The 55193-nt window shown below is 59.1% G+C and carries 58 protein-coding genes and 4 tRNA genes (2 of these 62 cut by a window edge); 41 read left to right on the forward strand and 21 right to left on the reverse strand.

All coding sequences use genetic code 11. The annotated features are described in order from the left end of the window. The 3 genes from T9A_RS07830 to T9A_RS07840 form a co-directional block, all read right to left on the reverse strand. On the reverse strand, positions 1-126 hold the start of the coding sequence (locus T9A_RS07830; protein ID WP_084573432.1) for a GAF domain-containing protein. It extends 714 nt beyond the left edge of the window; the window shows 126 of its 840 coding nt (coding positions 1-126); it begins with the start codon at positions 124-126; the stop codon falls past the left edge of the window. A gap of 94 nt (positions 127-220) precedes the next feature. Further along, entirely contained in the window at positions 221-919 is a 699-nt protein-coding gene (locus T9A_RS07835; protein WP_035246693.1) for a response regulator transcription factor, read from the reverse strand. Positions 920-1012: 93 nt separating this feature from the next. Next, complete coding sequence (locus T9A_RS07840; protein WP_035246698.1) at positions 1013-2005, reverse strand: GlxA family transcriptional regulator; 993 nt, start codon at positions 2003-2005, stop codon at positions 1013-1015. Positions 2006-2131: 126 nt separating this feature from the next. Here T9A_RS07840 and T9A_RS07845 point away from each other — a divergent pair, with 126 nt between their 5' ends. Beyond that, positions 2132-3919 carry an acyl-CoA dehydrogenase gene (locus tag T9A_RS07845; protein ID WP_035246702.1) on the forward strand — a complete coding sequence of 596 codons (1788 nt, stop codon included), beginning with the start codon at positions 2132-2134 and terminating at the stop codon, positions 3917-3919. 343 nt (positions 3920-4262) lie between these two features. On the opposite strand, the gene fabB is transcribed toward T9A_RS07845, so the two are convergent. Together fabB and fabA are read right to left on the reverse strand one after the other, a co-directional pair. After that, entirely contained in the window at positions 4263-5477 is a 1215-nt protein-coding gene (gene fabB / locus T9A_RS07850) for a beta-ketoacyl-ACP synthase I (RefSeq protein WP_035246705.1), read from the reverse strand. A 9-nt stretch (positions 5478-5486) separates the two neighbouring features. After that, positions 5487-6014, reverse strand: a complete 528-nt coding sequence (gene fabA, locus T9A_RS07855) for a 3-hydroxyacyl-[acyl-carrier-protein] dehydratase FabA (protein ID WP_035246707.1) — start codon at positions 6012-6014, stop codon at positions 5487-5489. 389 nt (positions 6015-6403) lie between these two features. On the opposite strand from fabA, the gene T9A_RS07860 reads away from it, so the two are divergent. The 16 genes from T9A_RS07860 (at position 6404) to T9A_RS07930 (ending at position 21519) form a co-directional block, all read left to right on the forward strand. Next, entirely contained in the window at positions 6404-8374 is a 1971-nt protein-coding gene (locus T9A_RS07860) for a heme lyase CcmF/NrfE family subunit (protein WP_035246709.1), read from the forward strand. Then, positions 8364-8906, forward strand: a complete 543-nt coding sequence (locus tag T9A_RS07865; protein WP_035246712.1) for a DsbE family thiol:disulfide interchange protein — start codon at positions 8364-8366, stop codon at positions 8904-8906. Before T9A_RS07860 ends, T9A_RS07865 begins: the two co-directional genes overlap by 11 nt. Then, on the forward strand, positions 8903-9349 hold the full coding sequence (locus tag T9A_RS07870) for a cytochrome c-type biogenesis protein (protein ID WP_035246714.1): 447 nt from the start codon (positions 8903-8905) through the stop codon (positions 9347-9349). The genes T9A_RS07865 and T9A_RS07870 overlap by 4 nt, the downstream gene beginning before the upstream one ends. Continuing rightward, positions 9349-10374 (forward strand): tetratricopeptide repeat protein, encoded by a 1026-nt coding sequence (locus tag T9A_RS07875; protein ID WP_035246715.1) that lies wholly within the window; start codon positions 9349-9351, stop codon positions 10372-10374. Before T9A_RS07870 ends, T9A_RS07875 begins: the two co-directional genes overlap by 1 nt. Positions 10375-10666: 292 nt before the next feature. Further along, positions 10667-11323: an adenylate kinase gene (gene adk, locus T9A_RS07880; RefSeq protein ID WP_035246717.1), complete on the forward strand. Its 657-nt coding sequence runs from the start codon at positions 10667-10669 to the stop codon at positions 11321-11323. A 1156-nt stretch (positions 11324-12479) separates the two neighbouring features. Further along, complete coding sequence (locus T9A_RS07885) at positions 12480-13244, forward strand: hypothetical protein (protein ID WP_035246720.1); 765 nt, start codon at positions 12480-12482, stop codon at positions 13242-13244. Between the two features lie 450 nt (positions 13245-13694). After that, positions 13695-13928, forward strand: coding sequence for a bacterioferritin-associated ferredoxin (locus T9A_RS16840; RefSeq protein WP_084573433.1), 234 nt, complete (start codon positions 13695-13697; stop codon positions 13926-13928). A 125-nt stretch (positions 13929-14053) separates the two neighbouring features. After that, complete coding sequence (bfr, locus tag T9A_RS07890; RefSeq protein WP_035246724.1) at positions 14054-14533, forward strand: bacterioferritin; 480 nt, start codon at positions 14054-14056, stop codon at positions 14531-14533. A 90-nt stretch (positions 14534-14623) separates the two neighbouring features. Next, positions 14624-14700: transfer RNA gene (locus T9A_RS07895), tRNA-Arg, on the forward strand. A 318-nt stretch (positions 14701-15018) separates the two neighbouring features. Continuing rightward, entirely contained in the window at positions 15019-15261 is a 243-nt protein-coding gene (locus T9A_RS07900; protein ID WP_052042634.1) for an OadG family protein, read from the forward strand. 13 nt (positions 15262-15274) lie between these two features. Further along, positions 15275-17071, forward strand: a complete 1797-nt coding sequence (gene oadA / locus T9A_RS07905; protein ID WP_035246730.1) for a sodium-extruding oxaloacetate decarboxylase subunit alpha — start codon at positions 15275-15277, stop codon at positions 17069-17071. Further along, a complete protein-coding gene (locus T9A_RS07910; RefSeq protein WP_035246732.1) occupies positions 17064-18362 on the forward strand; it encodes a sodium ion-translocating decarboxylase subunit beta in 1299 nt (432 codons plus the stop codon). The genes oadA and T9A_RS07910 overlap by 8 nt, the downstream gene beginning before the upstream one ends. Before the next feature lie 351 nt (positions 18363-18713). Next, positions 18714-19712, forward strand: a complete 999-nt coding sequence (locus T9A_RS07915; RefSeq protein ID WP_035246734.1) for a DUF5924 family protein — start codon at positions 18714-18716, stop codon at positions 19710-19712. 471 nt (positions 19713-20183) lie between these two features. After that, positions 20184-20657, forward strand: a complete 474-nt coding sequence (locus T9A_RS07920) for a hypothetical protein (protein WP_035246736.1) — start codon at positions 20184-20186, stop codon at positions 20655-20657. Positions 20658-20659: 2 nt separating this feature from the next. Beyond that, on the forward strand, positions 20660-21196 hold the full coding sequence (locus tag T9A_RS07925; protein ID WP_198030635.1) for a DUF6998 domain-containing protein: 537 nt from the start codon (positions 20660-20662) through the stop codon (positions 21194-21196). 62 nt (positions 21197-21258) lie between these two features. Then, positions 21259-21519: a hypothetical protein gene (locus tag T9A_RS07930; protein WP_035246739.1), complete on the forward strand. Its 261-nt coding sequence runs from the start codon at positions 21259-21261 to the stop codon at positions 21517-21519. 72 nt (positions 21520-21591) lie between these two features. Here the strand turns inward: T9A_RS07930 and T9A_RS07935 are convergent, their stop codons facing one another. Beyond that, positions 21592-22746, reverse strand: a complete 1155-nt coding sequence (locus T9A_RS07935; RefSeq protein ID WP_035246742.1) for a YbfB/YjiJ family MFS transporter — start codon at positions 22744-22746, stop codon at positions 21592-21594. 617 nt (positions 22747-23363) lie between these two features. Here T9A_RS07935 and T9A_RS07940 point away from each other — a divergent pair. From T9A_RS07940 to T9A_RS07965, 7 genes are all read left to right on the forward strand, one after another. After that, complete coding sequence (locus T9A_RS07940; RefSeq protein WP_408605295.1) at positions 23364-24692, forward strand: CmpA/NrtA family ABC transporter substrate-binding protein; 1329 nt, start codon at positions 23364-23366, stop codon at positions 24690-24692. Between the two features lie 28 nt (positions 24693-24720). Next, a complete protein-coding gene (locus T9A_RS07945) occupies positions 24721-25722 on the forward strand; it encodes an ABC transporter permease (protein ID WP_035246747.1) in 1002 nt (333 codons plus the stop codon). 20 nt (positions 25723-25742) lie between these two features. Beyond that, complete coding sequence (locus tag T9A_RS07950) at positions 25743-26582, forward strand: ABC transporter ATP-binding protein (RefSeq protein WP_035246749.1); 840 nt, start codon at positions 25743-25745, stop codon at positions 26580-26582. A gap of 127 nt (positions 26583-26709) precedes the next feature. Next, positions 26710-27888, forward strand: a complete 1179-nt coding sequence (locus tag T9A_RS07955) for an alginate export family protein (protein ID WP_035246900.1) — start codon at positions 26710-26712, stop codon at positions 27886-27888. A 172-nt stretch (positions 27889-28060) separates the two neighbouring features. Further along, the gene (locus T9A_RS07960) at positions 28061-28648 is read left to right on the forward strand and encodes an ANTAR domain-containing response regulator (RefSeq protein WP_035246751.1); all 588 of its coding nucleotides are present in this window, start codon (positions 28061-28063) and stop codon (positions 28646-28648) included. 37 nt (positions 28649-28685) lie between these two features. Beyond that, the gene (locus T9A_RS17060) at positions 28686-28835 is read left to right on the forward strand and encodes a hypothetical protein (RefSeq protein ID WP_156964863.1); all 150 of its coding nucleotides are present in this window, start codon (positions 28686-28688) and stop codon (positions 28833-28835) included. Next, positions 28832-30004, forward strand: a complete 1173-nt coding sequence (locus T9A_RS07965; RefSeq protein ID WP_035246754.1) for a CmpA/NrtA family ABC transporter substrate-binding protein — start codon at positions 28832-28834, stop codon at positions 30002-30004. Before T9A_RS17060 ends, T9A_RS07965 begins: the two co-directional genes overlap by 4 nt. A 123-nt stretch (positions 30005-30127) precedes the next feature. Here T9A_RS07965 and metE read toward each other — a convergent pair whose 3' ends face one another. Further along, positions 30128-32419 (reverse strand): 5-methyltetrahydropteroyltriglutamate--homocysteine S-methyltransferase, encoded by a 2292-nt coding sequence (gene metE / locus T9A_RS07970; protein WP_035246757.1) that lies wholly within the window; start codon positions 32417-32419, stop codon positions 30128-30130. 134 nt (positions 32420-32553) lie between these two features. Here metE and T9A_RS07975 point away from each other — a divergent pair, with 134 nt between their 5' ends. Beyond that, positions 32554-33477 carry a LysR family transcriptional regulator gene (locus tag T9A_RS07975; RefSeq protein ID WP_035246760.1) on the forward strand — a complete coding sequence of 308 codons (924 nt, stop codon included), beginning with the start codon at positions 32554-32556 and terminating at the stop codon, positions 33475-33477. Positions 33478-33705: 228 nt separating this feature from the next. Here the strand turns inward: T9A_RS07975 and T9A_RS07980 are convergent, their stop codons facing one another. From T9A_RS07980 to T9A_RS08010, 8 genes are all read right to left on the reverse strand, one after another. Continuing rightward, positions 33706-34107: a DUF6713 family protein gene (locus T9A_RS07980; protein ID WP_035246763.1), complete on the reverse strand. Its 402-nt coding sequence runs from the start codon at positions 34105-34107 to the stop codon at positions 33706-33708. A gap of 71 nt (positions 34108-34178) precedes the next feature. After that, a complete protein-coding gene (locus T9A_RS07985) occupies positions 34179-34643 on the reverse strand; it encodes a YehS family protein (protein WP_035246765.1) in 465 nt (154 codons plus the stop codon). Positions 34644-34738: 95 nt separating this feature from the next. Further along, complete coding sequence (locus T9A_RS07990; protein WP_035246767.1) at positions 34739-35056, reverse strand: DMT family transporter; 318 nt, start codon at positions 35054-35056, stop codon at positions 34739-34741. A gap of 253 nt (positions 35057-35309) precedes the next feature. Further along, complete coding sequence (locus T9A_RS07995) at positions 35310-36017, reverse strand: CHAD domain-containing protein (protein WP_035246769.1); 708 nt, start codon at positions 36015-36017, stop codon at positions 35310-35312. Positions 36018-36092: 75 nt separating this feature from the next. Further along, entirely contained in the window at positions 36093-36263 is a 171-nt protein-coding gene (locus tag T9A_RS17065; RefSeq protein ID WP_156964864.1) for an SPOR domain-containing protein, read from the reverse strand. Then, positions 36256-36729 (reverse strand): CYTH domain-containing protein, encoded by a 474-nt coding sequence (locus tag T9A_RS08000; RefSeq protein WP_035246771.1) that lies wholly within the window; start codon positions 36727-36729, stop codon positions 36256-36258. Before T9A_RS08000 ends, T9A_RS17065 begins: the two co-directional genes overlap by 8 nt. Next, positions 36713-37126: a DUF4279 domain-containing protein gene (locus T9A_RS08005; RefSeq protein WP_035246772.1), complete on the reverse strand. Its 414-nt coding sequence runs from the start codon at positions 37124-37126 to the stop codon at positions 36713-36715. Before T9A_RS08005 ends, T9A_RS08000 begins: the two co-directional genes overlap by 17 nt. Before the next feature lie 3 nt (positions 37127-37129). Then, positions 37130-37681 carry a lipocalin family protein gene (locus T9A_RS08010; RefSeq protein ID WP_035246775.1) on the reverse strand — a complete coding sequence of 184 codons (552 nt, stop codon included), beginning with the start codon at positions 37679-37681 and terminating at the stop codon, positions 37130-37132. Positions 37682-37949: 268 nt separating this feature from the next. On the opposite strand from T9A_RS08010, the gene ccmA reads away from it, so the two are divergent. From ccmA to T9A_RS08050, 8 genes are all read left to right on the forward strand, one after another. Further along, positions 37950-38600: a cytochrome c biogenesis heme-transporting ATPase CcmA gene (gene ccmA / locus T9A_RS08015; protein ID WP_052042636.1), complete on the forward strand. Its 651-nt coding sequence runs from the start codon at positions 37950-37952 to the stop codon at positions 38598-38600. Further along, positions 38597-39265: a heme exporter protein CcmB gene (ccmB, locus tag T9A_RS08020; protein WP_035246779.1), complete on the forward strand. Its 669-nt coding sequence runs from the start codon at positions 38597-38599 to the stop codon at positions 39263-39265. The genes ccmA and ccmB overlap by 4 nt, the downstream gene beginning before the upstream one ends. After that, positions 39266-40024 carry a heme ABC transporter permease CcmC gene (ccmC, locus tag T9A_RS08025; protein WP_035246781.1) on the forward strand — a complete coding sequence of 253 codons (759 nt, stop codon included), beginning with the start codon at positions 39266-39268 and terminating at the stop codon, positions 40022-40024. It abuts the gene before it with no gap. Further along, a complete protein-coding gene (gene ccmD, locus T9A_RS08030; RefSeq protein ID WP_035246784.1) occupies positions 40024-40212 on the forward strand; it encodes a heme exporter protein CcmD in 189 nt (62 codons plus the stop codon). The genes ccmC and ccmD overlap by 1 nt, the downstream gene beginning before the upstream one ends. Continuing rightward, positions 40209-40667 carry a cytochrome c maturation protein CcmE gene (ccmE, locus tag T9A_RS08035; RefSeq protein WP_035246787.1) on the forward strand — a complete coding sequence of 153 codons (459 nt, stop codon included), beginning with the start codon at positions 40209-40211 and terminating at the stop codon, positions 40665-40667. Before ccmD ends, ccmE begins: the two co-directional genes overlap by 4 nt. Before the next feature lie 232 nt (positions 40668-40899). After that, positions 40900-42387: a RimK family ATP-grasp domain-containing protein gene (locus tag T9A_RS08040; RefSeq protein ID WP_035246790.1), complete on the forward strand. Its 1488-nt coding sequence runs from the start codon at positions 40900-40902 to the stop codon at positions 42385-42387. Positions 42388-42624: 237 nt separating this feature from the next. Further along, complete coding sequence (locus T9A_RS08045; RefSeq protein WP_035246793.1) at positions 42625-43941, forward strand: DUF2157 domain-containing protein; 1317 nt, start codon at positions 42625-42627, stop codon at positions 43939-43941. Next, complete coding sequence (locus T9A_RS08050; protein WP_035246795.1) at positions 43938-44441, forward strand: GDYXXLXY domain-containing protein; 504 nt, start codon at positions 43938-43940, stop codon at positions 44439-44441. Before T9A_RS08045 ends, T9A_RS08050 begins: the two co-directional genes overlap by 4 nt. A 152-nt stretch (positions 44442-44593) precedes the next feature. On the opposite strand, the gene T9A_RS08055 is transcribed toward T9A_RS08050, so the two are convergent. Continuing rightward, complete coding sequence (locus T9A_RS08055) at positions 44594-45247, reverse strand: glutathione S-transferase family protein (RefSeq protein ID WP_035246797.1); 654 nt, start codon at positions 45245-45247, stop codon at positions 44594-44596. Between the two features lie 177 nt (positions 45248-45424). Between T9A_RS08055 and T9A_RS08060 the strand changes: the two genes are divergently transcribed. The 7 genes from T9A_RS08060 (at position 45425) to T9A_RS08090 (ending at position 49536) form a co-directional block, all read left to right on the forward strand. Next, positions 45425-45500: transfer RNA gene (locus T9A_RS08060), tRNA-Glu, on the forward strand. 34 nt (positions 45501-45534) lie between these two features. After that, positions 45535-45610, forward strand: a tRNA-Gly gene (locus T9A_RS08065). A 204-nt stretch (positions 45611-45814) separates the two neighbouring features. Further along, positions 45815-46486 (forward strand): histidine phosphatase family protein, encoded by a 672-nt coding sequence (locus tag T9A_RS08070; protein ID WP_035246798.1) that lies wholly within the window; start codon positions 45815-45817, stop codon positions 46484-46486. Between the two features lie 44 nt (positions 46487-46530). Then, a complete protein-coding gene (locus T9A_RS08075) occupies positions 46531-47463 on the forward strand; it encodes an ABC transporter ATP-binding protein (protein ID WP_035246801.1) in 933 nt (310 codons plus the stop codon). Continuing rightward, complete coding sequence (locus T9A_RS08080) at positions 47460-48233, forward strand: ABC transporter permease (RefSeq protein WP_035246803.1); 774 nt, start codon at positions 47460-47462, stop codon at positions 48231-48233. Before T9A_RS08075 ends, T9A_RS08080 begins: the two co-directional genes overlap by 4 nt. A gap of 55 nt (positions 48234-48288) precedes the next feature. Next, on the forward strand, positions 48289-49128 hold the full coding sequence (gene queF, locus T9A_RS08085; protein ID WP_035246806.1) for an NADPH-dependent 7-cyano-7-deazaguanine reductase QueF: 840 nt from the start codon (positions 48289-48291) through the stop codon (positions 49126-49128). A 39-nt stretch (positions 49129-49167) separates the two neighbouring features. Further along, positions 49168-49536, forward strand: a complete 369-nt coding sequence (locus tag T9A_RS08090; RefSeq protein ID WP_035246808.1) for a DUF4870 domain-containing protein — start codon at positions 49168-49170, stop codon at positions 49534-49536. Between the two features lie 156 nt (positions 49537-49692). On the opposite strand, the gene T9A_RS08095 is transcribed toward T9A_RS08090, so the two are convergent. From T9A_RS08095 to T9A_RS08110, 4 genes are all read right to left on the reverse strand, one after another. Next, entirely contained in the window at positions 49693-51174 is a 1482-nt protein-coding gene (locus tag T9A_RS08095; protein WP_035246810.1) for an AbgT family transporter, read from the reverse strand. 244 nt (positions 51175-51418) lie between these two features. Beyond that, positions 51419-51506: transfer RNA gene (locus tag T9A_RS08100), tRNA-Ser, on the reverse strand. 128 nt (positions 51507-51634) lie between these two features. After that, a complete protein-coding gene (locus T9A_RS08105; RefSeq protein ID WP_035246812.1) occupies positions 51635-52078 on the reverse strand; it encodes a YiiD C-terminal domain-containing protein in 444 nt (147 codons plus the stop codon). Next, complete coding sequence (locus T9A_RS08110; protein WP_035246814.1) at positions 52075-52632, reverse strand: nitroreductase family protein; 558 nt, start codon at positions 52630-52632, stop codon at positions 52075-52077. The genes T9A_RS08105 and T9A_RS08110 overlap by 4 nt, the downstream gene beginning before the upstream one ends. A 298-nt stretch (positions 52633-52930) precedes the next feature. Here T9A_RS08110 and T9A_RS08115 point away from each other — a divergent pair, with 298 nt between their 5' ends. Further along, positions 52931-54475, forward strand: coding sequence for an adenylate/guanylate cyclase domain-containing protein (locus T9A_RS08115; RefSeq protein ID WP_052042638.1), 1545 nt, complete (start codon positions 52931-52933; stop codon positions 54473-54475). A 461-nt stretch (positions 54476-54936) separates the two neighbouring features. Here the strand turns inward: T9A_RS08115 and T9A_RS08120 are convergent, their stop codons facing one another. Continuing rightward, positions 54937-55193, reverse strand: partial view of an ATP-binding protein gene (locus tag T9A_RS08120; protein ID WP_035246817.1) — the final stretch only. 2452 nt of this gene lie beyond the right edge of the window; only the last 257 of its 2709 coding nucleotides appear in the window; its start codon lies beyond the right edge, outside the window — the gene reads right to left on this strand; it ends in the stop codon at positions 54937-54939.

The raw sequence follows: 55193 nt of genomic DNA on the forward strand, positions 1-55193 counted from the left end.
TTCACCGCTCAGGCGGGTAATCATCCACGTAGCCATTCCGAAGCGGTTTTGCAGCTCCGTCAGATGTGCATCAAGCAGCGATTGACAGGTGGTATAGCTTGGCAGAGGAATCACATCGGCAGGCATAGGGGGGTAGGCATATTGTTATTTTTGCGTATTGTCAGGCCCCTGAGACATAAAGTGCAAGCCCTGCCTGCGCAGGGCGTTCGTCAGAGACCCACTATCCAGCGGTAGGGCGGTCCTCCTGAATGCTGAAGCCCACACCAGGCAGGGTATTGAGCAACGCGTTCTCGAAGGGTTTGTCCACCGCCTTGCGCAGATTGTACAGGTGACTGCGCAGGGCATCAGAGTCCGGCACCAGGTCACCCCACAGCTCATGTTCAAGCTGTTCGCGGCTGACCACCTTGGGGGATTCTCGCATCAGGATGCGTAGAATACGGAAGGCAGTGGGAGAAAGCTTCAGTAGCTGACCGTCGCGGCGAACTTCCTGACGGGCGGGGTCCAGCTGCAGATCTGCCACCTGCAAGGTATTGGCGGTCACTTCTTTGCGTTGACGGCGAATCAGGGCGGAGACCCGGGCTGCCAATTCCGGCAGGGCAAAGGGCTTGACGATGTAGTCGTCACCGCCCCGGTCAAAACCTTCCAGTTTGTCTTCCAGCTGGTCGCGGGCGGTCATGAAGATTACCGGCAGGTCCAGAGCCAACTCTTTGCGCAGGTACTGGCAGAAGCTGTAGCCGTCTTCGCCGGGCAGCATTACATCCAGCAGCATCAGATCGTAATGATGCTCCTGGACCAGTTCCCGGGCCAGGCTGGTGTTGCCGGCATAATCCACCGTGGCGCCTTCCTGTTCCAGAAATTCCACCACGGTTTGGGCCAGTTGGCGATGGTCTTCCACGAGTATGATGGACAGGTTTTCCACGGGGTCTCTCCTTTTTTTGATTATGGATATCATCAGGCCCGAGTCGTCAACAGCCCGTCAAGGTTCTTCACGTTGGTCGCCGCAGTGGCCCTTTCAGTCAGAGAGGGTTCCGGTACGGGAAAAACGCTGTCGGTAGTGGCTGGGCGACAGTCCGGTATGGCGCTTGAAGAGGCGGGAAAAACTGCTTACGTCCTGGTAACCCACCTGTTCTGACAGCCTTGCCAGGTTGTTGGTGCCGCGCTCCAGCATCTTGCGCGCCGCTTCAATGCGTACCCGCTGCAGGTATTGCAACGGTGGCTCGCCCAGGGTGGTGGTAAAGCGTCGCTGCAATTGGCGTGGGCTCAGGTGAACCATTTCTGCCAGCTGACCAAGACTGGTGCTCTCCTTGTAGTGCTCATGAATCCACGCCTGGATGGTCTGTACCTGGTCGTCCTGGTGATAGCTGTGGGCGGGCAGGCCGGCATAGATACTTTGCAGGTCGTTGCGCACATCAATGACAAAGGCCCGTGCCAGCTCCCGGGCCAGGTCGGCGCCGCAGTAACGCTCTACCAGCAGGATGGTCAGGTCCCTCCAGGCGGTGCCGCCACCGGCGCAGAAGATATTGCCATCGCGGGTAATCAGCTCGCGCTCGTTGAGTTTTACCTGCGGATAGTGATGGCGAAACTGCTGGCTGAAGCCCCAGTGGGTGGTGGCGGTCTTGCCGTCCAGTAGGCCGGCTTCGGCCAGCAGGAAAGCCCCGGTGCAGTTGCTGGCCAGGTCCGCTCCCCCTTGATGCAGAAAGCGCAGCCAGGGCAGGACGTCCTGCTCCTGGGCCAGCACGGTTTCCAGCTTGCCGCCGATGGTTGGCACGATCACCAGGTCGGCCTGATCCAGTTGCTCCAGGGAGCAGTCCACCGCCATGCGAATGCCGTTGGTACAGCGCACCGGGTTACCGCCCCGTGAGACAACGCGTACCTCGAACTGCCGATCCAGCGGCTGGTCGTGGATGCGGTTCCAGGTCACCCCGGTCAGGTTGAACAAATCCACCACCCCGGTAAGGGCAGAAGCAAAAACGCCATCGAAGGCTAATACGGCTACTAGGTACATCGTGTCGTATTCCACCATGAATAAGTCATAGGCGACAATGCCAGACCGGGAGGGGGGATGGCAAGCTGTTCAACCTGAATCCATGGGCAGTCAGCAATTCAGGTTCAAACCAACCGGAGCCAAACCGTGAGTGATGTGATTCTCGATCGTCGTGATCTCAGTTTTCAGCTGTTCGAAGTACTGGACACCGACACCCTGTTCCAGCGTCCGCGTTTTGCGGAGCACAGCCGGGAAACCATCGAGGCGGCACTGGATACGGCAGAGAAACTGGCCCGGGAAAAGTTCGCCAATCACAACAGCCTGGCGGACAAGGACGAGCCGACCTTTGTGGACGGCAAAGTGGTCATGCGCCCGGAAGTGAAAACCGCTTTCGATGCCTATATCAATGCCGGGTTTCTCTCTTCACGGGCCAGTTTTGAAGAGGGAGGCATGCAGTTGCCGGAAATCGCGGCCGCAGCTTGCAAGGGGATGTTCACTTGTGTGAATCCCAGCTCTACCGGCTATGCTTTTCTGACGGCTGCAGCGGCCAATGTGATTCGCAATTTTGCCAGCGACACCCTGAGATCACAGTTTCTGGAACCGATGATGGCGGGGCGCTTTACCGGCACCATGGCATTGACCGAGCCCCATGCCGGTTCTTCCCTGGCCGACATCCGCACCCGTGCGGTGCCTCAGGAAGACGGTAGCTATCGCCTCAAGGGCAACAAGATCTACATTTCCGGCGGCGATAACGAGCTGGCGGATAATATCGTCCACCTGGTGCTGGCCAAGATTCCCGGTGGCCCGGAAGGGGTGAAGGGGATTTCCCTGTTTGTGGTACCCAAATACCGTTTGGATGCCCAGGGAAACCCGGGGGAGCGCAACGATGTGGTACTTGCCGGCCTGATCCACAAGCTTGGTTACCGGGGCACCACCAGTACTGCGCTGACCTTTGGCGATAATGATGATTGCCATGGCTACCTGGTGGGCGAAGCTCATCAGGGCCTGCGCTATATGTTCCAGATGATGAATGAAGCGCGGGTGGGCGTGGGCTTTGGTGCGGCGGTGCTGGGTTACCGGGGGTATCGCTATGCACTGGATTACGCCCGCGATCGCCTGCAGGGCCGGCATCCGGATGATGCGGATTTCAGCAAACCGCAGGTTCCCATCATTGAACACGCGGATGTAAAACGTCTGTTGCTGACCCAGAAGGCCTACGCGGAAGCGGCCATCGCCATGAGCCTGTATGGCTATCGTCTGGTGGATGACATCGAGACCGGTGATGAGGCGGCAGCGAAGGATGCCCACCTGCTGCTGGATCTGCTCACGCCTGTACTGAAAAGCTGGCCTTCAGAATTTGGTGTCAAAGCCAACGACATGGCCATTCAGGTGTTTGGTGGCGCCGGTTACACCCGCGAATATCCGGTGGAACAGGTATGGCGTGACAACCGCCTTAATCCCATTCACGAAGGCACCACCGGTGTGCAGGGCATGGACCTGCTGGGCCGCAAGGTGTGGATGGCCAACGGCAAGGGGCTGCAACTGCTGGCCCAGCGTATCCTCGCCGATGTCGATAACACCTCGGATGACCGATGCCAGCCTTTTGCCCAGGCGCTGAAAGCCATGTTGCCAAGCGTTGAAGCGGCCACAGCAGCCGCAGGCAAGTTGATGGCAGAGCAGGGGCCGCGCATTGCGCTGTCCAACGCCAATGCCTACCTGCAACTGATGGGGCATACCGTGGCAGCCTGGATGTGGTTGCGGCAGGCCAATGCGGCAGCGGCACTGGATGCCCCCGAAGACAAGGATTTTGCTCAGGGTAAATTGCAGGCGGCGCAGTATTTTTTCCACTGGGAATTGCCCCGGGTGGAACTGGACGCGCAACGATTGATCGATGCCGACGACACCTTTATCACCATGGACAACTGCTGGTTCTGATTGCAGAACATTGTGTGCCTATCGTCATCAGGCTCGGGACCTGCCAAGGCAGGAATAGCTATGACGGTATTTTTAAGCCTCCTCTCCGGAGGCTTTTTTTTGGGTTGCAAACACCGGCCGATTTCCAAAATGTAGGGTGCACTGAGCCTAAGCGAACTGCACCATCAAACGCCCGATTGGTGCAGTTCGCTTAGGCTCAGTGCACCCTACGAATAAAGGAAGGTTTTCGTGGACTCGAAGCGATGCAGGGCGGCCTTGCAAAAACAAATACCCCAAACAAAAAAAGCCCGGCAATGCCGAGCTCTTTTTCGCTGTTAACTATTCACTGTTAACTGCTTTTTCCTCACCCTTCCCACTTGCGCAGTACCAGGCTGGCATTGGTGCCACCAAAGCCAAAGCTGTTGCTCAGCACGGTGGCCGGGCCGCTATCCTTCCCCTGCACCAGAATCGGCAGTCCTTCCGACTTTTCATCCAGGGTTTCGATATTGGCGCTCAGGGCGGTGAAGTCATGCTGCATCATCAGCAGGCTGTAGATGGCTTCGTGAACCCCGGCGGCGCCCAGGCTGTGACCGGAAAGGCTCTTGGTGGAGCCGATGTCCGGGCAATTGTCGCCAAACACTTCTCGAATGGCTTTCAGCTCAGCCACATCCCCCACCGGGGTGCTGGTGCCGTGGGCATTAATGTAATCGACCTTGCCGTCCATGGTGGCCAGTGCCTGGCGCATGCAGCGCGCAGCGCCCTCGCCGTTGGGCGCGACCATGTCATGGCCGTCACTGGTGGCGCCATAGCCGATCACTTCTGCGTAGATTTTTGCGCCACGCGCTTTGGCATGTTCCAGCTCTTCGACAACGACCATGCCGCCACCGCCCGCGATCACAAAGCCATCGCGGTTGGCATCGTAAGCCCGGGAGGCCGTTTGCGGCGTGTCGTTGTACTTGCTGGACAGGGCGCCCATGCCGTCGAACAGACAGCTCAGGGTCCAGTGTTCTTCTTCACCACCGCCGGCAAACACCACGTCCTGTTTGCCCAGTTGAATCTGTTCCACCGCGTTACCAATACAGTGGGCGCTGGTGGCGCAGGCGGAAGCAATGGAGTAGTTGATACCCTTGATCTTGAAAGGCGTGGCCAGGCAAGCGGAGACGGTGGAGGCCATTACCCGGGGCACCATGTAGGGGCCAACGCGTTTAACGCCACGGTTGCGGGCGATATCTGCGGCTTCCACCTGATTAAAGGAGGAGTGGCCACCGGAGCCGGCGACCAGACCGGTTCGCTCGTTACTGACTTGGTCTTCTTCCAGGCCCGCATCGGTGATCGCCTGTTGCATGGCGATGTAGGCATAGGCGGCCGCATCACCCATGAAACGACGGGGCTTGCGGTCGATGAAGTCTTCCAGTGCGATTTCCGGGGTGCCGGCAACGTGGCTGCGCATGCCCAGCTCTTTGTAGTCTTCCTTGAAGCGAATGCCGGAACGGCCCTCGCGCAAGGACCGGGTGACGCTATCGGTATCGTTGCCCAGGCAGGAGACAATGCCCATTCCTGTGATGACTACGCGGCGCATGTTTGGCTCCTAAAATCCGTCGGTGGAAGTGAACAGGCCTACGCGCAGGTCTTCGGCAAGGTAGATCTCCTTGCCGTCAACGCTGACGGTGGCATCGGCGATGCCCAGAATCAGCTTGCGGGAAATGACCCGTTTCACGTCCAGTTTGTAGGTTACCTTCTTGGCTGTTGGCAGAATCTGCCCGGAGAATTTCACACTCCCCACGCCCAGGGCGCGGCCGCGGCCCGGGTGACCCAACCAGCCCAGCAAAAAGCCCAGCAGCTGCCAGGTGGCATCCAGGCCAAGGCAGCCGGGCATCACCGGATCACTTTCGAAGTGGCATTCGAAAAACCACAGGTCCGGGCGAATATCCAGCTCGGCGATAATTTCGCCTTTACCGTACTTGCCACCCTGATCGCTGATATGGGCAATACGGTCCATCATCAGCATGTTGGGTAGTGGCAGGCGCGCGTTGCCGGGCCCGAAAAGCTCGCCGTGGGCGCAGGCAAGCAAGTCCTCGCGATCGTAGGAGGATTTCTGTTCTGTTGTAGTGCTCAAAGTCTTACTCCGTGAAGGCCTGATGGCACATTCCGAGTATATGGATGATTTATGACGTTTTATCGGCACCGCTATGACACGGTGTCATGATCGAACGCATACTAGCAAAGCCAAGTGAAAGCATACGAATAGCAAGCGTCTCAAAATATGTCGAAAGGATGGCTTTACCGAAAATGACCGATGAACGGACAATAAAGACGCTGGTCTATGCTTCCTGAGGATCAATTGCGGCTCGGGAACGGCTGAAATTCATTATAGGTTATTCAGCGACTCCCTCCACGCCACGGACTTGCAATTGCCGGACCATGTACCGATGCTATGCGCGCCGGACCGCGCGTAACGGCGGTTTGACAGGCATCGGACAGTAAAAAGCGGATTGAGGAGCTCTCGTGGCGGCAGAAATCGGGCATCTATCCCTGTGGTTGGCACTGGCTGCAGCCCTGTGTTTATCAGTATTCCCGTTGATCGGGGTGCATCGTAACATTCTTGCCCTGCAATGGTATGCCCGCCCGCTGGCCTGGGTTCAGTGGCTGGCACTGACCCTTTCCATGGTCTGCCTGGGCTATAGCTTCTACATTAACGACTTCTCCGTGGCCTATGTGGCCAACCACAGCAATTCCGCGTTGCCGCTGGCCTATCGGCTATCCGCCATATGGGGTGGTCATGAAGGCTCGCTGCTGCTGTGGGGCTGGATGCTGGGCGGCTGGGCGGCCATGGTCGGGGTGCTGAGTCGCAGCGTTCCCCTGCACATGGTCGCCCGGGTGTTGTCCGTGATGGGCATGATCTCGGTGGGCTTCCTGCTGTTCATGCTGCTGACATCTAATCCCTTTGATCGGGTCTTGCCCTGGTTCCCGCTGGACGGGGCGGATCTGAATCCGCTGCTGCAGGACCCGGGCCTGATTATTCACCCGCCCATGCTGTATATGGGCTATGTGGGCTTTTCCGTGGCCTTTGCCTTTGCCGTGGCCGGGCTGCTGGCAGGCAATATGGATCCGGCCTGGGCGCGTTGGGCCCGGCCCTGGACCACCGTGGCCTGGAGTTTTCTCACCGTGGGCATCGCTCTGGGCTCCTGGTGGGCCTACTACGAGCTGGGCTGGGGCGGCTGGTGGTTCTGGGATCCGGTGGAAAATGCCTCGTTGTTGCCCTGGCTGGCGGGCACTGCCCTGATCCATTCCCTGGCGGTAACGGAAAAACGCAACATGTTCCGGGCCTGGACCGTGTTGCTGGCCATCATCGCTTTCTCACTGAGCCTGCTGGGTACCTTCCTGGTGCGTTCCGGAGTGCTGACCTCGGTCCATGCCTTCGCCAATGATCCGGAGCGGGGCACCTTTATTCTGGCGTTCCTGAGTGTGGTTGCTGGCGGCGCACTGACCCTGTTTGCGTTTCGTTCTTCCGCCCTGACCAACAACAAGGGCTTCAAGCCGGTGTCCCGGGAAGCCTTCTTGCTGGGCAACAATCTGATTCTTCTCACCGCCACCTTTGTGGTGCTGGTGGGCACCGTGGCCCCGCTGTTCTTCGAGGCCATGGATCTGAAAATTTCCATCCGCAGCCCGTACTTCAACGGGTTCTTTGTGCCACTGACGCTGGTACTGATCCTGTTGATGGTGCCGGGCGTTTTCAGTAACTGGAAACGTCAGGATGGCAACGGCCTGCTCAAGCGCATGGCACTGCTGGCACCGGCGGCGATCATTGCCGGCTGGTTTGCTGCGCGGCTCCCCGAGCCATCCCCCTGGCAGGGCGTGCTGGCGATCATGCTGGCTCTGTTCCTGGTGTTTGCCCATGTGGATGACGTGGTGCGCCGGGCCAGAGCTTATGGCCAGGGATTCTTTACCGGCTTGGGGAAACTGGGGCGCGGTTACTGGGGCATGGTCATGGCCCACTGTGGCCTGGCGGTGATGGTGGCAGGCATTACCCTGGTGAGCTTCCACGAAGTGGAAAGGGATATTCGTATGGCGCCCGGGGATCAGGCATCCATCGGTGAATATGCGTTTGTGTTTGACAGCCTGGACAGTTATGTCGGTCCCAACTTCGACTCTACCCGTGGCCACTTCCATGTGACCTATCAGGGCGAGCCGGAAGCCATCATGCATCCGGAAAAACGTACCTATCACGCCAGTGGTCAGATCATGACGGAAGCCGCCATCGATGCCGGGTTCTGGCGCGACCTTTATGTGGCCATGGGCGAGCCGCTGGAAGACGGCAATGCCTGGGCCGTGCGTATCTATTTCAAACCGGGTATCCGCTGGATCTGGCTGGGCGCCCTGATGATGGCGTTGGGTGGAGCGCTAGCGCTGTCTGACAAGCGTTACCGTCGTCAGCGATTTGCGACCAGCGAAGAAGGAGTTTCCCATGAAAGCTAATTCTCCCTGGGTATTCCTGCCGCTGGTCGGCTTCGTGTTGCTGGCGGTGCTGTTGGGCAGCGGTCTGGGGCGCGATCCCCAGGAATTGCCATCGGCACTGGTGGGCAAACCGGTGCCGACCTTCAGCCTGCCATCGCTGATGACCGACGAAACCCTTACCCAGGATTCTTTGAAAGGCCGCTGGCAGTTACTTAACGTCTGGGCCACCTGGTGCCCCACCTGTTATGTGGAGCATCCCTTTCTGCTGGAACTGGCCGCCCGCGGCGTTGCCATTGCCGGCCTCAACTACAAGGATGACAGTGCACCAGCTCGCCAGTATCTGGCCGAACAGGGCAACCCCTTTACCCATGTGATTGTGGATGCCGATGGTCAACTGGGTTTGGACCTTGGCGTCTACGGCGCCCCGGAAACCTTCCTGATCAACCCGGACGGCGAGATCGTGCTGCGCCATGCCGGCGACCTGAATGCGCGCGTCTGGCAGGAAAAGTTTGCTCCCTTGCTTGAGCAGGGCTCACAGGAGGGCGGAGCATGACCATGATTCTGCGTACCGTCTTTCTGCTTTGCCTCTCTCTGTCGGCGATGGCCGCTACCGACCTCTATCAGTTTGAGACTCCGGAACAGGAACAGCGCTTTCGGGTATTGCTGGATGAGCTGCGTTGCCCCAAATGCCAGAACCAGAGCCTGGCCGATTCCGATGCCGGTATTGCCCAGGATATGCGCGTTCGGGTAGAGAGCATGATCAAGGAAGGCAAAAGCGATGAAGAAATTGTCGATTATTTTGTCTCCCGCTATGGCGACTTTGTCAGTTACCGTCCGCCAGTAACGCCCACCACTTCCATTCTCTGGCTGGCGCCTTTGTTATTGCTGGGCAGTGGTGCTGTGGTCATCGTGCTTCTGCTGCGCCGTGCCAGTGCCAGAGTGGATGACAATGATGCCGCTGATGATAGCGACGTTAATCAGGGGGGAGACCGGTAATGATGTGGATTGTGATTGCGCTGGTTCTGCTGCTGGCCCTGGGTGTCTTGTTGTGGCTGTTGTGGCAGCGCGAAGCCCGCAAGGCAGGCAAGGTGATGCGGGGTGCCATTGGCATTCCCCTGATCATGCTGGTGCTGGCCGCCGCCGGGTATGGCCTGGTCGGCTACAATGAACATACCAGTGACTGGCTCAACGACCAGCAGGAATACCGGTCGGTGGCCCGAGCCATTATCGCTGGCGAGTCGCCGGAGCGGGCGGCGTCAGAGGTACCTGTCGGCGCCCTGGTGCGTGTACTGCAGGCGGAGCTGGTGAAGAACCCGTCAGCCATGGGCTGGTACGCACTGGGCTCCCTGTTCGACCAGCTCGATGCCCCTGAGCAGAGTGAAGAAGCCGCCCGCAAGGCGGTGGCGATGAGCCCAGAGGAACCGGCCATGCATCTGTTGCTGGCCCGGGCGCTGATCCAGAAAGCCGGTGGCAAATTAACCGATCCGGCCCTGGCCGAACTGCGCTGGGTACTGGACCGGGAGCCGACACACGATGGAGCCTGGATGATGCTGGCCATGTCTGCGGACCGGGCCGGGCGCTATGACCTGGCCGAGCAGGGCTGGCAAGCGCTGTTGTCCCGGCACAGTAATGGTGAAACCGGCGATCTGCTGCGTCGCGGCCTGGAAAATGCCCGTGAGCAAAAGGCCCGCCAGGGAAAATTTGCCGGTATTGAGGCCGTCGTTGCGGCGGAAGACCTGCCGGCGGGGGGCACCGTTTTTGTCTATCTTCGCGAGGCAGGCAGTAGCGGCCAACCTCTCGCAGCCCGTCGTCAGGTGGTGCCACATTTTCCTGCCACCGTGTCTTTGTCCGCCCAGGACTGGCTGCAACGCTACCCGGATGACGGTGCGGAGCTAGTGATTGGTGCCCGCTACACCCCGGCTCCCGGTGGCGCAGTGGACCAGGCTGCCATCATGGCCCCGGTCAAACCCCTGGAGCTGCCGCAGGACAGCCCCGCCATGCTGGTTCTCGAACGCCCCTGATCCCGCCAACTCCCCGGGGTGCTACCAAGGTAGCACCCTCCTATTACTTGTGAAGAACCGGGCCTCAGGGTAAAGTTGCACCCCTTCGGAGGCCCCTGAGTGGCCCAAACGGAAGGTTCTGCAACAATTTCGCGTCGTCAAAGTGCCCAGCTATGCATGGAAACGCCTGAATCAGGTCTCTGATTCAGCGCTTTATTGCCTTGATGTGAGTGCTCTGGCCGGCTTCCTTTGTGACAGAGCGTTTCACTTGGCCTTCTGATGCCTTTTCGACCACAGAAAGATGGAGAATCCTATGCGTGTCATCCTGCTTGGTGCCCCCGGTGCGGGCAAGGGCACCCAGGCGCAGTTCATCAAGGAACAGTTCAATATTCCTCAGATTTCCACCGGTGACATGCTGCGCGCTGCTGTTAAAGCAGGCACTCCCCTGGGTTTGGAAGCCAAGAAAGTGATGGATGCCGGCGGTCTGGTATCCGATGACATCATTCTGGGCCTGGTCAAAGAGCGTATCAGCGAAGACGACTGCGCCAACGGTTTTCTGTTCGATGGCTTCCCCCGCACCATTCCCCAGGCGCAAGCGCTGGTGGAGCAGGGTGTGGATATCGACTTCGTGGTCGAAATCGATGTGGACGATGAAGAGATTATCGAGCGCCTGAGCGGTCGTCGTGTGCATCCGTCCTCCGGCCGGGTTTACCACGTCAAATACAACCCGCCGAAAGAAGCCGACAAGGACGATGAAACCGGTGAAGAGCTGGTTCAGCGTGATGACGACAAGGAAGAGACCGTTCGCAAACGTCTCGAGGTGTATCAGTCCCAGACCCGCCCGCTGGTAGATTTCTACCAGGATCTGGCGAAAAAGGACGATGCCAAGGCGCCCCGCTATGTGCGCGTGGCCGGTGTTGGTTCGGTGGATGATATCCGCAGTCGCGTGCTGGATGCTTTGCAAGGCTGAGAAGCAGCACAGCAGAGATAGATTGAAAAAGGGAAGCCCGGCGGCTTCCCTTTTTTGTGCGTACCTTTCTTGCTGGCGGGGGCGCCAATGCGCGTCTCCACACGTCAGGGCCTCTGGCAGCACCGTCAGTGAGCGTCTGAAAAGACACTGAACACTTCCGGGTTCGATGTTGGTATCGCCAACAGGGCTGCTTTACCGCGCCTTCGCAATACCCACAGCGCTTTTCACGGTATAAGGGAAGTAAGACGACGTTTCCCTTTTCCTGGGAGAATGCGCCGGCTCTGTGTACTCAGGTATCGCCTGTTTCTATAAATTGCATAGGTCCGACGCTTTGCCAATAGAATAGCAGCCACCCGGTGACCCAGGGCTTCCCTGCAAACCATGAAGCTGACTTCCTTGTTGGGTTTCTCTCTGCGGCCTCGCGTTGCCTCTTTTCGTATCCTGTTAAATGACTGTCATGCGCAAGACCTTGTCACCACTGGTTGATTGGCTAAAGGGCAAAGCAGGGCGCCAAAAATTTAACGGGTTCCTCTCAATGATCGCGACACGCACGATCCTGTATCCCCGCTGGACCCTGCTTGCCGATTTCCCGGCATGTGTGCGCCAGTCTGTTATCGGTGTGTATGGTAAGTGCTCATGCCGAGTTTTCCATTGTAGTGCAGCGTTTCTCCAGAGCGGTTTTTCTTGAAAAAGGCCCGAAGATGTCACTTTTCTACTCAGGAAAGCAGGGCATGTGGTGGTAGTAGCGGCTTGTGGCGACGTTGCTGCTGCGCTGGTACGAGCTAATATCCTTTCTATTCCGGGGCGCATTCCAATGCAATTGCTGCAGGGTTTTCTATGACAGGCCAATGCACCACTTCCGGTTTTTCTATGCCATGGCCGGCTGGGATTTATTTAACAAAAGTGCGTAAATCAGCAGGAAAAATATTCCTTTGCGGTTTTTAAGCAGGCACATCCGGCCTGTCAGAAGGCCTGCAGAAAATGTTTTTTCAGAAACAGAAAAGGAATCAGAAAAGGGGCACAGATAAAACTGGACGACGGTAAATGAAAAAAACAAAAACGAATTGGTCAAATAATGTACCAACTGATTTTTTTTTATGCTATTTTTCGAATTGTCGCAGTACTGATGACAACGCCATAGCTTAGGAGATCAATCATGGCTCGAGCAAAAAAAGCCGCCGCAAAAAAAACGGCAGCGCGTAAGCCCGCAGCAAAGAAAGCTACCGCTGCAAAAGCACCGGCTCTGCCAAAGTCCGTTACTAACGCTGAATCCAAGGTGAAACTGCAGCAGAAAGCCGTGGAGCAGGCGCAGAAAAAAGCCGAACAGACTCAGGCGAAACTGGACAAGCACCGCGCCAAGATCGATACCGAGAATGGCAAGCTGTCCAAAATGCGTGCTGATGTTGCCGCCAAACGTGACAAAGCCAAGGCCTCTTCCACCGCCGCCGCCAAGCGCGCAGTGGATACGGCACGCGGTCGCATGAATACCGTTCGTTTGAAACTGCAGGATCTGCGTGGTGAAGCCAAGCTGATTCGTGCGGAAATCCAGGCGGCCAAGAAAGTCGCCACTCGCGAGGTGAAAAAATTCCGCACCGCCGAGCGTAACCTGAAGACCAAGCTGCGTGAACACGAGCGCAAGCTGGCGAAAAAAGCCAAGGCCGAGCAGAAAAAAGCGGAGCAGAAAGCCAAAGCGGCTGCCAAGAAGGCCGCAGCGAAAGCCAAACGCGCCGTAAAGAAAAAAACGACCCGTAAAAAAGCGGCCACTCGCAAGGCGCCAGCCAAAAAAGCGGCAACCCGCAAGGCTCCTGCCAAGAAAACCGCAGCCAAGCGCAAGCCAGCCGCCAAAAAAGCTGCCGCTCGCAAGACGCCAGCCAAGAAAAAAGCGGCTACCAAGCGTCCAGCCGCCAAGAAGTCGTCCTGATCCCACGATCCGGACTGATTTAAAAAAGCCCCGCAATCGCGGGGCTTTTTTTATGATGGCAAACGCAAAACCCCGCGTCTTTCCAAAATGTAGGGTGCACTGAGCCTAAGGCGAACTGCACCGATCGGGCGGCTGATGGTGCAGTTCGCCATAGGCTCAGTGCACCCTACGCAACCGGCGGCGGTCAGGAGCCTTGCCCTGAATCACCGCAAAACTCCCTGATTCCTGTCCCAGGCAAAGCAACGCTCACTGACTAGTTGCTCCCTCTGCGCTATATCTGTGTGCGCGTTGGTGGGACAGGGCAGGAGAGGGTGTAAGCAACAATGTGACTAGTGACTGGCTTGACCATGACGAAATGCGGTCAGGCCAATGCTTCCTTTCGTGAAAGCGGTTGATAATGATTCGCGTTAGGGTTATCATGCCCACTAGAGATTGAGGGATGGCATTCTTATGTACGTATGCATTTGTAAGGGCATTACTGACAACCATATACGGGAAGCGGTCGGCAACGGCTGCGACAGCCTGCGTGATCTTCGTCGGGAACTTGGGGTTGGAAGTCAGTGTGGTAAATGTGCCCGTCATGCCCGCCAAGTGATGCGTGAAGCCCGTAGCGCCAACGAGGCCCCCTCATTCTCGCACCCTTCCTCTGACAGTGTGGTGGTCTACTGGCCGCAAACCGCATAACTAATCGTTCTCATTTACATAAGCGCTTGTATTGCAAGCGCTTTTTTGCATTCCTGCCTTGTCTCTGTCATCTCCTTGCTTAACAATGGGGGTTAACCCAAGTTAAGCGGACGGAGACAACCCCCATGAAAGGCGACGCCAAGGCGATTGAGTACCTGAACCGGGCACTCGGCAACGAACTCGTAGCCATCAACCAGTACTTCCTGCATGCCAAAATGTACAAGGACTGGGGTCTCCAGGCGCTCTATGAGAAGGAGTACCACGAGTCCATCGACGAGATGAAACACGCGGACTGGCTGGTAGAGCGCATCCTGTTTCTTGAAGGCATTCCCAATCTGCAGGATCTGGGCAAGCTGATGATTGGTGAAAACACCAAAGAAATGCTCGAGTGCGATCTCAAGCTGGAAAAAATGGCGGTGCCGGACCTGCGTGAAGGTATTGCCTACTGCGAATCCATCCAGGATTACATCAGCCGCAACCTGCTCAAGAACATTCTCGAATCCGAGGAAGAGCACATCGATTGGCTGGAAACCCAGCTCAGTCTGGTCAAGCTGGTCGGCATCGAAAATTACCTGCAAAAACAAATGGAAACCGCAGAAGACTGATTGCTGAAGTTTTGAGCGACCGGCGCTTGACTCCCGGCGGGGCTTTGGGAATAATGCGCAGCCTCTCGGGGCGATACAGCAACGAGACATGCACCGGTAGCTCAGTTGGATAGAGCAACTGGCTACGAACCAGTAGGTCGGGGGTTCGAATCCTCCCCGGTGCGCCATATCCCTAAAAGGGCCCGCTAGTTAGCGGGCCCTTTTTCGTTTCGGCCTGGCACAAAACAAACCGCGTCATCTTCCTTCGGTGGACGTCCGGCGCCGTCTGAGCCGCACCAATTGATCAAATCAATCACACCCCCTGTACACAGGCCTCATTGCAGGTTGTCGACAATCCCTCTACATTCCCAGAAATCGACGAGAGAGACTCGGAAATCTCCCGAATAACCCAGGGAGCCTTCCGGGGATGCCTGCTGACACGGTGGGCTGTCCCGCTTTCGCCTGCGGTAATGCAAACCGCCACCGGAACCGTAAAGGAGTGTTCCATGAACACACTGATGGCCCAGGGCCTGGAGCTCATGCTGATCGGCATGGGTGTGGTCTTTTCCTTTCTGATTATTCTCGTGGCCGTAACGACGTTAATGTCGTTGCTGGTGAAACGCTTCGGGCAGGCGCCAGCCGTGAGCGCCGCGACAACGACCGCAGCACCCGCCGGAGACATGCCGTCCCCTGCGGTTATCAAGGCCATTGAAAAGGCGGTGCGTCAGCACCGGCAGTCCCAGCAATAACCGGAATTTTTCCATGAGTGATCACAAGCCTCTGGGCATCACCGATGTGGTGCTGCGCGACGCCCATCAGTCCCTGTTTGCTACCCGCATGCGTCTGGACGACATGTTGCCCATTGCCGCAGAACTGGACGACATCGGTTTCTGGTCCCTGGAATCCTGGGGCGGCGCCACCTTTGATGCCTGCATCCGTTATCTGGGCGAAGACCCCTGGGAGCGTATCCGCGAGCTGAAAAAGGCCATGCCCAACACGCCTCAGCAGATGTTGCTGCGCGGCCAGAACCTGCTCGGCTATCGGCACTACGCCGACGATGTGGTGGATGCGTTTGTGGAACGCGCTGCGGAAAGTGGCGTGGATGTGTTCCGGGTGTTCGATGCCATGAACGACATGCGCAACATCGAGCGTGCCATCGCCGCCGTCATCAAACAGGGCAAACACGCCCAGGGCACCATCGCCTACACCGTCAGCCCGGTGCATACCCTGGATATGTGGGTAGAGCAGGGCAAGGTGATCGAACAGATGGGCGCCCATTCCGTGGCCATCAAGGACATGGCCGGCCTGCTGCGCCCCAATGTGGCCTTTGAGCTGGTCAGCCGCCTCAAGCAGACGCTGTCTATTCCGGTTCACATGCAGTGCCACGCCACCACCGGTCTTTCCACGGCAACCGCACTGAAAGCCGCCGAGGCCGGCATTGATAATGTGGACACCGCCATCTCGTCCATGTCCATGACCTACGGCCACAGCCCCACCGAGTCCGTGGTGGCCATGCTGGAAGGCACCGACCGGGATACCGGCCTGGATCTGAAAAAACTCAATCGCATCGCCGGCTACTTCCGTGAAGTGCGCAAGAAGTACGCCCAGTTTGAAGGCAGCCTGCGCGGTGTGGATGCGCGCATCCTGGTGGCCCAGGTGCCCGGCGGCATGCTCACCAATATGGAAAGCCAGCTGAAAGAGCAGGGCGCCACCGACCGCTTCGACGAAGTGCTGCAGGAAATTCCCGCCGTGCGCGAAGACCTGGGCTTTATTCCTCTGGTCACGCCCACCTCCCAGATCGTCGGCACCCAGGCGGTGCTCAATGTGCTGTCCGGCGAACGCTACAAGGCGTTGAGCAAGGAAACCCGTGGCGTACTGCGCGGTGAATACGGCGCGGCGCCAGCGGCCTTCAACAGCGAATTGCAGGCCCGTGCCCTGGACGGCGACGAGCCCATCACCTGCCGCCCGGCGGACCTGATCGACGACGAAATGGACAGCCTGACCCGGGAAGTGGAAACCCTGGCTAGCGAAAAAGGCCTGACGCTGGCGGAAGGCAAGCGCCGCATTGATGATGTGCTCACCTATGCGCTGTTTACGCAAATCGGCCTGCGGTTCCTGGAGCATCGCGGCGACCCCTCCGCGTTCGAGCCGGTCCCCGACGGCAAGGCGTTGCCTGTGGTCGGCAACAGCGACGGCGTTTATACCGTGGATGTGGATGGCCGGGAGTACACCGTCAAAGTCAGTGACGGTGGCGACGTGACCGGCATCAAGGCCCTGGGCGAAAGCGCAGGGGCTGGCCAGTCCAACCCGCCGGTGGTGCACAACCCGTCCCAGAGCACCCCGATCCCCGCGCCCCTGGCCGGCAACATCTTCAAGGTGCTGGTGAAACCTGGCGACCGGGTTACCGAAGGGCAGAAGATCATGGTGCTGGAAGCCATGAAAATGGAAACCGACGTGTCCAGCCCGGAAGCGGGCATCGTCACCGAGCTGGCAGTGAAAGAGGGCGACGCCGTCACCGTCGGCCAGACCCTGCTCAGCCTGGAGCCGGCCCATGGATAAACTGGAGACGCTCTGGCACAGCACCGGCCTGTTTCATCTGTCCGGTGGCCAGCTGATCATGCTGCTGGTCTGCCTCGGCCTGCTGTGGCTGGCCATCAACAAGAAATTTGAGCCGCTATTATTATTGCCCATCGGCTTCGGCGGCCTGCTGGCCAACATCCCCGTGGCCGGGCTGGCGGAATCCGCCATCAGCCAGGCCATGCACTTCGGCAGCCAGGATCTGCTCGCCAGCATGGCCCAGGTGCTCGGCATGGATGCCGATGCCGGGCGAGAAGCGCTCTATAAAGCCGCTGAAGGCGCCGGGCCCGCAGTGCAGGACCAACTCCACCACCTGGCGCAAAAAGCCAACTACGGCGATGGCATCCTCTACCTGATCTACACCGTGGGCCTGATGACCGGCATCTTCCCGCTGCTGATCTTCATGGGCGTGGGCGCCATGACCGACTTCGGCCCGCTGCTGGCCAACCCGCGCACCCTGTTGCTGGGCGCCGCAGCCCAGTTCGGCATCTTCGCGGCCCTGCTGGGGGCCCTGGCGCTGAACTTCCTGGGCATGGAATTCTCCCTGGCGGATGCCGCGGCCATCGGCATCATCGGCGGCGCAGACGGCCCCACATCCATTTACGTGACCACCAAGCTGGCCCCGGAACTGCTCGGCGCCATTGCCGTGGCGGCCTATTCCTACATGGCCCTGGTGCCGATCATTCAGCCCCCGATCATTCGCGCCCTCACCACCGCCAAGGAACGCACCATCAAGATGGAGCAGCTGCGCCCGGTGAGCCAGACGGAGAAGATCCTCTTCCCCATCCTGCTACTGGTGCTGGTGGCGTTGGTATTGCCCGATGCGGCGCCGCTGCTGGGCATGTTCTGCCTGGGTAACCTGATGAAGGAATCCGGCGTGGTCAGCCGTCTGGTGGACACCACCAGCAATGCGCTGATCAATATCGTCACCATCATGCTCGGCCTGGCAGTGGGCGCGAAGCTCAGCGCGGAGCAGTTCCTGGTTATGGAAACCCTGGGCATCCTGGTGCTGGGCCTGGTGGCCTTCATGATCGGCACCGCCACCGGCGTGCTTATGGCCAAACTGCTCAACCGCCTCAGCCACCACCCGGTGAACCCCATCATCGGCGCCGCCGGCGTGTCCGCCGTGCCCATGGCCGCCCGCGTGGCCAACAAGGTGGGCCTGGAAGCCAACCCCCACAACTTCCTGCTCATGCACGCCATGGGCCCCAACGTGGCCGGCGTCATCGGCTCCGCCGTCGCCGCCGGCGTCCTCCTCAACTTCGCCGGCTAACCCGCGCGGCCCCAGGCCGCGCCGCTACGAGCTACGAGCTACGAGCTACGAGCTACGAGCTACAAGCTACGAGCTACGAGCTACGAGCTACGCTCGATTGGATTGGAAAGGTCTGGCAAGTTCCTTGGGCCTCGTCATTTCTTACGAAGCCGCTGTAGGAGTACCTCTGGAGGTGCGAACCTTGCGCAGCAAGGAAATCGACCGGAGGGCGATCAGGCATAGCCGATTTTTCCGCTTCCTTCTGAGCAATTCGCACCTCAAGAGGCGACCAACGGCCCGCTGATCTACAGCCACCGGGAACCCCAACGCCTATAGTACGTCGAACAGCCAAACCCCCACGGAGCGACACCCTTGCCACCCGCCATTCAAACCCTGACCGACAAGCTCTACCAGATCCGCCATCTGTGGGCGGTGATCAGCTTTGCACTGGGCCTTTCCAGTTACTTCTTGGTGGAACGCCAGCCCTGGCTGGCGGCAGTGCTCACCGGCTTTCTGGTACTGAGCTGGCTGCTCCTGCTCACCGAAGGGCTCTGGCAACGGCGCCTGGCCGGCACCGCCATGGAGGGCATGTCCCAGGGCCTGTTGAAGTTGCTTCTACAGGCCGTCCACCAGGAAGCCTTCTTCTTCAGCCTGCCGTTCGTGCTGCTGCAATGGTCCGGCGGCGCCGAATACATCTTCTTCACCACCCTGGTGATCAGCGCGGCCCTGGTTAGCATCATCGACCCGCTGTACTTCTGGCTGGCCCGGCACCGGGCGCTGTACTTCGGCTTTCACGCCTGGGCGTTATTCGTGGCCTTGCTGGTGCTGCTGCCGCTGATCTTCCACTGGAGCACCGATGCCGCACTCACCTGGGCCGGCTGGCTTACCGCCCTGTTTGCGCTGCCCAGCTTCTGGCGTTTCGGCGGGCCGCGAAAATGGTTTCGCTGGCTGGGTTTATTGGCAGTGTCCTGCGTGATCGCCTTCGCCCCACGCTGGCTGGCACCGCTGGTGCCGCCATTGACTCTGTCCCTGGAAGAGCGGGCCATGGCGCTGTCATTCAACCGTGAACAGCGCCAGCCCTTGGTTACCGGCAAGGTATTCGATGAAGCCGAAGTAGCGGCAGGGCTCTACGCCTACACCGCCATCAAGGCACCGCTTGGGCTGGGGCAGGAAGTCTTCCACTACTGGTTCCGCAACGGCGAGCAAGTGGACCGGATTCCCCTGACAGTCTACGGCGGTCGCGAATCCGGTTTCCGCACCTGGTCCCACAAAAGCCATATCCCGCAACCCGCCGCCGGTCATTGGCGAGTGGAAGTGCGCACCAAAGACCGCCAGATCATCGGCGTCATGCGCTTCACCATCACGCCCTGAGTCCTGCGGTTCCCCTGCGGCCCCTTACCCCCAAGCCCTTCAACGCCTCAACCCCCCAGCCCTCGTTGGAGCCTTGCTCGCAAGGCGAAGGGGCTGACGTCACTGCCGTGCTTCCGAAACCCTCTGCGTCTTCGCAAGCCAGACTCCGTGGTTTATTCAGACCCTCTTAGGTCGCACCCCTCCAAACGGTTATCCCGAATATGCCGTGCTCAACAGAACCAGCCATATCTTTGTAGGATATGGCTTACAGAAAATGCTAAACGGTTGATATAGAGTGGTTTTCGGAACGGTGTGATATCGGGGGAAGTCAGGAAATAGGTCGCGTGTTCGCGTTTTGTCAGACGAGAAGGTGCTTTCTTACTGTAAGGAACCTGGCGGCCTTGCGAGTTTCTCCCGAAATTCATAAAAGAATTATGTCGAATCGTTCGGCTTAATACGCTGCTATGTTTCTCTAAAGGATCAGATACTGCGATGGAATTAACGTTGTTACAAGTTATTGATACAGCGGTTAAAATCGGCCTTGGAGCTTTGATTTCAGGGGGAGCTGCCTTTCTTACGCTGATAAAAAGCCAGCAACATGAAGATCGAAAGGAAGCGAAGGCGAATTTTTATAGGCTGCAGGAAGAGAAGAAAACAAAATACGTAGACCTGTTGGCCAAGTCACAAGAGCTGATTCAGCAGCATCTTTATAGTAGTTGTGCTCCGGACTCTGAGTCCTACCGCGACTATCTCCGTACATTTAATGAGGTCCAGATAATTTCCAGTGACCCCATACGAGTGGCAGCATTCAATATGGTTTCTGACGTTCAGGTATTCATTTTCCTGAACAAAAACAATCAGGAACTAGCGTTGGTTGACGGAATGGTTGCGTCTGCCAGGAAAAAAGTATCTGTTTTCCAAAAGGTAGCCCAGGAAGAGGTGACCAAACCCTACGAAAGAGCATAACAATGCCAGGCACGGCGACGCCTTTTTCGTTGCGGCTTCGCCTCCACTACAAAGCCGCGCATGCTGGCGGCGCTAAACGAGAAATAATGGACCACACTAAATTCCAAGCATTGGTAAAAGAGCTTTACTCCACGGTTTCAAGTTTGGAGGAAATGTTCCCTGGCCGCCACTTCACTCCTGATGGCCATATGGTTGGTAGCCTTGGCGAGTGCCTAGTGGCAGATGCTTACGGACTAGAGTTAATGACCGCATCCAATAAGGGATTTGATGCTCTTTCTGCTTGCGGCAAGCAAGTCGAGATCAAAGCAACTCAATCTAAATCTGCTGCATTTCGCAGCGAGCCGGAGCATGCAATAGTGATTCACATAGCTCCTGATGGTTCATTTACCGAGATATTTAATGGCCCGGGAAGGGTCATCTGGGAGCAATTTCAGGGCAAGCCGATCCCTTCAAATGGCCAGTACCAGATTTCCATAAACCGGCTAAAGAAACTAAACGGGGCAATTCCACACGATCAGAGGATTGAGAGGGTTGCTTAGCAAGGCAAAGCAACAGGGGCACTGTAAACGGCGCCCCTGTTTGCGAGGTTAGCTTTGAATTTATGGATGCAGGAAATATAGACCACAAAGAGTTCTTTGCATTGGCCTTTAAAGCAGGCTGTGTCCTTTTCTACAGCGCTCTTGTCGGAGTAATTGGCGGGATGCTTCCTATCGTAGTCTCATGCATGGTCTTCATTCCATTGATAAAAAGGGTGCCAAAGAGCAACTTGAAGAGAAGGGCGGTTTACTTGGGTATTGCAGTTTTTAGCTTTGTAGTTGCAAGCCTGATTGTGGGTACGCCGTATGAAATTAGGGTTGTGTAAAATTAACAAGGCCGTCCACGCGACAATGTAGTTCCCCCTCTTCAACGAGCACCTTCTCCCAACACCAAAACCCTAAAACCGCACCTTCCCCAACGGCACCAACAACACCGCCGCCCCAATCAACGCCGCTGCCGCCCCCAGCAACCCGGGCGCAAAACTTCCGCTACTTTCCAGCAACCGCGCCGTCACCACCGGCCCCAGTATCTGCCCGACGCCATAGCAGGCCGTCAGTGCGCCCAGGGCGGCGCTGGCGGCGTGGGGGGCCAGTTGGCGGCCGCAGTACATACTCAGGGCGACCACGGCGGTAAAGGTGCCGCCCACCAGCAGGCCGCTGATGACCAGCCCGGTGAGGCCGGGCAGCCAGGCGGGGGCGCTGACGCCCAGGGCCTGAACCACCAGCGCGGTCATCAGGGCGTTGCGTTCGCTGGTGTGGCTGGCGAGTTTGCCCCAGAGCAGGTTGGCGGGCACGGCGGCCAGGCCCACGGCCAGCCAGGTATAGAAGGCGGCGCTGTCCAGGCCGGGCAGTTGCGCTTTGGCGATCACCGGCAGGTAGGTGGTGCTGGTGATGTAGCCGAAGCCGGCCAGGGTGTAGCTGGCGATCAGAAAGCCCAGCGCCGAGCGGTTTACCGGCGCCCGTTCATGCTGGCTGTGTTTGGCGTGGGGCAGGGCGGGGATGCGGCGCAGCAGTGGCAGCAGGATCAGGGCCAGGGCGCCGCAGGCCAGCCACATGGTGGCGTAGCTGCCGTGCAGGGTTTCAATAAAGGCCACGGTGAGGGCGGCGATGCTGATGCCCAGGCCGATGCCGGCATAGTGAATATTGCCCAGCCGGGCCCGCAGATGATTGGGCATGGCGCCGAGCACCAGGGCGGAACCGTTGACCATGATGATGGCGCTGGCGACTCCGGCGAGGAAGCGGTTGATGGCCCAGGGGGTGAAGGTGGTGCTCAGGCCCATGAGCAGGCTGGTTACCACGCTCACCCACAGGGCCAGCCAGAACGCGGTGCGGGCCCGGTGGGCGGGCACCGCCATGGCGAGCATGGCGCCGGCCAGGTAGCCCCCGTAATTGATGGCCGCCAGGTAGCCGCCGCTGATGGCGGTGAGGGTGCTTTCCGCAATCATGTCGGGCAGGGCCGGGGTGAACAGGAAGCGGCCAATGCCCAGGGCAATCACCAGACTGAAAGCGCCGGCTATCGCGGTAAGCAGGTGATCTCTTTCGGTGGTCGTCACGCAGTGTCTCGCAGGCAATCAAATGGGAAGGCGCACTCGGGAAAACCAATACAGGGCGACGTGGCGGGTCTCTCCGGTAATCCAGCGCGCAGCCTAACAGGCCATGGCGTCTTCGGCTTCCTTCTTCGAATGATGTTCATCATTCATCACAGTGATAAATGCGGCTTTGGTCGCAAAGGCTCCCAAGCAGTGCGTAGTTTTTTCACCATGGCGGGGCAAAACCCGGGGGTTGAGACACGAAAGTGATGTTGCAGCAAAAGCGTGATGCATTTTGGTGAGGCGGGGCTGACTCACAACGGTGCCGACTGGGCAATAAGCGGGCGCCAAAGCCGGCCCGGCTTGTACCTGGTATCGGTAACGTCATGAAAAATCAGCCTTTTCAAAACTGGCACAGCATTTGCCTTATGACAGGGTAAGCACAACCACCGCGTTGTGCGCGAGATAACCATCTGTGTGGTCAACGGCGACCGCACTCCGATGCGAGCAAAGGCGCTCAAAGATTCCTGCCAATGGTGGCGGGACGCTTTGAGCGCTTTTTTTATGCCCGAAAAAAACGGGCAGAAGAGGGAAGGATGATGAAAGGTTTCAAGAAAATATTCTGTGGTGTGTTGGCTGCGATGACGCTGGGCCTGTCGGCAACGTCTGTAGCGGAGGATGCTGTGGGCTGGCCGGAAAAGGCCGACCTCAAGTTCGGCTTTATCAAGCTGACGGACATGGCGCCGCTGGCCATTGCCTATGAGAAAGGCTACTTCGAGGAAGAAGGCCTGTTCGTGACCCTGGAAGCCCAGGCCAACTGGAAGGTGCTGCTGGACCGGGTGATCGACGGTCAGCTGGATGGCGCTCATATGCTGGCGGGGCAGCCGCTGGGGGCGACCATCGGCTATGGCACCGAAGCCCACATTATTACCGCCTTCAGCATGGACCTGAACGGCAACGGCATCACCGTTTCCAATTCCGTCTGGGAAGAAATGAAAAAGCATATTCCCAGCAAGGATGGCAAACCGGTGCATCCCATCAAGGCCGACACCCTCAAGCCGGTGGTGGAGCAATACAAGGACGCCGGCAAGTCTTTCAAGATGGGCATGGTGTTTCCGGTGTCCACCCATAACTACGAGCTGCGTTACTGGCTCGCCGCCGGTGGCCTGAACCCGGGTTATTACGCGCCGCACAAGGGCGATACCAGCGGCCAGTTGCAGGCGGACGTGCTGCTGTCGGTGACACCGCCCCCGCAAATGCCTGCCACCCTGGAAGCCGGCACTATTCATGGCTACTGCGTGGGTGAGCCCTGGAACCAGCAGGCCGTGTTCAAGGGCATCGGTGTGCCGGTGATTACCGATTACGAAATCTGGAAAAACAATCCGGAAAAAGTGTTCGGGGTCAGCAAGGGTTGGGCGGAGGAATACCCCAACACCCATATCCGTGTGGTCAAGGCGATGATCCGTGCCGCCAAGTGGCTGGACGAGAACAACAACGCCAACCGCCCGGAAGCGGTGAAGATCCTGTCCCAGCCCAACTATGTGGGCGCCGACTATGACGTGATCGCCAACTCCATGACCGGCACCTTCGAGTACGAGAAAGGCGACAAGCGCGAGATCCCGGACTTCAACGTGTTCTTCCGCCACAACGCTACCTACCCCTACTACTCCGATGCCATCTGGTACCTGACGCAAATGCGTCGCTGGGGGCAGATCAGCGAGAGCAAGCCGGATAGCTGGTACATGGACATCGCCAAGAAAGTCTATCGCCCGGACATCTACACCCAGGCGGCCAAGTCGCTGATTGCCGAAGGCAAGATCAGCGCCGATGAATTCCCGGACTTCGCCAGCGAAGACGGTTTCAAGCCGCCGCAGAGCGAGTTCATCGATAACGTCACCTATGACGGTCGCAAGCCTAACGAGTACCTGAGCAAGTTCCCCATCGGCCTGAAAGACGGCGACACCCTGTAACAGGGGACGCGAGAGGAAGGAGACAATCATGGTGACCCTGACATTCCCGACCTGGATGGAACCCTACCGCGCACTGGCCACGGGCAAGGTGTCCCGTGACCAGTGGCAAGCGCTGATGCGCCAGTTGCTGTGGCCGATACTCGGGATAGGTTTGTTCCTGCTCATGTGGCAGTTCGCGGCTCAGCGTATTGATACCTCGCTGGGTCAGTTTCCCGGCCCGGCCCAGGTCTGGGAGCAGGCGGGCAATCTGGTCAGCGAACACCAGCAGTCCCGCGAGCGGGAGGTGGCGTTCCATGAGCGGCAGGAGAAATACATTGCCGCCCGGCTGCAACAGCAGCCGGACTGGGAGCCGGTCACCCGGGATTACACCGGTGCACCGACCTTCTTTGATCAGATCGGTACCAGCCTGATCACGGTCATGAGTGGCTTTCTGCTGGCATCGATGATTGCCATTCCGCTGGGCATCGTCATCGGTCTGAGCAGCACCGTGCATGCAGCGGTGAACCCACTGGTGCAGCTGTTCAAGCCGGTGTCGCCGCTGGCCTGGTTGCCGCTGGTCACCATGGTGGTGAGCGCGGTGTATGTGAGCGACGACCCGATGGTGTCCAAATCCTTTCTCACTTCCATGTTCACGGTAACCCTGTGCTGCCTGTGGCCCACGTTGATGAATACGGCGGTGGGGGTCACCTCGGTCAGCCAGGATCTCACCAATGTCTCCCGGGTGCTGCGGCTTAATGCCCTCAGCCATGTGCGCAAGATCGTACTGCCGTCGGCGCTGCCGATGATGTTCACCGGCCTGCGCCTGAGCCTGGGGATCGCCTGGATGGTGTTGATCGCCGCAGAAATGCTGGCGCAGAACCCGGGCCTGGGGAAATTCGTCTGGGATGAATTCCAGAACGGCAGTTCCCAGTCCCTGGGCCGGATCATGGTGGCGGTGATCGTCATCGGTTTGATCGGCTTCCTGCTGGACCGCCTGATGCTGATGCTGCAGCGCGCGCTGGTGTGGGACAAAGCTTCAGCACAACGCTAGCAGCTGAAAGGAGAATCACGATGAAAGCCTTACTGGAACTGTCCAACGTGGGCATGCAATTCGATACCCCGAAGGGCAGCTTTGAAGCCCTGAAGGATGTGAATCTGAAAATTGCCGATGGTGAGTTTGTGTCCCTGATCGGCCATTCAGGCTGCGGGAAATCCACGGTGCTCAATATCGTCGCCGGCCTGCTGCAGGCCACCGACGGCGGGGTGATTCTGGACAAGCAGGAAGTCACCGAACCGGGCCCGGAACGGGCCGTGGTATTCCAGAACCATTCGCTGCTGCCCTGGCTCACGTCGTTTGAAAACGTGGAGCTTGCGGTCAAGCAGGTCTTCAAGAAGACCAAGAGCCGGGCGGAAATTCGCGACTGGGTCGAACACAACCTGGAGCTGGTGCACATGGCCCATGCCATGCACAAGAAGCCAGATGAAATCTCCGGTGGCATGAAGCAGCGCGTGGGTATTGCACGGGCCCTGGCCATGCAACCCCAGGTGTTGCTGATGGATGAACCCTTCGGGGCGCTGGATGCCCTGACCCGGGCCCACCTGCAGGATTCGCTGATGGAGATCCATGCCCAGCTGGGCACCACGGTGATCATGATTACCCACGATGTGGACGAGGCGGTGTTGCTGTCAGACCGCATTGTGATGATGACCAATGGGCCGTCCGCCACCATCGGCGAGATTCTGGATGTGAAGGTGCCGCGTCCACGGGACCGCCTGGCCTTGGCCGACGATCCCACCTTCGTCCGTTGTCGTCAGCAGGTGCTGCAATTCCTGTACGAGAAACAGCGCAAGGTGGAGCCTCTGCCCAAGCGTACTGACGCTGAGTCTGGCGCCGTGCGAAAACGGGCCTGATAACCGTTTATGACTGATTTGATTCGCCTGCTTTTTTCGCACACGGAAAAGCGGGCAGGGGGAAGGTGTGCCTGATTTCAGCACATCACTGTTTTTTATTTTGGGACGTTACATCGAGGAAATGACCATGAAATATTCTGCCATTGCTGCCGGCGTTATCCTGTCCACGCTTGGCTTTTCGGGGACGGCTCACGCCGAAGACGATGCGTTTATCACTGCGTTGAAAGAAGGCAAGCCGCTGCTGAACCTGCGCTTGCGCCATGAAGAAGTGGATAGCGACGGTGCCGCGGAAGATGCCCAGGCACTGACCCTGCGCACCCGGCTGGGTTACCAGAGTGGCACGCTGCACGGTTTTGATGTGATGGGGGAGTTTGAAGACACCCGCATTGTCGGCCAGGTGGACAACTATGCGCCGGAGCAGGCCGGTTACCCGGTGATTGCCGATCCTGAAGTCACCGAGCTGAACCGCGCCGCAGTGCGTTATACCGGTAGCGATGCCCTCGACGGCCTGGTGGCCACCTATGGTCGCCAGCGCATTATCTACGACAACGCCCGTTTCGTCGGCAACGTGGGCTGGCGCCAGGACGAGCAGACCTTTGATGGCGCCAAGGTGGATTACGGGACCGGTGATTTTTCTCTTTCCGCCGCCTATCTCACCCAGGTAAACGGCTTCACGCCAAAGTTCGATGCCAACGTGTCCAATACCCTGTTTAACGCCAGCTGGGCGGGAATGCCGGGGGGATCACTCACCGCTTATGGCTACCTGCTGGAAACCGATAACGTGCCCGACTCCGATAACGACACCTACGGCCTGCGGTATGCCGGTGCCTTCGATCTGGATGCCGTAAAGCTGCTTGTCACCCTGGAAGGCGCCCAGCAAGAGGTGGAAGCCGGCGATACCGAGTACTACTTCGCCGAAGTGGGCGCAGAAATGGCCGGGGTCACCGTCAAGGTAGCGCAGGAAGTGCTGGGCTCTGATGACGGCCAGATTGCTTTCCAGACCCCGCTGGCCACCAAACATGCCTTCAACGGTTGGGCGGACCAGTTCCTGGTGACCCCGGCGGACGGCCTGAAAGACAGCTTTGTCAGTGTCGGTACCAAGCTGGCGGGGTTCAAGCTGGCAGCGGTGTATCACGATTTCCAGGCCGACGAAGGCAGCAGTGACTACGGCACGGAAACCAACCTGCTGGTGGCACGGCCCATCGGCAAGCACTACGTGGTGGGCCTGAAATACGCCGACTACAGCGCCGATGATTTCGGTGCCGATACACAGAAACTGTGGGCCTGGGCCGAACTGAAGCTCTGACCAATACAGCGCCGTTTTAGCGCCGCAGAGTGCACTGTCATGGTGCGCTTTGCGAGGTCTGTTGTGGTGAATAAGGAATCGCAAAGAAAAACAGTGAGTTAATAACCCCATGACTGGCACAACCGTTGCAAACCAATCAAGTAACACTCAATCCCTGGATGCTACCGACACTATGGCCCTGAAAATCATGCTGGTGGATGACCAGCCACCGCGCGCTGCGATTCTGGAGCGTGCCCTGATCGACGAAGGGCACGAGATCCTCTGTCGTCTGACCAGTGCTGCCGGGCTGGCGGAGAAGGTGCATTCCAGTAATCCGGATGTGGTGATCGTGGATATGGACGCGCCGGACCGGGACACCCTGGAGAGCATGGCACTGGTGCAGCGGGATATGCCGCGGCCCATGGTCATGTTCTGCAACCAGGACGACGAGGATCTGATCGTGGCGGCCCTGCGTGCTGGCGTCAGTGCCTATGTGGCCGGGGAAACCGACCTGGCCCGGGTACGCGGCGTGATGCGCGTGGCCACCGCCCGTTTCCGGGAATACCAGGCGCTGCGAGAAGAGCTGGAACAGACGCGAGAGGCATTGGCTGAACGCAAGATCATCGAACGGGCCAAGGGGTTGCTGATGCAACGCCGCCGCCTCAATGAGCAGGATGCCTACAGCACCCTGCGGCGTCAGGCCATGAATACCGGCCAGCCACTAATCCAGGTGGCCAGGTCAGTGCTGGATTATGCCGAGATGCTGAAAGCGCAGGGCTGAAAAAACCCAGGCGCCTGACGCCAGAACAGGAGCGAGCATGAGAAGAGTGAGCCCATTGAGAAAATCACGCAGCCTGATCGAGGCACCCAGCAAAAAAGTGTGGCGTGCCACACCGGCTGACGGTGTGCAGGTGGTCAAGCGTCAGGTATCCAGCGTTCGCCGTCAGCTTGCGGAGCAAGCCCCATGAAAATTCGTATCGGCTATATGCCGCTGACCGACAGCCTGCCGCTGGTGGTGGCTCAGGAAGCGGGCTACTTCGCCGCCGAAGGGCTGGATGTGGAGCTGCAACCGGAGTGGAGCTGGGCCAGCCTGCGTGATCGTTTGCTGGTGGGGCAGCTGGATGCGGCGCCCATGCTGGCGCCCATGATGATGGCCACCTCGCTGGGGCTGGGATGCATCAAGAAACCCCTGGCCACGGCGTTCTCAATGGGGCTGAACGGCAACGGTATTACCGTGTCGCCCATGTTGTTCCAGGGGTTGTGTGCCTTGTCTGAAGGGCCCACGCCCAACGATATGGCCAGTGCCATGAACAAGCTGGTAGCGGCTCGTGCCAGCAGTGGCGAGGCGCCGTTGGTACTGGCGGTGGTGTTTCCGTTTTCCTGCCATGCCTACCAATTGCGTCACTGGCTGAGCGTCGCCGGGCTGGACCCGGATCACGACGTGAAGCTGGTGGTATTGCCGCCGTCGCAGATGGTGGATCACCTGCGCATGGGGCATATCGATGGTTTCTGTGTGGGTGAACCCTGGAACAGTCTGGCGGCGCTCACTGGTGCCGGACACTGCATTCTTTCCGGTTATCAAATCTGGGAAAACGCCCCGGAAAAAGTGCTGGCGGTGTCCCGTGACTGGGTGGCCCGTAATCCCGGGCCTCACCGCGCCATGCTGCGGGCGCTCTATAAGGCAGCTCGCCACGCGGACGAGCATCTGCTCGACAGCCTGTCGCTACTGGCGCACCCGGCCTGGCTGGATGTACCCGCGGAAATCATTCGCGCACCGTTCAGCCAGCGCCTGCCTGGCGGCTTGACCGGGCAACCGTTTCCGGCTCATCACTTCCATGTGTTTGCCGGTTTTCACGCCAACTTCCCCTGGCGTTCCGATGCCCGTTTTCTGTTGGAGGAAATGCAGCGCTGGCGTCAGTGCAGCCTGGAAGAAACCCAGACCTTCGCTGCCCAATGCTACCGAACAGATCTGTTCCGCGACGCCCTGGCAGATCTCACCAGCCTGCCATTAATGGACAGCAAACCGGACGAGCGACACGCGGGCCACTGGCAATTACCCGGTGAACCCAAGCCGGTGGAGCTGGGTCCGGACCGGCTGTTGAAGGTGATTGAAGCGGACGCGACCTCAAACGAATAAAACAGCCCGTTGGAGCTTTGCTTGCAAAGCGAAGGTGCTCGGTCTGGCACGATGCCAGCGTTTTGCTCTTCGCCTTGCGAGCAAGGCTCCAACGGGGCTTTATTTGGTTTCGGCAGAGGGCGTTTAAACCGCTTCGCGCAGTTGCTTGGCCGCATCCACCATGTTGGCCAGCGCACCGCGGGTCTCTTCCCATTTGCGGGTTTTCAGGCCGCAGTCCGGGTTGACCCACAGCCGTTCCCTGGGCAGTCGCTCGGCGGCTTTTTCCATCAGTTGCACCATCCAGCTTACGTCCGGTTCATTGGGGGAGTGGATGTCGTACACGCCTGGGCCAATGTCGTTGGGATACTGGAAATCCCGGAAGGCATCCAGCAGTTCCATGTTGGAGCGGGACGTTTCGATGGTGATCACGTCCGCATCCAGAGCGGCGATGGCCTCAATGATGTCGTTGAATTCCGAGTAGCACATGTGGGTGTGGATCTGGGTATCGTCGGCCACGCCCACTGTGGCCAGGCGGAAACAGTCCACGGCCCAGTCCAGGTACTGGCCCCAGTCAGCCTTGCGCAGTGGCAGGCCCTCGCGCAGGGCGGGTTCGTCGATCTGGATCACCTGGATGCCGGCGGCTTCCAGATCCTGGACTTCATCGCGCAGGGCCAGGGCGATCTGGCGACAGGTGTCTGCACGGGGTTGGTCATCGCGCACGAAAGACCACTGCAGGATAGTCACCGGCCCGGTGAGCATGCCTTTGACGGGCTTGTCGGTGAGTGACTGGGCGTATTCGGCCCACGCCACGGTCATGGCTTCGGGGCGTTGGACGTCACCAAAGATGATCGGCGGTTTTACGCAGCGGGAGCCATAGCTCTGCACCCAGCCGAAGCGGGTGAAGACAAAGCCGTCCAGCAGTTCACCGAAGTATTCCACCATGTCATTGCGCTCGGCTTCGCCGTGCACCAGCACATCCAGTTCCACCTCTTCCTGATAGCGGATGCAGCGGGCAATTTCCTGCTTCATCTGCTGGGTGTAGTTGGCATCGTCCAGGCGGCCGGTTTTCCAGTCGCGGCGAGCGGTACGAATCTCCCGGGTCTGCGGGAAGGAGCCGATGGTGGTGGTGGGGAAGGCCGGCAGTTGCAGCGCCTGCTGTTGCCTGGCAATACGCTCGGCAAAGGGGCTGTGGCGGTCGCGGGAGACCTCGCCGGCCGCGGCCAGTCGTTTGCCCACTACCGGGTTATGGATACGATTGGACAGGCCGCGGGCTTGCAGGGCGTCGCGTTGGGCCTGTAGACCTGCATTGACGCTGCTGTCGCCGTCCAGGGCGCCGCCCAGCAGCGCCAGCTCCTGCAGTTTCTGTTTGGCAAAGCTCAGCCAGCTTTTCAGTTCGCTATACAGCTTGTCTTCCTGATCCAGATCCACCGGGCTGTGCAGCAGGGAGCAGGACGGTGCCAGCCACAGGCGATCACCCAGTTCGTTGCGCAGGGCAATCAGGGCATCCAGGGCCGCATCCAGATCGGTGCGCCAGATATTGCGGCCATTGATATAGCCCAGCGACAACACCTTGTCGCCCAGCCGCGGCACCACCTGACCGAGATCATCGTTGCCGCGTACCCGGTCCAGATGCAGGCCATCCACGGGCAGTTCCAGGGCGGTGAAGAGATTGTTTTCCAGGCCGCCGAAGTAGGTGGCCAGCAGCAACTGGCAATCACTGGCGGCGGCGAGCTGGTCGTAGACACGCAGGTAGCTGCGCTGCCAGCTATCGGGCAGGTCCAGTACCAGAATCGGTTCATCAATCTGTACCCATTCCACGCCCTGATCGGCGAACCGCTGCAGGATCTGGCGGTACACGGGAATCAGGCTGTCCAGCAGAGTCAGCTTGTTGCTGTCGTCGGCGCCATCAAAGCTCTCGCCCTTGCTCAGGTATAGATAGGTGAGCGGGCCGGGGATCACTGGCTTGGGGGCGTGGCCCTGGGCTTTGGCGTCTTCGACCTGCTCGAACAGACTTTCCCGGGCAATGCGGAAAGTCTGGTCTGCCGCCAGTTCCGGCACGATGTAGTGGTAGTTGGTATCAAACCACTTGGTCATTTCGCAGGCTGCCGCCGGTGTGCCGCTGGGGGCCCGGCCACGGGCCATGCGGAACAGGGTGTCCAGGCTTACCGGTTGGTCGTTGTCTTGCTGGAAGCGGTTGGGTACCACCCCCAGCAGGCAGGAAAATTCAAGAATCTGGTCGTACCAGGCGAAATCGCCCACCGGCACCAGGTCCAGGCCGGCATCGGCCTGCAGCGCCCAGTGCCGCTCACGCAGGCTCTTGCCCACATGTTCCAGTTCGGTCTGTTGCAGATCGCCGGCCCAGTAGGCTTCCACGGCTTGCTTCAACTCACGGCGGGCACCAATGCGGGGGAAGCCGAGGTTGTGAAGGGTGGTCATGGTGTCGTCCTTTCATTCTGACAGGGTGGGCACTGGCCTGCCTGTATTCGAGGCCAGTGCGATTGATGGCTATTGTGGGGACAGGTGTAGTTGAGGCAAAATCAAATATCTAATTATGAATATGAGAATCTCTCATGCTGGAAGTGCGACATCTGACCACCTTGCTGGCCATCGAAGAGGCCGGGTCCCTGATGGAAGCGTCGGAGCGCCTTCATGTGACCCAGTCGGCCCTGTCTCATCAGCTCAAGGATCTGGAAGGGAGATTGGGCGCCGCCTTGCTGGTACGGCGCACGCGACCGGTGCGATTCACGACTGCCGGTTTGCGGGTATTGGCGCTGGCACGGGAGGTATTGCCCAGAGTGCAGCAAACCGAAAGGGAGCTGAAACGGCTTGCCGCTGGCCAGACCGGGCGCCTGCACATCGCCATTGAGTGCCACTCCTGTTTCCAGTGGCTGATGCCGGCCCTGGATGCGTTCCGCGAACACTGGCCGGAGGTGGAGATGGATCTCTCTGCGGCGTTCAGCTTTGCGCCGTTACCGGCGCTGGTGCGTGGTGACCTGGATATGGTGATCACCTCCGACCCGGTGGAAAACGAGGCGGTGAAATACCTGCCCCTGTTCCGCTACGAGCTGGTGCTGGCGGTGTCACGGCAGTCGCCGCTGGCGGCAAGCAAGTGGATTGAGCCGGAAGATATTACCGACCAGACACTGATTACCTACCCGGTAGAGCGGGAGCGGCTGGATGTGTTCACCGCCTTCCTCAACCCGGCCAACGCCGAACCCGCCGCCATCCGTACTGCGGAACTCACCCCGATGACCGCGCAACTGGTGGCGGCGGGCCGTGGCGTGGCGGCGCTACCGAACTGGGCGCTTACCGAATACACCGAGCACGACCTGCTGAAAACCGTGCGGCTGGGCGAGAAGGGCGTGTGGCGCACGCTGTATGCGGCCGTGCGGGTGGAGGACGATCACACCCCGTACATGCAGGAATTCTGGGAAACCGCCAAAGAATTATGTTTCAAGACTTTGAGCGGGGTGCGGGCGGTGAAAGGCAGTTGAAGGCAGTTAATAGTTAACAGTGAATAGTTAATAGCGAAAAAATAAAACCACAATTTAGGCCACAGCCTGCCGTCTGGGGTTTTATGTGGGAAGCGATGCTTGCATCGCGAATAACGGCGGTTTTACAGGCTCCGGCGCGATGACTTTCGATAAAGGCTTTCCAGTCTTTTACTTCTTCGTCGCTGTTCGGCTTCAGCTCGATAACGTCTATTTGTTCTCAATAAAATGTCAGGACTGCTGATTCTGTGTTTGATGCTTCTTACCTGCAAGCGGCAGGTTTTTCAGTTGTGCCATAGACAAGATCAACGTGGCCGCCAGCAGTAGTAGTGACATGGGCTGCAGAAACTCTGTATGCCCGGCCAGGAAAAATCCGCTATGAATCGCTACCGTCAGTAGCCCCAGACTAGCCAGGAACTGATGGCAAAGGCGTTGCCGTGGACTGTGGGTAGCGACTTGCAGGAAGGCCAGTAATACCAGGGCGATGATGGGCAGGTTCAATATTAGGTTGAGCTGGTTGCCGCCGGGCAGATGGAAAAGATTCCACTCATGCCAGTAGGCGGCATCGATCTGATGGGTGAGCAGGACGGTGCTGTTGAGCAGGAAAAGGCTCTGGGGCAGGTCGGGTTTCATGGCAGGTCTCCAGTGTCACTGCCATGAAACCCGTTATGGCGGGGTAACGCCATTACCTCTCAGGTAAGCGGTTATTCCCCGTCGCGAAACTGTACCTGCAAGCCTGCCAGGAAATTGCGCAGGATCTGGTCTTTGCATTCCCGGTAATGCTTGTGGCCGGGTTTGCGGAAGAAGGCGCTCAGTTCGTGTTTGCTCATGCGGAAGTTGGCCAGCTCCAGTACGGCCAGCACATCCTCGGCCTGCAGGTTCAATGCGATTTTCAGCTTCATGAAAATCATGTTGTTGGTCAGGCGGGATTCGGGCTCCGGTTGCGGGCCCGGCTTTTTGCCGCGCAGGGCATTGATCAGGCCATTGAGGAAAATCGCCAGGGTGCGGTCGTTGCACTTCTGGAAGGCCGGATCGTCATCCTTTTTCAGCCAGTCGCTGATCTGTTCCCGGGTCACGGTTTCGCCGGCTTCGGCGAAGACACCGATCATGCGGTTATCGTCGAAGTCGAAGATATAGCGAGCGCGGCGCAGAACGTCATTATTGAGCATGAAAAACCTGTATCAGCGGGAGGGACGTGGCCGCCATGTTACAGGGAACCGGTAACCGGGACACGCCCCTATTGTATGGCTTCAGAGGGTCGGGCCTACGGGCTGAAAACTTTCAGCCCGATAATGCCGGCCAGAATCAGCCCCAGGCACAACAGGCGAGGAGCGTTGACGGCATCCTGGAACAGCACAATCCCCAGCAGCACGGTGCCGATAGTGCCCATGCCGGTCCACACTGCGTAGGTGGTGCCCACGGGCAGGGTCTGCATGGCTTTGGCCAATAGCCAGAAGCTGGCGGCCATGCCGATGACGGTTAACAGGGAAGGAAGCGGGCGGGTGAAGCCGTGGCTGGCTTTCAGCCCCAGTGCCCATCCGGATTCGAGTATGCCGGCGAGAATGACCAGTGCCCATGCCATGAGAAACTCCTGCATGGGGTCGTCCCCGAGTGGGTGCCAGGATCGAGGTCGTCCTCGGGCGCGCCGGATATTGTAGCAAGCCGGTCGGGGCGGGCAAGCAGGTTTCTGCTTGCGGTCAGGTAGTAGACACCTTGGCGATCCATTTTTTGGTGGGCGTCTGGAACAGGCGCTGGCTGTCGCTCTGGCATTTCTTCAGCAGACGCTTTTCCCGCCCGTGGATGGCGTCCAGGGTATGAGCCAGATCCTTCTGCCTCTAGATGGTGTGGCTTTGTGCCAGCACATATTCGCGAAGCATGTGGAGGTCGTGGAGTTTGCCGAGAGTCTTGCCCAGGCGCGTGAGGGCCTGATCGTGGCAGGGTGTGTGGATGTGCTGATCCGCCAGGCTCTGCTGCTGATAGAGCAGATATTTCACCCATTTGCGCAGGTCATGCCAGGGTTCTGGCTCGGTCCCGCCCTGGGCCTTGATGGTGCGATTGCGGCACTGCTTGTAGGTACGCGCCAGACCGCTGACCAGCAGTTCATGGTCACTGATGTCCAGGGCCAGCGACTGCCAGTGCTGCTGATCCCGGGTGAAGGCGATGATAGCCTCCTGATGATGGCTGGTTTCCGGCTGTGGTTGCGGGTCGCTGAACAACGTGTTCGCTACCCGACTCAGGGAGTGACGGCTGGGCTTGTCGGCCTTGCTGGCCAGTGTTTGCAGGGTGGCGGCCATCACATGGGTGTCACGGGCACCGGCCAGAGCCTGGGCAGCGTTACGGATGGTGTGGTCGCAGGCGCGGTGATCGTCTCGGCTCAGCCAGGGTCGCAGCAGCTGCCACTGGGCACGCAACCGTTTCACCGCCACCCGGCAGTCATGCACGGCGTTGGCTGTCAGGGGCTGACGCTGCAGATCCGTGAGTGCTTGCTCATTAATGCGGATGGCCTGTTGGCAGAGCCGTTCAATCAGCGAGTGGTCGTCCATGATGCCCTCCGTCCTCAGCCTGAGTGTCACGGCTGATTATGACCCCGTAGTGATGGCCTGCGGCAATCTGTGAATTCACTCGGTGTCGCGCTGACGGTTTTCTTCCACCCAGTAGAGTTGTTTGTGACCCAGGGATTCGTAATCCGCCCGGGCCTGTTCCGCCGCCTTGGGGGTCGGGTAGTCAGCCACTCTGGCCCGGATGCCGTTATCGTCCTGGCGCCAGAGGGTAAAGCGCTGCTCAGTCATCGGCCCACTGGTTGAAGGGCGTACTGCTCAAGGCGCTGTTGTAATAGCGGGCATCGCCGGTGACCTCTTCGCCCAGCCAGTCGGGTTTGTCGAAGGGTGAGTCTTCGCTGGGCAGCTCGATCTCAGCGACAATCAGGCCATCGTTGTCACCATGGAAGACGTCGATCTCCCAGCACAGCTCGCCCTGGGGTAGGCGGTAACGGGTCTTGTCGATGACGCCGGCGCCACACAGTTCATCCAGCATTTGCCGGGCGTCTTCCTGAGGCACCGGGTATTCGAATTCACTGCGGGTGGCGCCCACGGTTTTGCCCTTGATGGTCAGCCAGCCGCTGTTGCCGGCAATGCGAACCCGTACGGTGGCGTTCTTGTCGTGACTCAGGTAACCCTGCGTCAGACGTTCGCCGGCCAGCGAATCCACAATGCCTGGGTCCCTGATGAGAAACTTGCGCTCAATTTCCTGTGCCATGGCTGCCGTCCAGTCCCAGTTGATCGAAGGTGATGGCAAAGCCCAGCGTATCGTAGCCGTCGAGAATCTCGGCGGGCAGATAGAAGGCGGGGTCGTCCATCACGAAGTAGTGTGACACGCCGATGCCGAAACGGTAGTCCGCTTCCAGAGCTTGCAGTTGCGGGGCCAGGCGTTTCAGTTTGTAGAGCAGTTTCTCGAAATGGTCCCGGTGGCTGGCCGTATGGTCCAGCTGGCTGGACAGGATCCAGCGGTTTTCCCGGCGACGGGCATCGGGGAAGGCCTCGCTGAAACTTTCCCCCTCATGCCAGTAGTCGTCGGCACTTTGCCCGAGCAGCAGATCCAGTTGACGGGGGTCGTGGTCAAAACCGAAAACCGCAAAATAGACGTGGTGTTCCATGGATCACTGTTCCGGTTGCAGGTCGCGGTTGCGTTGCAATTCGTCCACCGGAAAGCCCTTGCTCTCGGCCAGCTGCAGCAAAGCTTGATATTGATCATCTGGCAGTTGCGGGGTGCGTGCCAGAATCCACAGGTATTCCCGGCTCGGCTCGCCAATCACCACGGTCTGGTAGTTTTTATCCAGGGCGATGATCCAGTAATTGCCCTCGGTGATGGTGGGCAACAGCTTGGAGATCCAGCTGTCGAAACGCACCTTGAGTTTGGCATTGTCGGAGCCGGGGACTACCCGGGCGGTGCCTTGCGCTTCGCTGGGTTCCTTGTCGTCTCGCTGGCAACGGTTGACCACCCGTACTGTGCCGTCCTCATTGAGGGAGTAGGTGGCGGTGGAATTGTAGCAACCGCGCTGGAACCACTGGGGCAGGCGGGCGATTTCATACCAGGTGCCGCTGTAGCGTACCAGGTCTACCTGGTCGACGGTGGCCAGTGGCTTGTCTGCGCCGCAGGCGCTGAGCAGGCCGGCAAGCAGCAGAGTGAAAAATCCCGGTATCAGGCGCATGGAGACTTCCTCTTCTTGGGTAGAGTGACAGGCTAGCCTGAATCAAGCCTGATATGAATGGGCATGCTATACTGCCGCGCTGTAAGAACCTGTTCAGGGGCTATACGCGGCCGCGCCGGAGTCAATTTTTTCGCCAGCTCGTGATTGCGATTATGCGGTGTAGTGACTCTACATAAATAAGAGCAATCGCGGGCTGGCGGAAAAAGTGGCCCGGCCCTTGGGTTGCAGGTATTGCCTGGCGCCATTTTCAGGGGCAACGCGGCTGCGTATGGCGCCTGAACAGGTTCGTAGGGAGGCAATTTTGTCCGATTCATCCATCAGACTGGAGCTTGTGCAACTGGGCTGCGAGCGCGACGATCGCATGCTGTTCAGTGGCCTGAGCCTGACCGCCCGCGCCGGGGAAATCTGGCAGATTACCGGTGCCAACGGCGCCGGCAAGACCACCCTGTTGCGGATTCTGGTGGGGCTGCATGGTTTCTTTGAGGGCGAGCGACGCTGGTGGCAGCCCCAATGGCAGCAGGACCTGCTGTATCTGGGGCATCAGCCCGGTGTCCGCGAAGAGCTCAATCCGCTGGAAAACCTGCGCTATGCCTGCGCCCTTAATCATCAGGTCGGCGACCCCATGGCAGCCCTGGCGGCGGTAGGGTTGCGTGGCTTTGAGGATGTGCCGGCGGCGCATCTGTCCGCGGGGCAGAAACGGCGCGTTGCTTTGGCGCGGTTGTGGCTGGAGCGCAAAGCGGTGTGGGTACTCGACGAGCCCTACACCGCCATCGACCAGGACGGCGTGGCGCAACTGGACGCGCAGATGCAGCAGGCCGCGGAGGCCGGCTCCCTGGTGATCTATACCTCCCACCACCGGGTGGGCGACGGCGTGCAGCGTCTGCATCTGGAGAATGGCCGTGCCGAGGTGTTGTCATGAATGCCTTCCGTGCCGCGCTGGGTCGGGAATTACTGGTGCTGTGGCGTAGCCCGGCGGAGATTATCAATCCGCTGTTTTTCTTCGTCATGGTGATCAGCCTGTTTCCGCTGGCAATCTCTCCGAAACCGGAATTGCTCGCCACGGTGGCGCCGGGGGTGCTCTGGGTGGCGGCCCTGTTGGCGGTGATGTTGTCCCTGGACGGCCTGTTCCGTCGGGACCAGGAAAGCGGTGTGCTGGACATGCTGCTCACAGCCCCGGTGATGCCGGTGGTGCCGGTGCTGGCCAAATTGCTGGCCCACTGGTTGCTGACCGGTCTGCCGCTGGTGCTGATTTCGCCGCTGCTGGGCCATATGCTGCAACTGCCGGACGCGGCCCTGGGGACGGTGATGCTGAGCTTGCTGCTGGGCACCCCGGCGCTGACCATTGTCGGCGCCATCGGCGCGGCCCTCACGGTGGGACTCAATCGAGGTGGTATCCTGCTCGCAGTGTTGGTGTTGCCGCTATATATCCCGGTGCTGATTTTTGGCGCCGGGGCGGTGAGTGCGGCGGCCGGTGGCGCCAATGTGGATGGCATTTTGGCGATTCTGGGTGCCTTGCTGGCATTAACGATCAGTCTGGGACCGCTGGCGGTGAGCGCCGGTCTCAAAATCAGTTCAGGGAATTAAATGGTCTGGCAAACGTTGAAGCGGTGGTACCACATGCTGGGTTCACCACGCTATTTCTACACCTTCAGCTCCCGGGTGCTGCCCTGGCTGACTCCCATTGCCGTGCTGACGCTGGCTGCCGGCCTGGTTTGGGGGCTGGCCTTCGCCCCCAGTGATTATCAGCAGGGCAACAGTTACCGGATCATCTTTATCCATGTGCCCGCGTCCAGCGGTGCACTGATGGGCTATATGGCCCTGGGTGTGTCTGGCCTGGTGGCAGTGGTCTGGCGCATGAAGATGGCGGAAGTGATGCTCAAGGCCATTGCGCCTTTCGGTGCAGGGCTGGCGGCCATTTCCCTGGTAACCGGTGCTCTGTGGGGCAAGCCCACCTGGGGCACCTACTGGCAGTGGGATGCGCGCATGACCTCCATGCTGATCCTGCTGTTCATGTATGTGGGGGTGATTGCCCTGCAGGCGGTTATCCGTGATCCTCGCCAGGCTGCTCGTGCCGCTGGCCTGCTGGCCATGGTGGGGGTGATCAATGTGGTGATCGTGAAGTATTCGGTGGAATGGGTGCAGACCCTGCATCAGGGTTCCACCCTGAAGATGTTCGGGGAATCCACCATCGACCCGGCCATGAAGTATCCGCTGCTGTTGAGCATGCTGGGGCTGTGGCTGCTGTATGCGGTCAATGTGCTGCTGCGCGCGCGCACCGAAGTCATGTGGCGGGAACGACGCAGCAAGTGGGTGAACAAACTGGTGAAGGAGGGCGATCGTTGATGGCTTTTGAAAGCTTTGCCGATTTCCTGGCCATGGGAAAACACGGGTTTTATGTCTGGAGCGCCTATGGAGTCAGTGCGCTTCTGATTATCGCCAACATGGCGTTGGCGATACGCGCTCAGGGACAGGTGCGTCAACGTCTGGCACGGCAACAGCGCCGTGACACTCTGGGAGATTCTGAACAATGAACGCGGTACGCAAGCAGCGACTGATCCTGGTGGTTTCGATTCTGGTGGGCCTGGCCATCGCCTGTGGGTTGATGTTTTACGCTCTGCGCCAGAACATCAACCTGTTCTTTACTCCCCAGCAGGTAATGGCTGGGGAAGCCCCTCTGGATACCCAGATGCGCGTGGGTGGTCTGGTGGAAGAGGGCAGTGTGGTACGCGACCAGCAGACCTTGGACGTACAGTTCGTGCTCACCGACGGCAAGGGCAGCTTTACCGTGCACTATCAGGGCATCCTGCCGGACCTGTTCCGCGAAGGGCAGGGCATCGTCGCCAATGGCACCCTGATCAGCACCAACCGCTTTGAAGCCGAGGAAGTGCTGGCCAAGCACGATGAAACCTACATGCCACCGGAAGTGCAGGACGCGCTGGAAAAGGCGGGGCATCCGGGGGCGAAGAAAGTTAATAGTGAACAGTGAATAGTTAACAGCTCGCGAGTGAGCGTTGTCTTGCTTTGAAAGATTGGAGGCCGCGTCCATGGCATGGGCGCGGCCTCTTTGCTTGTAGTTGAACCGGCGCTGGACCGCGCCGCTGTTAACTGTTCACTATTCACTGTTAACTGAATAAAACCGCTTGCTACGCCTCCCTCTCTGGCCCTACATTCGCGGTAATCGGTGCCGCTTCTGGTGCCCCCGTTTTTCAGGGCTTTTCATGAGTCAGGTTATCATTCTGGTCGACGACCCCGCAGACTGGGCCGCCTACTATCCCGCCCGCCATCTGCTCTCTGCCCGGGAGTATCTGCAGGCGCAGCAATCGGTCTGTACCGACAAGAAAGTGCAGGTGATCAACCTGTGCCGCAGCTATAAATATCTGAGCCCCGGCTACTACTGCTCCCTGCTGGCGGAAGCCCGTGGGCAGCGGGTACTGCCGTCCGTGCGCACGGTGAATGACCTGAGCCGCAAGGCGCTCTACGGCCTGCATTTCGGTCAGTTCGAGGCGGCGCTGGACAAGGCCATGAAGCGCAAGGGCAGTGGCAGTGATCACTTCTCGCTGATGCTGTACTTCGGCCATACCACCCAGGAAGGCCTGGCCGATCTGGGTCGACAGATTTTCGATCAGTTGCCTTGCCCGTTGCTGAAGGTGGACTTTCGTCGCCGCGAGCAGTGGACTATCGAAGCGTTGAAGCCGCTGGCCCTGAAGCAGCTGAAAGGCGCGGAAGAAGATGCCTTTGCCCAGTCTCTGGAGCAGTTCAATGCCCGTGTCTGGCGCAACCCCCGCCGTCGCCGCAGCGATCGCTACGAGCTGGCCATGCTGGTCAATGAGGAAGAGGCGTTGCCGCCCAGTGACAAGGCGGCGCTGAAACGGTTTATCCGTGCCGGCCGCCAGTTGGGGATTCGCGTGGACCAGATTGGTCGCGATGCCTATACCCGCCTGGGGGAATACGACGGCCTGTTTATTCGCGAGACCACGGCGCTGGATCACCATACCTATCAGTTCGCCCGCAAGGCGGAGCAGGAGGGCATGGTCGTGATGGATGACCCGGGCTCGATCCTGCGCTGCACCAACAAGATCTATCTGGCGGAGCTGATGCAGGCCAACGGCGTGCCGGTGCCGCCTACCGCCTTTGTGTTCAGCGATGACGATGAGCAGATTGATCAGCTGATCGAGGAACTCAAACTGCCCATGGTGCTGAAGATCCCCGACGGCAGCTTTTCCCGTGGCATCAGCAAGGTGAAGACCCGCGAAGAGCTGGCCGCCAGCCTGCGTGATTACCTCAAGCAGTCTTCGGTGGTACTGGCCCAGGCCTTCATGTACACGGATTACGACTGGCGCATCGGCGTGCTCAACAACCGGCCCCTGTTTGCCTGCCAGTACTTCATGAGCAAGGGACACTGGCAGATCTATCACCACCAGAGCGGTGGCAAGACCGAATCCGGCAACAGCCGTACCTTGCCGGTACAGGAAGTGCCGCCCAAGGTGTTGAAGGCCGCACTCAAGGCCGCGCGGCTGATGGGCAATGGCCTCTATGGCGTGGACTTGAAACAGTCCGGCGATCAGGTGGTGGTGATCGAGGTGAACGACAACCCGAACATCGATGCCGGGGTGGAAGATGCCTGGCTGGGTGAAGATCTCTACCGCCAGGTAATGCTGGAATTCCTGCGTCGCATGGAAGCCAAGCGCATCGGCCTGCCGGTGTGATTGGGGGGCAAGCGATAAACACCGCCGGGTGCTGTAGGAGTTCCGCTTGAGGGACGAACCGCGCGTCGCGCGGCATTTCCTTCCTCTGGTGTTCCTCGCCAGGGCTCGGGTTCGCGGCTCGAGCGCCGCTCCTACAGGGGGCTTTATTGAACGGCTTGGCTCATTTCTCGCAACACCCTGGCGTTGCCTTTCGCTACCTCGTCAGGTCTGATCAGAGAAAAGCACAAGGGACTCTGCATGCAACTTCTCGGTTTACTGCGTCGCGAGCTGCGCAGCGAATGTCGCCAGTGGGTGGATGACGGCGATATCAGCGAAGACCAGGGCAACCGGATTCTGGCCCGCTACGGCACCCGCCTGGACGACGATTCGGACAGCTCGCTGGCCTACAAGGTGCTGGTGACCGTGGCCTTGTTATTCGTCGGCATGGCCATCCTGCTCCTGGTGTCGGCCAACTGGGAGACGATTCCCCGTGCAGTGCGGATGCTGGGATTGATTGCCACCACCGTGGCGTTGAACGGGGTGGGGATCTATCAATACCTGCAGCGCCGTGAGGGTATCGGCTGGCTGTTTCTCGGCGGCATCAGTTATGGCGCCTCCATCATGCTGATCGCGCAGATCTACCACCTGGGTGAACATTTCCCTGACGGCCTGTTCTACTGGGCGCTGGGCGTGGCACCCATGGCCTGGTTGGTGCGCAGCCGGGTGGTCACCCTGCTGATGCTGGCGGTGGCCATGCTCTGGCTGTTCGCCGAAGGGCAGTTTTCACCGCCCTGGGCCATGGCCCTGTTTATGGCGGTGGGGCTGACCGTGGCGGTGCAGGCCCGCTCCGCTGGCCTGATGCTGGTGCTGGCGGCGGTGGGGGTGAGCTGGCTGAACCTGTTGCTGGGCTGGGCCTATGGCTATCCCCGCGGCCCGGATTTCGAGGCCGGTCATCTGACCCTGAATCTGGGCCTGTTGGCGTTGCTCTATGCGCTGGTGTGCTGGCTGGGCAGTCGTAGTGCATTGCACTGGCAACGGGCTGGCAGCCTGATCGGCCTGTGGACCTTGCGTGGCTATCTGCTGCTGTTACTGCCGTTCACCTTCAGCGAATTCGCCGAAGGCTACCTCCATGAACAGGCCGGTTTGGCGGACCCGGGGTTGTGGCTGGGGCTGCTGGCCGCCTTGCTGGCGTCATCACTGTTGGTGTTCCGGCGGCTGGGGCAGACTGGTGGGCGGTTGCTGGTAATGCTGTTGCCGTTTGCCATGCTGGGCATTCATGGCCTGTTGAGCCGCGATGACGCCGCTTTGTTTGCGGTGGCGGTCAACCTGCTGGCGTTGCTGTCGGCCATTGTGCTGATTCAGGAGGGCTTGCGGCGAGGCCTCAGCCAGTTCTTCTACAGCGGCATTGCCCTGGTACTGGCGCTGGCGGTGATGCGCTATCTCGACCTTTTTGGCGATTACCTGGGCGCGGCGGCCATGTTCCTGGTGGCGGCCGCGGTGCTCTACGGCGCGGCGCGCTATTGGCGTCGCCAGCAACGCCTTGCGGAGCAGGAATCCGGGGAGGGGCAGGCATGAAGCAGCGCACTCTAGGTCTGGCCTTGCTGGCCGCGCTTACCCTGCAGGTGGCGATTCTCGCCGGGGTATTCGTCAATGGTTTCTACCCGCTATGGCTGGGCAAGGAAATTCGCCTGGAAACCCGCCCGGTTGACCCGCGGGATTTGTTCCGCGGCAACTATGCCCGCCTGGGCTATGACTTCAGCACCCTGCCGACCGCAGGGTTCCGCCCCGGTGACGTGATTTACCTGCCGTTGGAACAGGACGGCCAGGTGTGGCGCGGGCAGACTCCTGCTCACGAGCCCCCGGAGCAAGGCATCTATCTGCGCGGCAGAGTCAGCGGTTCGCCCTGGGGCGGCGCCAGCCGGGTGACCTTTGGCATCGAGGCGCTATTCGCACCCAAGGAAAAGGCCCTGCAGCTGGAGCGGGAATTACGCGATGGCGCCGTGGCGGTGGTGAAGGTGGCACCGAATGGGCGGGCGGCGTTGGTGAAGGTGGAGACGGAGGCAGTTGATAATTGACAGTTGAAAGTTGACAGCTGCGCGGGACAGGTTTGTTTATTCCCAAAAGTAAGAGGCCGCGTCCATAGTTCGGGAGCGGCCTCTTTGCTTTCAAGCTATGACGTGCTGAAACGCGTAGCTGTCAACTGCCCACTATCAACTGTCAATTATGTTCAACCCATCACTTTCTGAATAAACCCGGACTCCTTCTCGATGGTCTTGGCAAAGGGCGCCAGGGCGTGCATGCGCTCGGTGTGGGCGGCCAGGTTGGGGTATTTGGCCGGGTCGATGCTTTCGCCGCCGTGTTTGAAGTTCACCATCTGGCTGGCCAGGGCAATATCAGCAATCGTGATGCTGTCGCCGACCAGAAATTCGCGGCCGTCCAACGCCTTGTCCAGATAGGCGAACAGCGGTGGAATCGTGGTGGTGAGGGCGTGCTGGACTTTCTCTTCATCGCATTCCTTGCCGATCAGGCGCATGACCACCCGGTTGCGGAAGACCGCAAACGTGCAGCGCATGGCCAGGTCGTAATCCACGAAACGTTCAAACCAGATAGCCTGGCCCATTTCCATGGCATTGCTGGGGTAGAGCGCCGGTTCCGGCTGGGTTTTTTCCATCCAGGCACAGATCGCTGCAGAGTCGGCAAGGTACTGGCCGTCCACTTCCAGTGCGGGAATCCGTTTCATGGGGCTGATTTTTTCATAGCCCTCAGGGGGGCTGGTGGGGTCCACATGGACAGATTCAAACTCAATGCCTTTCAGTGCCAGGGCAACCCGGGTCTTGCGGACGAATGGCGACAGGGCGGCTCCGTACAGCTTGATGGTCATGCGTTACTCTCCCGATAAGTGTGTGTTTTTTCGCCAATTTTCTGAAATCAGTAAAGGCATTATCAGAGCAGCACAGGTTTTTCGGGTCAATGACGGACTGGGACAAAATTTTTCCTTGACGCTGGGCGATCAGATACCTATTCTACGCGCCGCTTTGACGTGCCACGTCAAGCCCGGGTCCCCTTCGTCTAGTGGCCCAGGACACCGCCCTTTCACGGCGGTAACAGGGGTTCGACTCCCCTAGGGGACGCCACTAATTCGCTAGCGATTAGCTGGCAAGTAGTTAAGCGGGAATAGCTCAGCTGGTAGAGCACGACCTTGCCAAGGTCGGGGTCGCGAGTTCGAATCTCGTTTCCCGCTCCAAATTAGAAGGGACCCTTTCGGGTCCCTTTTTTTATGCCGCTGTGCGGCTGCAACAGGGTTCACGCAACAGGCAACACGCACAGGCTTGGCTAATCCGGTCTACGGTGGGTGTTGTGCTCACCAGTAGTACGATGAATCTCCCCCCATGGTTTGCTTTCGCTATAGCGCTCCGTACACTAAGGCCTGACCCTAAGTGAAGAGACTATGGCGCGCCTACACCCGCGATTGCTGGAAGCCCTTAACCTGTTGCCGAAGGACAAGCCTGTCCATCTGCTGACGCGTCATTCCGTGCGTGAGCTGGCCAAGAACGGCTTTGCCGACTATCGGCTGCCGTTGACTCCGGAGGGTATCGACATGGCCCGCGAATGGGGCACCCAGCTGGCGCGGCCGGTGGAGGCGTTCTATTCCAGCCCGGTTGGGCGCTGCGTGAATACCGCCATCGCCATGGCGGAAGGTGCCCGCAAGGCCGGGCTGATCGCGGATATCCCCGAGGTGACCACAGATACCACGCTGGTGGAGCCTGGATGTTATGTGGAAGACCTGAATCAGGTGGGCCCCACCTTCCTGAAAATGGGCGCCTTCAAGTTCCTCAATCACCACCTTCAAGAGCCGTTTGAGGGAATGCTGTCACCGGCGGAAGGCCGCTCCAAGCTGGCGGCTTACCTCAAGGCCCGTGAACCAGCCAGTGGCCATCTCAATGTTCACGTGACCCATGACACTATCCTGGCGGTGCTGGTGGCCGAGCTGCATGGCCGTCGCCGCATCAGCGAAGAAGACTGGCCCTGGATGATGGAAGGGCTCTGGGTATGGTTCAGCGGCGGGCAGATGCACTGGGTCTGGCGTGGTGAACATGGCCACCGGGTTCTGGATCACTGATCCCTCTCTTCATCATCCATTCGACCATTTTGGCGAGGTGATCCTTGTCTGCTCTGACGATTCGTAATCTGACCAAGACCTATGCCAATGGCGTGCACGCGCTCAAGGGCATCGACCTGCAGGTGGAGAAGGGCGATTTCTTTGCCCTGCTGGGCCCCAACGGGGCAGGCAAGTCCACCACCATTGGTGTGATCAGTTCCCTGGTGAACAAGACCGCAGGGGATGTGAGCATCTTTGGCCATTCCCTGGATACCCAGCGTGCCCTGGCCAAGATGAAAATTGGTGTGGTTCCCCAGGAATTCAACTTCAACCAGTTTGAAAAGGTGTTCGATATTGTCGTCACCCAGGCGGGTTTCTATGGCATCCCGGTGCCCCTGGCCCGGGAGCGTGCGGAGAAATACCTGCGCCAACTGGGCCTGTGGGAAAAGCGCGACAAGCAGTCGCGCACTCTGTCCGGTGGCATGAAACGCCGGCTGATGATTGCCCGGGCGCTGGTGCATGAACCGGAGCTGTTGATTCTCGATGAGCCCACCGCCGGGGTGGATATCGAGCTGCGCCGTTCCATGTGGGATTTCCTCACCCGTATCAACGGCGAGGGGAAGACGATCATTCTTACCACGCACTATCTGGAAGAAGCGGAATCCCTGTGTCGCCACATTGCCATCATTGATCACGGCATCATTGTGGAAAATACCGACATGAAATCCCTGCTGGAAAAATTGCAGGTGGAAACCTTCATTCTGGATCTGGCGCGGCCGGTCACCGAGGTGCCGGTACTGGAAGGGTTCGAGGTGTGGCTGAGAGATTCTCGTACGCTGGAAGTGGCTGTGCCGAAATCACAAAGCCTCAATACCTTGTTCGTGGCACTGCAGGAACAGCACTTTGAAGTGATGAGCATGCGTAACAAGGCCAACCGGCTGGAGGAGTTGTTTGTGCGACTGGTAGAGCAGAATCTGCCCGGGGAGCAGGCATCATGAGTGCACGTGAACAGTGGGTGGCCTTTCTCACCATCGTTACCAAGGAAATTCGACGTTTTACCCGCATCTGGCCGCAGACCTTGCTGCCACCGGCGATCACCATGACCCTGTACTTCGTGATCTTCGGTAATCTCATCGGTAGTCGCATTGGTGAGATGGGCGGTTTCAACTACATGCAGTACATCGTGCCCGGGCTGATCATGATGAGTGTGATTCAGAACAGCTACGGCAATGTGGTCAGCTCGTTCTTCTCCACCAAGTTCCAGCATTCCATTGAAGAGATGCTGGTGTCGCCCATGCCGGCGCATGTGATCCTTAACGGCTTTATTGTTGGCGGTATGGTGCGCGGCATGCTGGTGGGGTTGATCGTCAGCCTGCTCAGTCTGTTTTTTACCCAGCTATCCATGCAGCACCTGCTGATCACCATCACCGTGGTGATACTGACGGCAGCCCTGTTTGCCCTGGGAGGATTTATCAATGCCATCTTCGCCAACAAGTTCGATGATATTTCCATTGTTCCCACCTTCATTCTGACGCCGCTGACCTACCTGGGTGGGGTGTTCTATTCCATCGACTTGTTACCGGAGTTCTGGCGAATGGTGAGCCTGGCGAATCCCATCGTTTATATGGTTAACGCCTTCCGGTACGGCGTGCTGGGTGTCAGTGATGTGAACGTCTATGCCTCGTTGGCAGCGATCATGGCATTTGTGGTGGCGTTCTATCTGTTGGCGCTCTGGTTATTGCAGCGTGGTACGGGTATTCGCCACTAAACAATCGGATTATGATGGGAATATAATCCATGGACGGGTGTGCCAAGAGGTAATCATGAGCTATTTGAAGGAAACGCCACTGGGGCGATCCACCGATTATGTAGATGAGTACACGCCCTCGCTGCTGTGCCCGGTGCCGCGCTGGGATGCGCGGGAATCCCTGGAGTTGGAAGCGCTGGGCGATGAAGATACCAGCCTGCCGTTCCACGGCACGGATATCTGGAATGCCTACGAGCTGTCCTGGCTCAATGAAAAGGGCAAGCCGGTGGTGGCCCTGTGCGAGCTGCGCATTCCCTGCACCACCCCCAACATTGTGGAATCCAAATCGCTGAAGCTGTATCTGAATTCCTTTGCCAACACCCGTTTTGAAAACCGGGATCAGGTGCGCGCCGCGATTGAAAAGGATGTGGCGCAAACGGTCGGTGGCAATATGGAAGTGTTGCTGCATTCCCTGGAAGAATCCGCCGGCTTTCCTGTGTGGGAAGATCGCGGTCAGTGCGTGGATAACATCGATATCGGTTTCGAGCACTATGAATACCGGCCCGACCTGCTGCTGTGTGACCAGGGTGCCGAACAAACCGGGCAACTCTATTCCCACCTGCTGCGTAGCCATTGTCCGGTGACCAACCAGCCGGACTGGGCCACAGTAGTGGTGCGCTACACCGGCCGTGCCATCAGCCCGGCCAGTTTTCTGCGTTACGTGGTGTCCCTGCGTAATCATCAGGGCTTCCATGAGCAGATAATCGAGCAGATGTTCGTGGACCTGATGCGCCAGTGCTCTCCGCGTCACCTGACCGTCTATGGCCGCTTTACCCGCCGTGGCGGTATCGATATCAATCCGTTCCGCTCCAACAGCGAGCAGCCGTTACCGAACCGACGCACTATCCGTCAGTAACAACATCACCAAGCCAACATCGTTATCAAGGAGCGAACAATGTCCGATCTGGAACAGACCCAGGGCGAACCCAAACAGGAAGAGCGAAGCCTGGGCCTTGCCTGCCACTTGCTGGCACTGGCGGGTCTGGTGGTGCCATTCGGCAATATATTGGGGCCACTGATCATATGGCTGGTAAAGAAAGATGACAGTGCTTTTGTCGATGATCAGGGCAAGGAAGCACTGAACTTCAACATCACCATCTCCATTGCCGGCTTTATCGCCTTCCTGCTGATGTTCGTGGTCATTGGCGGTCTTCTGCTACCGATCATCGGCATCTTCTGGCTGATAATGACCATCATTGCCGCAGTGAAAGCGAATGGTGGTGAGCGGTATCGTTATCCGTTGACCATTCGGTTGATCAAGTAGCAGTTACAAGTTGAAAGTTTCAAGTTGCAACGCGGGCTAACATTACGTGCAGTTTGAATGGTAGAGGCCGCGCCCGGGATTTGGGCGCGGCCTCCTTGCTTTCTGGATATGAAAAGAGTCAATTCGCGTTGTAACTTTCAACTTTAAACTTGCCACTCATCCTGGCCCCAACGGCCAGCCAAACCCGATCCATACCCCCAGCAATACCGACCACCCCAACAACAGCGTCAGGCTATAGGGCAGCATCAGTGCGATCAGGGTGCCGATGCCGGTGTCTGGCTGGTAGCGGCGGGCGAAGCCAAGTACCAGCACGAAATAGGGCATCAGCGGGGTGATGATATTGGTGCTGGAATCGCCTACCCGGTAGGCCGCCTGGGTGGCTTCCGGGGAAATGCCCAGCAGCATCAGCATGGGCACGAAGATGGGGGCCAGGATGGACCATTTGGCGGAAGCGCTACCGATCAATAGATTGATCATGGTGGTGAGCAGCAGGAACAGCAGTAACAGCACCACGTCGGGCACTGTCAGGCTGCCCAGCCAGGCGGCGCCCTCGATGGCCAACAGCAAGCCCAGCTGGCTGTAGTTGAACCAGGCCACGAACTGGGCGGCAAAGAACATCAGCACCAGGTAACCGGCCATGGAGGCCATGGTGGTTTCCATGGCGGTAATGATATCGCCGGCATTGCGAAACTGGCCGCTGACACGTCCATACACCGCGCCACACACCCCAGCGATGAGCGCCACTATCACCACCAGTCCATGAATGAACGGCGAGCCGAGCACGCCACCTGTGTCCTGGTGGCGCAAGGGAGCCTCTGGCGGGAGCACCAGTAACGCGATGCCTACCAGCAGGATCAGTAGTGCTGCCAGAGTCCATTTCATGGCACTGGGGTGGCTGGTTGGCACCTGGGGGGCGGAGGTCTCTGCCGTTGGCTGGCTGGCCAGCCGGGGTTCGGTGATGCGCTGGGTGACCAGAGTCACCAACGCTGTAACCAGAAAGGTGGAGACGATAATGAACCAGTAATTGCCGGTGGCATCCACGGTGCGAGTCGGGTCCACAATACGGGCGGCTTCTGTGGACAGGCCGGCCAGGGTGGCATCCACCGGACCCACCAGCAGGTTGGCGCTAAAACCGCCGGATACTGCCGCAAAGGCGGTGGCAATACCGGCAATGGGGGAGCGGCCAGCGAGTTGGAACACCAGCCCGGCCAACGGAATCAGAACCACATAGCCGGCGTCCACGGTAAGGCTGGAGAGGACTCCGGCAAAGGCTACCGTGATCACCAGGGTGCGGCCGGAGGCCCGGCGTACCAGGCTGGCCAGGCTCACTGACAGCAACCCGGATTGCTCGGCGACGCCCAGCCCCAGCATGGCCACCAGCACAATACCCAGGGGCGCAAAGCCGGTGAAATTTCCCACCAGTGAGGTGAACAGATAGCGGATGCCGTCTCCGTCCACCAGCGAGCGCGCTGTCACTGTCTCCTCGCTGAGCGGATGCTGAGTGGAAAGCTCCAGCGCTCCGAGTACGGCGGTGAGGGGAAGTAACAACAGGCACAGCCAGACAAACAGCAGGGTAGGGTGGGGCAGTTTATTGCCCAGCGTTTCCAGTCGGCCCAGCCAGCCGGTGGTGTTGGTCATGATGCGATCCCCTGTTGTAATCGGATCACTTTAGCGAGTAGCAGGTAGCGGGAACAAGGGCGTTCGAGGGGGAGTGTTTCGTTGGAGCTATGCTTGCATGGCGAAGGGGTGGAGAAGGTTCGCCATGCAAGCATAGCTCCAACGGATGGCGGAAGACTTTTCATCAGTAGCGGTTTTGCAGGGAGAAACCGTCATAGGGTTATGCGCCCACAAAAAAGCCCCGCATTGCGGGGCTTTCTTTATTTGGCGGTGGGGGAGGGATTCGAACCCTCGATACGTTTCCGTATACACACTTTCCAGGCGTGCTCCTTCGGCCACTCGGACACCCCACCTTAAACTGATTGTGCTCAAGAGCCTTCTGGCCAACTCTTGAGGGCGCGTAGAGTACCGGAGGGTGGGGCTTGAGGCAAGCGCCCGGCCGCCTGGTTGGTCAGGGTTTGAGCATTTCTGCGTCAGGGGCTCAGGTTCTTGCCAGGTACAGGCCCTGATAAAGGCAAACCACCTTGCCGTCGACGTCGGTGCCTTTGGCGTGAATGCGTAGTGTGGCCTTGCCCCGGCGGCTCAGGCGCTGAGCGAAACGCTCCCGATCCTCTTCGCTGATGGACGCAGTAATCTGTAGATCACCGTCCAGAGGTAATTTGTATTCCAGCGAGGTTTCCACAGCCACCACATCGGCCGGGTGGCCGCTCTGTTGGGCAAGCAGGGTTGTCAGGCCCCAGCCGGCCAGCGTCAGCAGTGCGGACTGGCTGCCGGCGAAGAAGGTGCCCTTGTCGTTGTGGTTGGGCCCCAGGGGGGCGGTGACGACCAGACTGAGGCCGTCAAACCCGGCGAAGGTGAAGTCCAGATGCCGCGTCAGTGGTATGGCGTCGCGGACCCGTTCTGCCAACGCATCCAGATCCATCATGGCAGGGTACGAATGAAGTCGGCGGGGGAATCGTCGGGCAGGTTCTTCAGGTTGCCCACTGGGGTGCCCAGGTACAGATAGGCTACCACCTGATCCTTGGGGGCAAAGCCCAGCATGCGTTTGGCCAGATCGGAGTTGGCCAGAGCGCCGGTACGCCACATGGCGCCCAGGTTCAGTTCGTAGGCGGCTACCATCATGTTCTGCACAGCAGCCCCCACGGCCAGCACCTGCTCCCACACCGGAATTTTGTGGTTCTCAGTGACTTCAGCCACCGCCACGAGAATGGTGGGCGCGCGCAGGGCCTTGTTGCGGGCATTGGCCCGGCTGCGCGAGTCGGCCTCGGGCTGATCTTCCAGCAGCTGCGCTTCCATGATGTCGCCCAGCCGTTCCCGTTGTTCGCCTTCCAGCACAATGAAGCGCCAGGGACGTAACAGACCATGATCCGGTGCACGGATGGCAGCACGCAGCAACAGGTCGAGCTGCTCGTCGCTGGGACCGGGCTGGTCCAGTCGCGGGCTGGAAACACGGGTAGTGAGGGCGGTGATGGTGTCCATTCAGGGCTCCTTGTACAGGGGCGCCATGGTAGCCCGATTTGAAAATAACTCCCAGTCAAAGGGGGGAGCCTACCTAATGCCTCTACATCACTGAGTTGTCGCTGAAAATATCTCCAGGTACGGCGTGGGCCGTAAGGCCTGCTGGGCCACGTTCAAGGTTCACGGCTCTGCATGGCGAGCAACCCGGCTCAGCGGTGTAAAGGCATTAGGTAGGCTACAAGCCACCTTTGATCATGCCAGTCTTTTTTCTTAGATGGGAAAGAGATAAGCTTCTCGCAAATGACGTGAATCGGTTCACATGACAAGTTCAACCAAAAAGAAAGCCCGCCGATCCCAGATCGGTCCAATGGAGCGGGCACGCCGTCAGGCTAACTACATCCGTTTACTGGCTTTCCTTGTGGCCGCCACGATTCTCATGGCGGGTCTGAAGCTGGAACTGTATCCCCAGCTGTATATGCTTGGCGTGGCGGGCCTGCTCGTCTATCCGTTGATAGCCCAGGGGCTGCTGTTCCTGGCGGAGAGACAGGATCGACCGCAAAAGCCGGTGCATCAACTGTTGATGCAGGCTGATGCGATGATCATCGGGGTGGTGTGCGCTCTGCTGCATTTTGCCCTGGTGCCTTCGCTGGTATTGCTGATCATTGTCCACGCGAATGCGGTCAGCAGCGGTGGCCTGAAGCCCTGGTTGCTGAACCTGCTGATGACAGCCATTGGCGCCCTAATGATGGGCTGGATCCTGGGTTTCCCCGCCTTGCCGGTGGAACAGTCGCCAGTGCTGCTGACAGTCATCTCCCTGCTCGGGCTGGGCATTTATGTGGGCGCGTCCTCCGCCTTTGCGCACCTGCAGGCCCGCTACCTGAAACAGGCCCAGGATGCAGTGCGTCGTCAGCAGAAACAGGCGGTGGACATGTCTCGCAAGCTGGCCAAGTATCTGCCGCCGCAAGTGTGGGGCTCGATCTTTTCCGGCAAGCGTGACGCCAAGCTGGAAACCCGCCGCAAGCGGCTGACGGTATTCTTTTCCGATATCAAGGGTTTCAGTGCTATTTCAGAAGAGCTGCCGCTGGAAACCCTGACCAGCATGCTAAATGCCTACCTTAGCGAGATGACCCGCATTGCCCTGCGCCATGGCGGCACCATCGACAAGTTTATCGGTGATGCGGTGATGGTATTTTTCGGCGACCCGAAAAGTGCTGGCGCCCAGGAAGATGCTTTCCGATGCGTGATGATGGCCATCGAAATGCAGGAGCAGATGAAATTGCTGCGCCAGCGCTGGAAGCGTGAGGGCATTGACCACAAGCTGGAAATCCGCATCGGCATTAACACTGGCTACGTGACGGTGGGCAACTTCGGTACCGATTCCCGGATGGACTACACTATTCTCGGCACCGATGTGAACCTGGCCAGCCGCCTTGAATCCGCTTGCCGCCCTGGCGGCGTGCTGATTTCCGAAGCCACCCAGGACCTGGTAAAAGATCGCATCCAGTGCCGCAATATCGGCGACATTCAGGTCAAGGGGTTCAATCGACCGATTCCCGTATTTGAAGCCATGGGGGCCAAGAAGGATGCGGGTGCCCGAAATCGTTATGTTTCTGCGGAGACCCAGGGCTTCGGCATCCATCTGGATCTGGAGCGTATTCGCAATTTCGACAAGAACTCCATCCTCAAGACCCTGGCCCGGTCCGCCACGGATCTGAAACAGGAAAAGCCGGTGGAGGTGGACTTCGAAGCCGAAGGTTTCAGCCTGCATGTCAAAAGCGCCGAACTGAAAAAACGCGAACGGGAAAAGATCATCGAGATGATGGGCCGCGCCGCGAAAAAGGTGCAGACCGAAGTGCGGGTTTGAGGGAGTCGCTACAAGCTACAAGCTACAAGCTACAAGCTACAAGCTACAAGCTACCCGCTACAAGCTACAAGCTACGCTGGTTGGATGGGGAAAGGTTAGAAGGTTCCCGGACGTGGGCATTTCTACGAAGCCGCTGTAGGAACGTAGCGCAGCGGAGTAACGCACGTAGTTCCGTGCGGCCCGAAGGGTGAGCGAAGCGAATAAGACCGCTTGAGCCGCGAACCGCGCTTGCGCGGATATCGCCCGCAGGGCGATCAGGACTTTCAGCGCTCGACAGGTTCCAGAAAGAACGGCGGATAGACGTTGGCCTCTGTTGCCTCGCTACGCTCGGTTCGCACCTCAAGAGGTGCTCCTACATCATCAACCTTCGCCAATGCCCGAATCGGGCCGCGAGCGACGCTCCTACAGGCGCGGCAACGCACCTTGAGCCTGCACGGCGGAGCCCGCGTCGAAGCTAGAAGCTAGTAGCTAGACACTTCCTCCCCCTGATCCTGCCATAGATGCTCCAGCGCGCAGATCTCGTCACAGAGTGCCGAGACCATTGGTGCCAGGGACTCCCGGCCGGTGCCGGTTTTCAGGGCTTCTTCCAGGGTCTTCGCTGCTGTCTCCAGGCGTGGGGTGCCACAGTAACGGGTGGCGCCGTGGAGTTTATGAACGCGTTCCAGCAGGGTTTCCTGGTCGCCACTGTCGAAGGCAGAAGAAATGGCCGGCCGGTCTT

The sequence above is a fragment of the Alcanivorax jadensis T9 genome (genome assembly GCF_000756655.1).
In the GTDB taxonomy this organism is placed as follows: domain Bacteria; phylum Pseudomonadota; class Gammaproteobacteria; order Pseudomonadales; family Alcanivoracaceae; genus Alcanivorax; species Alcanivorax jadensis.

Excerpts from the sequence above, each read along its gene's own strand:
- T9A_RS07930 (WP_035246739.1), top strand. The coding sequence starts at position 21,259 with ATGGATGCAGGAAATATAGACCACAAAGAGTTCTTTGCATTGGCCTTT.
- T9A_RS08115 (WP_052042638.1), top strand. The coding sequence starts at position 52,931 with ATGACAAGTTCAACCAAAAAGAAAGCCCGCCGATCCCAGATCGGTCCA.
- T9A_RS08095 (WP_035246810.1), bottom strand. The coding sequence starts at position 51,174 with ATGACCAACACCACCGGCTGGCTGGGCCGACTGGAAACGCTGGGCAAT.
- T9A_RS08050 (WP_035246795.1), top strand. The coding sequence starts at position 43,938 with ATGAAGCAGCGCACTCTAGGTCTGGCCTTGCTGGCCGCGCTTACCCTG.
- T9A_RS08040 (WP_035246790.1), top strand. The coding sequence starts at position 40,900 with ATGAGTCAGGTTATCATTCTGGTCGACGACCCCGCAGACTGGGCCGCC.
- queF (WP_035246806.1), top strand. The coding sequence starts at position 48,289 with ATGAGCTATTTGAAGGAAACGCCACTGGGGCGATCCACCGATTATGTA.
- T9A_RS07990 (WP_035246767.1), bottom strand. The coding sequence starts at position 35,056 with ATGGCATGGGCACTGGTCATTCTCGCCGGCATACTCGAATCCGGATGG.
- T9A_RS07875 (WP_035246715.1), top strand. The coding sequence starts at position 9,349 with ATGATGTGGATTGTGATTGCGCTGGTTCTGCTGCTGGCCCTGGGTGTC.
- ccmA (WP_052042636.1), top strand. The coding sequence starts at position 37,950 with ATGGCGCCTGAACAGGTTCGTAGGGAGGCAATTTTGTCCGATTCATCC.
- T9A_RS08045 (WP_035246793.1), top strand. The coding sequence starts at position 42,625 with ATGCAACTTCTCGGTTTACTGCGTCGCGAGCTGCGCAGCGAATGTCGC.
- T9A_RS08000 (WP_035246771.1), bottom strand. The coding sequence starts at position 36,729 with ATGGCACAGGAAATTGAGCGCAAGTTTCTCATCAGGGACCCAGGCATT.
- T9A_RS08005 (WP_035246772.1), bottom strand. The coding sequence starts at position 37,126 with ATGGAACACCACGTCTATTTTGCGGTTTTCGGTTTTGACCACGACCCC.
- T9A_RS07885 (WP_035246720.1), top strand. The coding sequence starts at position 12,480 with ATGGCTCGAGCAAAAAAAGCCGCCGCAAAAAAAACGGCAGCGCGTAAG.
- T9A_RS07925 (WP_198030635.1), top strand. The coding sequence starts at position 20,660 with ATGCCAGGCACGGCGACGCCTTTTTCGTTGCGGCTTCGCCTCCACTAC.
- T9A_RS08070 (WP_035246798.1), top strand. The coding sequence starts at position 45,815 with ATGGCGCGCCTACACCCGCGATTGCTGGAAGCCCTTAACCTGTTGCCG.
- T9A_RS07975 (WP_035246760.1), top strand. The coding sequence starts at position 32,554 with ATGCTGGAAGTGCGACATCTGACCACCTTGCTGGCCATCGAAGAGGCC.
- T9A_RS07965 (WP_035246754.1), top strand. The coding sequence starts at position 28,832 with ATGAAAATTCGTATCGGCTATATGCCGCTGACCGACAGCCTGCCGCTG.
- T9A_RS08110 (WP_035246814.1), bottom strand. The coding sequence starts at position 52,632 with ATGGACACCATCACCGCCCTCACTACCCGTGTTTCCAGCCCGCGACTG.
- ccmB (WP_035246779.1), top strand. The coding sequence starts at position 38,597 with ATGAATGCCTTCCGTGCCGCGCTGGGTCGGGAATTACTGGTGCTGTGG.
- T9A_RS07995 (WP_035246769.1), bottom strand. The coding sequence starts at position 36,017 with ATGGACGACCACTCGCTGATTGAACGGCTCTGCCAACAGGCCATCCGC.
- T9A_RS07955 (WP_035246900.1), top strand. The coding sequence starts at position 26,710 with ATGAAATATTCTGCCATTGCTGCCGGCGTTATCCTGTCCACGCTTGGC.
- ccmC (WP_035246781.1), top strand. The coding sequence starts at position 39,266 with ATGGTCTGGCAAACGTTGAAGCGGTGGTACCACATGCTGGGTTCACCA.
- T9A_RS07840 (WP_035246698.1), bottom strand. The coding sequence starts at position 2,005 with ATGTACCTAGTAGCCGTATTAGCCTTCGATGGCGTTTTTGCTTCTGCC.
- oadA (WP_035246730.1), top strand. The coding sequence starts at position 15,275 with ATGAGTGATCACAAGCCTCTGGGCATCACCGATGTGGTGCTGCGCGAC.
- T9A_RS08105 (WP_035246812.1), bottom strand. The coding sequence starts at position 52,078 with ATGATGGATCTGGATGCGTTGGCAGAACGGGTCCGCGACGCCATACCA.
- T9A_RS07980 (WP_035246763.1), bottom strand. The coding sequence starts at position 34,107 with ATGAAACCCGACCTGCCCCAGAGCCTTTTCCTGCTCAACAGCACCGTC.
- T9A_RS07910 (WP_035246732.1), top strand. The coding sequence starts at position 17,064 with ATGGATAAACTGGAGACGCTCTGGCACAGCACCGGCCTGTTTCATCTG.
- ccmE (WP_035246787.1), top strand. The coding sequence starts at position 40,209 with ATGAACGCGGTACGCAAGCAGCGACTGATCCTGGTGGTTTCGATTCTG.
- T9A_RS08010 (WP_035246775.1), bottom strand. The coding sequence starts at position 37,681 with ATGCGCCTGATACCGGGATTTTTCACTCTGCTGCTTGCCGGCCTGCTC.
- T9A_RS07870 (WP_035246714.1), top strand. The coding sequence starts at position 8,903 with ATGACCATGATTCTGCGTACCGTCTTTCTGCTTTGCCTCTCTCTGTCG.
- T9A_RS07945 (WP_035246747.1), top strand. The coding sequence starts at position 24,721 with ATGGTGACCCTGACATTCCCGACCTGGATGGAACCCTACCGCGCACTG.
- bfr (WP_035246724.1), top strand. The coding sequence starts at position 14,054 with ATGAAAGGCGACGCCAAGGCGATTGAGTACCTGAACCGGGCACTCGGC.
- T9A_RS07950 (WP_035246749.1), top strand. The coding sequence starts at position 25,743 with ATGAAAGCCTTACTGGAACTGTCCAACGTGGGCATGCAATTCGATACC.
- metE (WP_035246757.1), bottom strand. The coding sequence starts at position 32,419 with ATGACCACCCTTCACAACCTCGGCTTCCCCCGCATTGGTGCCCGCCGT.
- T9A_RS07940 (WP_408605295.1), top strand. The coding sequence starts at position 23,364 with ATGACGCTGGGCCTGTCGGCAACGTCTGTAGCGGAGGATGCTGTGGGC.
- T9A_RS07920 (WP_035246736.1), top strand. The coding sequence starts at position 20,184 with ATGGAATTAACGTTGTTACAAGTTATTGATACAGCGGTTAAAATCGGC.
- T9A_RS07985 (WP_035246765.1), bottom strand. The coding sequence starts at position 34,643 with ATGCTCAATAATGACGTTCTGCGCCGCGCTCGCTATATCTTCGACTTC.
- T9A_RS08080 (WP_035246803.1), top strand. The coding sequence starts at position 47,460 with ATGAGTGCACGTGAACAGTGGGTGGCCTTTCTCACCATCGTTACCAAG.
- T9A_RS07865 (WP_035246712.1), top strand. The coding sequence starts at position 8,364 with ATGAAAGCTAATTCTCCCTGGGTATTCCTGCCGCTGGTCGGCTTCGTG.
- fabB (WP_035246705.1), bottom strand. The coding sequence starts at position 5,477 with ATGCGCCGCGTAGTCATCACAGGAATGGGCATTGTCTCCTGCCTGGGC.
- T9A_RS07960 (WP_035246751.1), top strand. The coding sequence starts at position 28,061 with ATGGCCCTGAAAATCATGCTGGTGGATGACCAGCCACCGCGCGCTGCG.
- T9A_RS07900 (WP_052042634.1), top strand. The coding sequence starts at position 15,019 with ATGAACACACTGATGGCCCAGGGCCTGGAGCTCATGCTGATCGGCATG.
- T9A_RS17060 (WP_156964863.1), top strand. The coding sequence starts at position 28,686 with ATGAGAAGAGTGAGCCCATTGAGAAAATCACGCAGCCTGATCGAGGCA.
- T9A_RS08090 (WP_035246808.1), top strand. The coding sequence starts at position 49,168 with ATGTCCGATCTGGAACAGACCCAGGGCGAACCCAAACAGGAAGAGCGA.
- T9A_RS08055 (WP_035246797.1), bottom strand. The coding sequence starts at position 45,247 with ATGACCATCAAGCTGTACGGAGCCGCCCTGTCGCCATTCGTCCGCAAG.
- T9A_RS17065 (WP_156964864.1), bottom strand. The coding sequence starts at position 36,263 with ATGACTGAGCAGCGCTTTACCCTCTGGCGCCAGGACGATAACGGCATC.
- adk (WP_035246717.1), top strand. The coding sequence starts at position 10,667 with ATGCGTGTCATCCTGCTTGGTGCCCCCGGTGCGGGCAAGGGCACCCAG.
- ccmD (WP_035246784.1), top strand. The coding sequence starts at position 40,024 with ATGGCTTTTGAAAGCTTTGCCGATTTCCTGGCCATGGGAAAACACGGG.
- T9A_RS16840 (WP_084573433.1), top strand. The coding sequence starts at position 13,695 with ATGTACGTATGCATTTGTAAGGGCATTACTGACAACCATATACGGGAA.